We start from the raw sequence: 54,580 nt of genomic DNA on the forward strand, positions 1-54,580 counted from the left end.
GGTCGCTCATGGCGTGAGCCTCCGGGGTTCGACGTTGTCCGGGATATGGGGCCGGCGAGGTCACGGTCAACATGGCGGCGCGGCACCGGCCGGCCCGGGCAAGGCCCTGCGGCGCGCCGGCCGTGCTTTCGGCGGGCGTCGGGCCCGCCGGGCAGTGTCCGGCTCCGGTATCCCGTAGCAGCCTCGCCGATGCGACACCTCCGGGGCTTGGGGCACGTGCCCGTCCCGCCGAGGCGGCCGCTCGTCCCCCGATACGCGATGGTGGCCACGTGGCGCTGTGCAATGGCCTTTGACGGGGGTACCGTGCCAGTTTTGCGGCGGGAGCGACGCATGAAGATACCGGCCGGTGTGTTTTTCGCCTGTCTGCTGGCCGCCGCCGGCGTCGCGCGGGTGGCTCTGGCGGAGTCGGGCCGGCAGTCCTTTGACCTGCGGGTCCTCGAGGCGCCGCAGGCGGTGCGGACCGATGCCGGCTTGCAGGTGTTCCAGGAACTGCACCTGACCAATTTCACCGATGCACCGCTCGCCGTGGCGCGCGTCGAAGTGGTGGATGCGGCGGATGGCCAGGTGCTGGCGGCGTTCGCCGGCGAGAGCCTGCAGCTGCGCTTTGCGCTGGTCGGTGCGCCGGTCGCTGCGCGCGACACCGTCGTGCCGCCCGGCCGCCGTGGCGTGGTCTACATCGAGTGGTCCGCGCACGGCCGTCGTCCGCCAGCAATCGAGCACCTGGTGACGTACGCCGCGCGGGGCGACCCCGGGCAGGGCTCCGTACGCGGCGCCCGCGCGACGGTGGCGTATGCGACGGGCGTCCCGCTCGGCCCGCCGTTGCGGGGCGGTCCCTGGATCGCCGTGCACGCAGCCGCGTGGCGCAACGGCCATCGCCGCGTGTTCAACACGGTCGACGGCATGGCGCGCATCCCGGGGCGCTTCGCGGTCGACTTCATCCGGGTCGATGCGTCCGGGCGCATGACGCACGGGGATCCGGACCTGCCGCGCGACTGGCTTGGCTACGGTGCCGCGGTGCTGGCCGTGGCCGACGCCCGCGTGGCTGCCGTGCGTGATTCGATGGCCGAGTCCGCCAGCGTGTCCGGCAATCCGAGACATGCCTTGGCCGAGGACGCGGGCAACTACGTGGTGATACGCCTGGCCGACGGTCGCTATGCGTTCTACGAGCACCTGCGGCCCGGCAGCGTCGCGGTCAGGGTCGGCCAGCGCGTGCATCGGGGCGAGGTGCTGGGGCAGCTGGGCTTCACCGGTGCATCGGTCGGCCCGCACCTGCATTTCCACGTGTCCGACGGTTCTTCCACGATAGCCGCGGAGGGGCGGGCGTTCATGTTCGACGCGTTCGACCTGCTGGGTGCCTACGAGGATCCCGGGATGTTCGGCAAGGCCGCCTGGACGCCGCGAAGCGAGGCGGAGGCCCGGCGACGGCAGGGAGAGTGGCCCGCGGAGAACGCCGTCGTCCGCTTCGCGGATTGAGCAGTGCCCTGGAACGGTTCGCCTAGGTGACCGACCAGGCCACTTCCTGGCCCGCCCGGAACGGCACGCAGACGCTATCGCCGAAGGGAAGGGCGTCGGGCACGGTCCAGGGCCTGCGCTCCAGCACGATCCGGTCGCGGTTGCGCGGCAGGCCGTAGAAGTCCGCGCCGTGGAAGCTGGCGAAGGCTTCGAGCCTGTCCAGCTTGCCGGCTTGTTCGAAGGCCTCGGCGTACAGCTCGATCGCCGCATGCGCGGTGTAGATGCCGGCGCAGCCGCAGGCGGCTTCCTTGGCGTGCTGCGCATGCGGCGCGCTGTCGGTGCCCAGGAAGAAGTGCGGATCGCCGCTGGTGGCCGCTTCCAGCAGGGCCTGGCGGTGCGCCTCGCGCTTCAGTACCGGCAGGCAGTAGTGGTGCGGGCGGATGCCGCCCTCGAAGATCGCATTGCGGTTGAGCAGCAGGTGGTGCGCGGTGATGGTGGCGCCCACGTGTGCCGGTGCCGCGCGGATGAACTCCGCCGCGGCGCGCGTGGTGATGTGCTCCAGCACCATGCGCAGCTGCGGGAATCGCGCGCGCAGCGGGATCAGGTGACGCTCGATGAACGCATGCTCGCGATCGAAGATGTCCACGCCCGGGTCGGTGACCTCGCCGTGCATCAGCAGCGGCAGGCCGTGCGCCTCCATCGCCTCCAGCACGGGGTACACGTGCGCCAGGTCGCGCACGCCGGCCTGCGAGTTGGTGGTGGCGCCGGCGGGGTAGTACTTCACCGCGTGCACGAAGCCGCTGGCCTTGGCGCGCGCGATCTCGTCCGGCGTGGTGGCCTCGGTGAGGTACAGCGTCATCAGCGGCTGGAAGCCGGTGCCCGCCGGCAGGCCGGCGAGGATGCGCTGGCGATAGGCCTCGGCCTGGGCCACGGTGGCGACGGGCGGCTTCAGGTTCGGCATCACGATCGCGCGGGCGAACTGCCGCGCCGTGTCGGCCACTACCGAGCCCAGCGCGGCGCCGTCCCGCAGGTGCAGGTGCCAATCGTCGGGGCGGGTGATTTCGAGGCGTGCGGACGACATGGTGGTGCGGCTCCGGGAGCGGATCGGGGCGGCGGGCGCGGGATGCGGCCGCCACCGGGATGGGGCCGTCATGGTATCGGATCGATGAGGCGCCCCGGCGCCTCGCTCGGCGCGCGGTCCATGACCATTGACCCATGAAGGCGATCGGGCGGGGCGCTAGATTCGAAAGTTCTTGCGCACAGCCATTCGGGGAAAATCGTGATCAAGCGTTGTGTTTGGGTGTTGTGCCTGGGCTTCAGCAGCATGGCCCTGGCCCGGGAGCCGGTGGATCTGGACATGGTCAGCCGCATCCGCCAGGAGGCTTTCCACCACTCGCAGGTGATGGACATCCTCGGCCATCTCACCGAGGACATCGGCCCGCGCCTGACCAACTCGCCGCAGATGGCCCGGGCCAACGCCTGGACCCGGGAGAAGTTCAGGGGCTGGGGGCTGGCCAACGTGCACGACGAGGCCTTCGACGACTTCGGCCGCGGCTGGGAATTCAGCGAGGCGCGCGTGGACATGCTCGCGCCCCGCGTCGCGCCGCTGTATGCGCTGCCCAAGGCGTGGACGCCCGGCACCAACGGCCCCGTCGAGGGCGAGGTGATACGTGTCAGCATCAAGGCCCGCAAGGACCTGGAGCCATACAAGGGCAAGCTCAAGGGCAAGATCCTGCTGCTGGACGACGCGCGCGCGTACAAGCCCGGCACCGAGGCCGACTGGCAGCGCTATGACGCGGCCGGGCTCGCCGAACTGCAGCGCTTCGCCCTGCCCAAGGACGCGAAGCGCGACCGCGCCACCCTGCTCAAGCGCTACGCCGAGCGGCAGGAACTGGCCCGCGCGGTCAACGAACTCTTCGTCGCCGAGGGCGCGCTCGCCACGATCGGCATCAGCGGCTGGGACAACGGTGTCATCCGCGTGGGCGGTGGCGGGTCGCGCCGGGCCGGCGAATCCGCGGGCGTGCCCGAGCTGGCGATGATCGCCGAGCACTACAACCCGCTGGTGCGCGCGCTGGAGCGCAAGGAGACGGTCAAGCTGCGCGTGGACGTCAAGGCGCGCTTCACCGACGAGGCCAACCAGCCCGGCTACAACACCCTCGCCGAGATTCCCGGCAGTGGCAAGGCGAACGAAGTCGTGATGCTGGGTGCGCACATGGATTCCTGGCACACCGGCACCGGCGCCTCGGACAACGGCGCGGGCGTGGCGGTGATGATGGAGGCCATGCGCATCCTCAAGGCGGTGGGCGCGAAGCCGAGGCGCACCATCCGGGTGGCGCTGTGGAGCGGCGAGGAGCAGGGCCTGATCGGCTCGCGCGCCTACGTGGCGAAGCACCTCGCGGCATACCCGGACCCCGTCGATCCCGCGCAGAAGGCGCTGCCCGCCTTCCTGCGCGAACCTGCCGGCGCGCTGCAGAAAAAGCCGGAGTACGAGCGCTTCGCTGCCTACTTCAACATGGACAACGGCTCGGGCCGCCTCCGCGGGATCTACGCCCAGGAGAACACCGCGGCGATGCCGATCTTCAGGGACTGGCTGGAACCGTTCCATGACCTCGGCGCCACCACCGTGACCAGCCGCAACACCGGCAGCACCGACCATGTGTCCTTCGATGCCGTGGGGTTGCCGGGCTTCCAGTTCATCCAGGACCGGCTGGACTACTCCGCCCAGGTCCACCACAGCAACCTGGACACCTATGACCACGCTTCGCCGGAAGACCTGCAGCAGGCCGCCGCCATCGTCGCGTCCTTCGTCTACAACGCCGCGATGCGCGAGGAAAAGCTGCCGCGCAAGCCGCTGGCGAACGACTGATGCGGTGTCCCTCCGCGGAGAGGCAACGGGGGAGTGGGTTCGGGCGAAGCGCGAGGCTGCGACCAGCCTTGCGCCGTCAAGGCGTGAGCCGTGTTGCTTGAGGCCCGCCCCACGGCGTGGGACGATCCCGCCGATGAGCGACAAGCCTGCCCCGGCAACCCACCTGCGCGACCTTGCCCGGCTGCGCCGCGTGCGCGACCGCATCGACCGTGAATACGCGCAGCCGCTGAACGTCGGGGATCTGGCGCACATGATCGGCATGTCGGCGGGACACCTCAGCCGCCAGTTCAAGCTCGCCTTCGGCGAATCGCCTTACAGCTACCTGATGACGCGGCGCATCGAGCGGGCGATGGCGCTGCTGCGCCGTGGCGACCTCGACGTCACCGAAGTCTGCCACGCGGTGGGCTGTGCCTCGCTGGGCACCTTCAGCACCCGCTTCACCGAGCTGGTCGGCATGCCGCCCGGCGTGTACCGGCGCGAGGCGTCGCACGCCATCGCGGGGATGCCGTCCTGCGTGGCGCGGCAGGTGACGCGACCGGTCAGGAAGCAATCGATCAGGAATGGAGAAGCGCCGGCCTGAGCATCGCGGGCATGATGGCCTTACTCCCACCGAGCAGGATCGTCATGGACATCAGCATTCATGCCAGCTTCCTCCCGCACAGCGACCCCGACGCCTCGCTGGCGTTCTACCGCGACACCCTGGGCTTCGAGCTGCGCAACGACGTTGGCTACAACGGCATGCGCTGGATCACCGTCGGGCCTGCCGACCAGCCGGCCGTCGCCATCGTGCTCTATCCGCCGGTCGCCAGTCCCGGCGTCACCGACGAGGAGAAGCGCACCATCGCCGAGATGATGGCCAAGGGCACTTACGCGACCATGCTGCTGGCCACCAGGGATCTCGATGCCGCTTTCGAGAAGATCCAGGCCAGCGGCGCCGAGATCGTCGAGGAGCCGACCATGCAGCCCTACGGCGTGCGCGATTGCGCCATCCGCGACCCGGCCGGCAACCTGCTGCGCGTGCAGGAACGGTGCTGAGCCGCGGGCAGAGAGTGATGAGCGAGCCCATCGTCCTACAGGTGGTCGGCCGGATCCGCTCCGATCTCGACACGGCGGATGCCGCTCCGCGCCAGGGCGACGAGGGCGCGCCGGATGCGTGGCTGATACTGGACGCGGAATATGCGGGTGCGTTGGCCGGCGTCGCCGCTGGAGACAGCCTGGTGGTGTTGACCTGGCTGCACCAGGCGCGGCGTGACGTGCTCGAGGTCCAGCCCCGGGGCGACCCGGGGGCGGCATGGACCGGCGTGTTCAAGACGCGTTCGCCCCACCGGCCCAACCCGATCGGCATCCATCCGGTGCGTGTCCACGCCGTGGAGGGCAGGCGGTTGCGGATAGGCCCGATCGAAGCGATCGACGGCACGCCCGTGGTGGACATCAAGGTGGCGCTTGGCCCTGCGGGCGAGCGATGAGCCGACATACCAGGCATCAAGTGAGGAATTCCATGGAACAGACTTCGAAGAAAAGCGTGCGCAAGGCCGCCGGTCGTGCCGCCGGCAACGCATCCGCGGGGTTCAGCGCGGAGGAAAAGGCCGCGATGAAAGCCTATGCCAGGGAGCTGAAGGCGCAGGCGCGCGCGGACAGGACCCGGGAAGACGGCGAGCGCGAGGTGCTGGCGGCGATCGCCGCGATGCCGGAGGCGGATCGTGCCCTGGCCGGGCGCGTGCACGCCCTCGTCAAGGCCCACGCCCCGGCGCTGGTGCCGAAGACCTGGTACGGCATGCCGGCGTATGCGCTGGACGACAAGGTCGTCTGTTTCTTCAAGGACGCGCAGAAGTTCAAGGATCGCTACGCCACGCTCGGCTTCAATGACAAGGCCAGGCTCGACGACGGCGCCATGTGGCCCACCGCGTTCGCGCTGACGACCATTGACGCCACGGTAGAGAAGCGCATCGCCGCACTGCTGAAGAAAGCGGTGGGCTGATTCGCGGTTGCGCCCCCGGGGTGCGCCCCGGGGCCAGCGGCGTTGCGTTCCAGTCGGCGTGAATGCGCTCGGGCGCATGACGGTGCCATCCGGGCGCCGCGGGCGATCCGCTTCTATGATGGTGCCTTGTTCTCCAGGCAAGGCGTCGAGTCATGCGTGCAACCATCCCGTGTTCGTGCCACGTCCTGCTGGGCCTGCTGCTCGCGCTTCCTGCGTCCTGGGCCGCAGCTGCCGACGCGGCGCCGACGGTGCGGATCGCCGACGGCACGCTCTCCGGCATCCATCTCGAATCGCAGGCTGCGATGGCGCTGATGACGGCTGCAAACAGCGGCAAGAGCGCGGACTGGGGCGCCATCGACACGGCCGGGCTGTACGAGTTCAGGGGCATCCCGTACGCCGCGCCGCCGGTCGGCGCGCTGCGCTGGAAGCCGCCGCAGCCGGTGGCCGCATGGCAGGGCGTACGCGCGGCCGACCGTTTCGGCCCGCGCTGCATGCAGCGGCCGCTGTACGGCGACATGGTGTTCCGCTCCAACGGCATGAGCGAGGACTGCCTCTATCTCAATGTGTGGACGCGCTCGCCCGACAGGCACGCCAGGTTGCCGGTGCTGGTGTATTTCTACGGCGGCAGCATGCTGGCTGGCGACGGCTCGGAGCCGCGCTACGACGGCGCCAGCCTGGCGATGCGCAACATCGTGGTGGTGACGGTGAACTACCGTCTCGACGTGTTCGGCCTGCTGGCCTTGCCGGCGCTGGCCGCCGAGTCGCCACGGCACGCTGCCGGCAATTACAGCCTGCTCGACATGACGGCCGCGCTGCGCTGGGTGCACGCCAACATCGCCGCATTCGGCGGCGATCCGGCGCAGGTCACCATCGGCGGCGAGTCGGCGGGCTCGATGGCGGTATCGGCGCTGATGGCCTCGCCGCTGTCGAAGGGGCTGATGCAGCGCGCGATCGGAGAGAGCGGCGGCCTGCTGGGCAATCTCAAACCGGAGCCGTTCGCGCGGGCCGAGCAACGTGGAGAGGACTTCATGCGCAAAGTCGGGGCCCGTTCGCTGGCCGACCTGCGCGCGATGCCGGCGGCCGACCTGCTGAAGGCGCTGGGCACCTCGGACAGCGACAGCTTCAACCCCACCATCGACGGCTATTTCCTGCCACGTTCGCCCGGCGCCATCTACGCTGCCGGCGAGCAGGCGCACATCCCCCTGCTGGTGGGCTCGAACTCGCAGGAGGGTTACTGGAAGAACCTGCTCGACGACAAGGCGCCCACGCCGGCGAATTACCGCGCCGCCGTGCGGAAGCAGTTCGGCGCGAGTGCCGACGAGGCATTGAAGCTCTATCCAGGGCACGACGAAGCGGAGGTTAAGGCCTCCGGCACGGCGCTGTCGGGCGACCAGTTCATCGCCTTCGCGACCTGGCGCTGGATGGACTGGCAGCGCAAGACTGGCGACGCGCCCGTCTATTACTACTATTTCGAGCAGCCGCGCCCGGCGAAGCGCGATGGCAGTGCGGGCCCGGGCACCGGCGCCGTGCACAGCGGCGAGATCGAATACGCGCTGGGCAATCTCGACGGCAACAAGGTCTATGCGTGGACCGCCACCGACCGGCGCGTCTCGAAGGTGATGGAGGATTACTGGGCCAACTTCGTCAAGACCGGCAATCCGAATGGTCCAGGCCTGCCGACGTGGCCAGGCGCGGTGCCGCGGGATGGCGGCCTGCTGCGCCAGGTGATCGGCGAGGATACGCACAGCGTTGTCGACCGCAACGCGGGGCGCTATGAGTTCCTGCAGCGCTTCGAACCCGACGCGCACCTGTGAGGGGTGCGCGAACCGGCGGCCCCCGCGATTTCAGTAGGGCCGCGTGCGCTTGCTGCCCGCGCCGGCGGCCTGCATCTCGACGCTCAAGCTGAAGCTGCGCCGCTCGCCCGGCTGCAGGGCGCCGACGCCCACCAGCTTGCGCGCGATCTCCTCGCCGCGTTCGTTGTGGATGGTCAGCACCATCGAGTATTCCCACGCTCCGCTGTCGGGATTGCGGAAGCTGCCCTCCACGCGCAGCGGCACGGAGGCGGCCGTGCCTTCGTCAGTCGACTCGCTGAAGCGCAGCTTGTGGCGGCAGGCAGGGCACACGCCCGCACTCTCGAGGATGGTCTCCCGGCAGTGCGGGCAGGTGCGCGTCGCCCCGGCCGTGCCCGGGCGTGCGGCGTTCACGAAGTCGCGCCGCCGTGCCCGCTGCCGGCGCCCTTGTCGTCCCAGCCGAACTCGGCCTGGCCGCGCATGCGCGAGCCGGCCGCCACGCTGAGCGAACCGGCCTTCAGGTCGCCGGTCAGCGCGCCGCTCTGCAGCAGTTCCACGTGCACCGCAGACTCGATGTTGCCCACCAGCTCGCCCGCGATGGTGACCTTTTCGGCGCGCACGCTGCCGGTCACCTTGGCGCCGGGCTCGATGGTGAGGTCGCCACGCACGCTGACATCGCCCTTGAAGCTGCCGGCGATGCGCACGTGTCCCGCGCCTTCGATCTTGCCCTCGATGGCGATGTCGGGCGCGATCAGCGATTCGGCCTTGGGCTTGCCTGTCACGGCCGCGAGGGCGGGGCGCGCTGCCGGTGGTGCCGGCTGCACCGGTGCCGCCGTTTCCGGCTTGTCCTCCGGAATGTCGAGACGTGTCTGCGCCGTAGCCTCGGGGGCCGCGGTGGTGGGGGACTTCACGGGTTCTTTCCACAGGGCCATGGCGGGGGCTCCGGTTTGCTCGGGGGGAAATCGAGCGTACGCCCGAACGGTGGTGATGGAAACCGACTCGGACAGCCCGCGTTCACGCCATGGAGCCCGCATGGGGCGCCCAGGCCGATGCCGATGCGCGCCGCCGGCAGTTGAAGCCGCAGGTGTTCAAGCAAGGTAGAGTGCGCCATCTGACAGGGGGTGGTCGTGGGGACTTTCCGGGCTGGCTGCGTGCTGGCGATGGTGGTGCTGGCGTGCTGGGCGGCTGAGCCGGTTCGGGCGCAGCCGCTTCCGGCGGCGGGCGGCCTGCAGTTCCGCCCGCCGCCGCCCGGCGCGCACCCGCCGCCGCAAGGTCCGCCGCCGCCGCGCGGCGCGCCGGGATGGATGCCGCCGCCTCCGCCGCCAAGGGGGTGGGCAGAGCCGCCAGGTGCGGCGCCGGGCGTGCTTCCGGTCCCCGCAAAAGTCGCTCCTGCGCCCACGGATTCGAATGCCGACGCAGCGCCGGAAAGCACCGCGCCACCGGCACTGCCCGCAGTGGCGCCGGTGGCCGCGCCTACGGCGCAGGCTGCACCGACGGTCACCGTGCCGTCGAGCGCACCGGTGCGGGCGCGGGCCACGACCGATGCCGTCGCCGAACCGCCGCAGCGACGGCGCTCGCAGGTCTGGTTGCTGTTGCCGGTGCTGGGCATCGTGCTGCTGGCCTGGTGGGCGTCGCTGCGCCGCGCACGGCTGCTGGGGCAACAGGCCGAGCAACTGGCGCGCCAGCAGCGTTTCCTGAAATCCGCGCACAGCCATCTGCAGCGCAAGTCGGAACAGCTGCAGTACCTGTCCATGCACGACCCGCTCACCGGCACGCTCAACCGGCACGCTTTCGCCGCGGAGCTGCGCGTGCGCATCGATCACCTGGCGAAGTACAACCAGCCGCTGTGCCTGATCATGTTCGACCTCGACCACTTCAAGCACATCAACGATCGCCACGGTCACCAGGCGGGTGACGCGGCGCTGGCGCTGGTGGTGGGGGTGGTGCGCGAACACCTGGTCAGCGACGACCTGTTCGGCCGTTTCGGCGGCGACGAATTCATGATCGCCTGCAGCGGCCAGGACGCTGCGCAGGCGGTGGCTCTGGCCGACGCCCTGCGCACCGCGGTGGCGGCCCGCGCGCCGCAGGCGGAGCCGCCGATTCCCGATCTCACGCTCAGCCTTGGCGTGGCGCAGGCTGATCCGCAGCGCGGCTACGATGCAGACGCGCTGTTCGCGCGCAGCGACGCGGCGCTGTACGCGGCCAAGCGGCGCGGCCGCAACCAGGTGGTCGCCGAAGACCGCGACGAAGCATTGCCGATGCCGGATGCCGTGCGCCGGCATCTGTAGCGTCGATCAGCGCCGGGTCGCCAATACCCCGTCCAGCGCGGGCTGCGCCTCGAAGCCGGCTTCCTGCAGCCGCCGCGCCACTTCGCGCGGCAGGTCGCGGCCGCTGGTCAGCTTGTTCGGGCTGCCGGTGTAGTGGAACAGGCGTCCGCCGCGGCGCAGCACGCGGGCGAGCTGGCGGTAGAACGCCAGCGAATACAGCTCCCCGGCGATGCCGAAGCGCGGCGGATCGTGCAACAGCGCATCCACCGAGGCGTCGGCGAGTTGCGCGATGGCCTGCGACACGTCGGCATGGAAGAGCTGCAGCCGGCCGCCATGGTCCGGCGCATCCGGGCCAGACGCATCAGGGTCCGGCGACCACGGGTTCAGCGTGCGCAGCCACAGCACGTCGGGATTTTTCTCGAAGGACTGGATGCGCGCCGCGCCCGCGTCCAGGCAGCAGGCGGCGAAGTAGCCGAGGCCGCCGCAGGTATCAAGCACCACCTTGTCGCGCGGCTCGACCAGCGCCACCTTGCGGCGCGCGTCGTCCAGCGGCGAGGCCTGCGCGGTGGGCAGCATCTTGATGCCGTCGATCTCGAAGGTGGGCACGCCCCATTCGGTGGGCACCAGCTTGATCAGCGCGCCGGAGTAGCGCGCGGCCGGCGCGAACCCGTCGCCGTCCCAGTAGTGGACGCTGCGCTCCTTCAGCGCGGGCGGGTACGGGTAGCGTTCGCCGCGCCACAGCCAGCCCTGCGCCTGCAGCGCGGCCATGCCGGTCGAGCGGCCGAGGTCCAGCGAACCTTCCCAGGCGGCCGCGCCCGCGTCGCGCGCGGCGAGCAACGCCGCGGCAGTCGGGCGGGTGAGCAGGGGGCCGGCGTAGTGCGACACGGGAGCGATCCTGTGCGGACGGTCGCGCATCGTAACCCACGCGCGCATCGCAGCGGATTCGGCCGGCCGGCGTCAACCGGTGCCGGCGCGTGCCGTTTCTCCGCCGGTTGGCGTCGTGCGGCATGCGGGCCGCGGCGCCGCCCCTGTCTGCAGGAGGTCGTGATGAGACATCGCGCATGGCGGTTTGCGGCGTGGCTGGCAATGATGGGCCCGGTCCTGCTGGCATTCGTCGCGTATGCGCAGCCGGCATGGCGGCGCGACGCGGCGCAACGTGCGGCGATGCAGCCGGCGACGACCTTGCCGTCAGGCGTGCGGATACTGCACGACATCGCCTATGGCGGCGATCCGCGGCAGCGTTTCGACGTCTATCTGCCGGCCGGGAGGGTCCACGACGCGCCGGTGATCTTCCTCGTGCATGGCGGCGCCTGGTCCTTCGGCGACAAGGCCGCGGCCGGCGTGGTTGGAAGCAAGGTCGCGCGCTGGGTGCCGCGCGGCTTCATCCTGGTGTCCACGAACTATCGGATGTTGCCGCGGACTGCACCGCTGGAGCAGGCGGCCGACGTGGCGCGGGCGCTCGCCAGGGCACAACAGCTGGCGTCCTCGTGGGGCGGCGACCCGGCCGGGTTCGTCGTGATGGGGCATTCCGCCGGCGCGCACCTGGTGGCGCTGCTGAGCGCCGAGCCGTCGCTGGCCCGCCGGCAGGGCGCGCGGCCCTGGCTGGGCACGATCGCACTGGACAGCGCCTGCCTCGACGTGGTGCGGACGATGCAGGAGCGGCATCTGCCGCTCTACGATCGCGCCTTCGGCCGCCGTCCCGCGGACTGGCTGGCGGCGTCGCCGTACCAGCAGCTGCATGATCGCATCGCGTCGTTTCTGGCCGTGTGCTCCACCCGTCGCCGCGATTCGTGCCCGGCCGCGCAAGCCTTCGTGGCGAAGGCGCAGTCGTTGGGCGTGCATGCGGCGCTCCTGCCGGAGGACCTCAGCCACTTGCAGATCAACCGCGAGCTGGGCGCAGCCCCCGGCTATACGCAGCAGGTGGAGCGCTACATGGCCCAGCTCAGTCCGGCGGTGCAGCGGCTGCTGCCGGCTTCCTGAAAGCCTGTTCTATGTCTCTGGCATGCCGTCCGCCACCTCTTTGCCCTTTCCTCACGCAGGCGAAGGCATAGTCGGGCGACTGCGGCCAACGCCGCGCCGTTCGGGAGTCGTGTCGTGACGAAATCTTGCATGCGTGGATTGCCCGTCCTGTGGCTGGCGCTTGCCTTGCCGGCCGCCGCGTCGGCGGCGGATGCGAACGGCGCGGCGTCGAAACAGATCTCCACCGCCGGCGCGCATGCCGGCATGGCGCTGGGCGCCATGGATCTCGCCACGGCGCATGCGCACCTGCACCACCTGGTGAATTGCCTGGTCGGGCCGTCCGGCAAGGGCTTCGACGTCAAGGCGGGGGACCCCTGCAAGGGCATGGGCCAGGGCGCGATCGCCGACGCCAAGGGCGATGCCGCCGTCGAGGCCCGCCTGCATGCCGCGCTGGGCCAGGCCGAGCATGGGTTGAAGGCGACCACGCTGGATGCCGCGCATGCCGACGCGAAGAAGGCGATGGAGAGCTTGCAGGCGAAATGACGCGCGCGCGTCAGCGGAGGTTGCGGCGCGGCTTGTTACGGTGGCACGGGATGCCACCACGACGAGGAGACGCGCAATGAAGCTTTCCTTATTCGCATGCGCATTGACGGCGACGCTGGCCTGCGCCGCCTGCTCGCAAGGGCCGCAGACGCCAGCGTCCCCGGCTCCCTCCGCGCCTTCCCCGGGCAAGCCGGCCACGCAAGCCGCGCCGGCCGGCGCGGCGACCACCGCCGGCAACGACGCCGCCCCGACGGTCGCGACGCCGGGCGCCGCGCCGATCTACCTGTACGACCTGCTGCAGCGCCCGGATTTCACCAGGACGCTGGATGCGCTGCCCGGAGCGAAGGCGCTGCCGGCCTGGGTGCGCAAGGGCGGTACGGCCACCCCGGCGCGGACCGTGCAGGTGGACGGCAAGGCCATGCTGCTGGCCACCGCGTGCAAGCCGCACGACTGCCCCACCGAGCGCGTGGCCCTGCTGTACGACGCGCACGACCATGCGATGTGGGGGCTGTTTGCGCAGCGTCCGGAGAACCTGGCGCCGGCGGTCGACCCCGACGACAGCTCGCAGGACAAGCTCACCTGGCTGGGCCAGCCCGACCCGCCGCGCCAGCAGTTGCTGCACGACGCGCTGTACCTGCGTTGACGCCGCGCATCACGGCGGCTTGATCGCCGCGCGTGTCCAATGCAGGCGATGCGCCGCATCCGGGCGGCGCCCTTGCCCTGTGGAGCATCCTGCATGAGCACGATCAAGGTGGCGGTACTGGTGGGCAGCCTGCGCAAGGCGTCGATCAACAAGCGGCTGGCCCGGGCGGTGGAGCGGCTGGCGCCGAAGGAGTTTGCTTTCGAGCACATCCGCATCGACAACCTGCCGCTGTACGACCAGGATTTCGATGCCGACTACCCGGCCGAGGCCAAGCGCCTGAAGCGCGAGATCGAGGCCGCCGACGCGCTGCTGTTCGTCACCCCGGAATACAACCGCGGCGTGCCTGGCGTGTTGAAGAACGCGCTCGACCTCGCCTCGCGACCGTGGGGCACCAACTCCTTCGCCGGCAAGCCGGGCGCGGTGATCGGCGCCTCGATCGGCGGTACCGGCAGCGCACTGGCGCAGCAGCATCTGCGCAATGTGCTGGCCTACCTCGACGTGGCGACGTTGGCGCAGCCCGAGGTGTTCGTGCAGTTCAAGGACGACGGCCTGATCGACGCCGAGGGCCACGTCGCCAACGAGGGTACCCAGAAATTCCTGCAGGGCTTCGTCGATCGCTACGCGGCCTGGGTGAAGCAGCACCTGAAATAGGCCGCGTAGGAGCGCACCCTGTGCGCGGATGTTCTGGTGCTGGATCAAGGCCAAGAGCGTTCGCGCACAGGGTGCGCTCCTGCGCGCGGCGGGCCGGGGCGGCGCTCAGGCCTCCACGCCGCAGAACTTCTCCAGCAATTGCTGCTGCGCGTCGCGCACCGGCTCGTCGGGAGCGCGCGTCACCGGCCGGTAACTGCCGTCGGCCTGCAGTTCCGCGGTGCCGACGTTGTCGGCGAGGTAAAGCTCCAGTGCGCCGAGGATGCGTTGCTGCAGCTTCTTGCCCTCGATCGGGAACGCGCACTCCACGCGGCGGTCCAGGTTGCGCTCCATCAGGTCGGCGCTGGAGAGGTAAAGCTTCGGTTCGCCGTCGTTGGCGAACCAGTACGCGCGGCTGTGTTCCAGGAAGCGGCCGATCACCGAGCGCACGCGGATGTGTTCCGACACGCCGGGTACGCCCGGGCGCAGGCAGCACACGCCGCGCACGACCAGGTCGATGCGCACGCCGGCGATGCTGGCCTTGTACAGCGCGCGGATCATCTTGGGATCGGTGAGCGCGTTGACCTTGATCAGGATGCGCGCGTCGCGGCCCGCCGCGGCGTTCGCGGCCTCTTGCGCGATGAGGTCGAGCAGGCCCTGTTTCAGCGTGAACGGCGCCTGCAGCAGCTTCTTCATGCGCAGCGCCTTGCCCATGCCGGTGAGCTGGCTGAACAGCTTGTGCACGTCCTCGCACAACACTTCGTCGGAAGTGAGCAGGCTGTAGTCGGTGTACAGCCGCGCGTTGCCGGTGTGGTAATTGCCGGTGCCCATGTGGGCGTAGCGCACCAGTTCGCTGCCTTCGCGTCGCTGGATCAGCATCAGCTTGGCGTGCGTCTTGATGCCCACCACGCCGTAGATCACCATCGCACCTGCCTGCTGCAGGCGCGAGGCGAGGGTGAGGTTGGACTCCTCGTCGAAGCGTGCGCGCAGTTCCACCACGGCGGTCACTTCCTTGCCGGCGCGCGCCGCGTCCACCAGGGCGTCGACGATCTCCGAGTCGGCGCCGGTGCGGTACAGCGTCTGCTTGATCGCCAGCACCTGCGGATCCTTCGCCGCCTGGCGCAGCAGGTCCACCACCGGCGCGAAGGATTCGTAGGGGTGCAGCAACAGCACGTCCTGCTTCGCGATCACCGCGAACAGGTCCTCGGCGTGCTTCAGCACCTTGGGCAGCGCGGGCACGAAGGGCTTGTACTGCAGCGCCGGGTAGTTCACCTTGCTGGCGATGCGGAACAGCCGCGCCAGGTTCACCGGGCCGTTCACCTCGTAGAGCTCCGACTCGGCCAGGCCAAACTGTTTCAGCAGGTGGGCGGTGAGTGTCTTCGGGCAGTTGTCGGCGACTTCCAGCCGCACCGCGCTGCCGAAGCGGCGCGAATACAGCTCGCCGCGCAGTGCCAGCGCCAGGTCCTCCACGTCCTCCGGGTCGAGCGCGAGGTCGGCGTTGCGGGTCAGCCGGAACTGGTAGCAACCGAGCACGTTCATCCCGGGGAACAGCTCGTCGGCATGCGCGTGGATCATCGAGGACAGCAGCACGTAGCAATCGCCGCCCTCGGCGATGTCGTCGGGCACGCGGATCAGCCGCGGCAGTACGCGCGGCGCCGGCACCACGGCGAGGCCGGAGTCACGGCCGAACGCGTCCGTGCCTTCCAGCTGCACGATGAAGTTGAGACTCTTGTTGACCAGCAAAGGGAACGGGTGAGTGGGGTCCAGCCCGATCGGCGTCACCAGCGGGGCCACCTCGTCGCGGAAGTAGCGGCGCACCCACTGCTTCTGCTTGTGCGTCCACTCGTCGCGCCGCGCGATGCGGATGCCGTGCGCGGCGAGTTCCGGCAGGATGCGCTCGTTGAGGATCGCGTACTGCCGCTCGATCTGCCGGTGTGCGACCGCGCTGATCTCGGCCAGCGTCTGGCGCGGCGCCATGCCGTCGGCGCCGAGCAGTTCGTGGTCCAGCGCGATCTGGCCCTTCAGCCCGGCCACGCGGATCTCGAAGAACTCGTCCATGTTGCGCGAGAAGATCAGCAGGAACTTCAGCCGCTCCAGCAGCGGCGTGCGCTCGTCCAGCGCCTGGTCCAGCACGCGGATGTTGAAGGCCAGCTGCGACAGCTCGCGGTTGATGTACAGCCGGCGCTCGCCGAGGTCGGGCGCCGCGGCGGTCGCGTCGTTGGCCGCCGCGGCGCGGGTGGCGGCAGGCGGGGACTTGCGGGGGGAGTGCGAACTCATTCGATGCGTATCCGTGGGCGTGTCGCGCTGATCCTGCGGGCCATGGTAACCCCGGCGGCCCATGCGTTCCGTGCAGGCGTGTGACGACTGTGCCGAGGTTTCTTGACAGCGCGATGACGCCAGACGGCCTTGCAGCACGCCTCCCGCGATGACCCTGGCGCGTGCCCGTGACCCAAAAGCTCCCGCCTCAGGCGGCGCGGGCCTCGCCCGCATGCAGCGCCAGGTAACGGCTGGGCGGAGCGCCCAGCATGCGCCGGAACGCCGCGCTGAACGCGCTGGCGCTGGCGTAGCCCAGCTCGATCGCGACTGTGGTGACCGCTTCGCCGGCGCCGAGCCGGGCCAGTGCGGCAAGCAGGCAGGCCTGCTGGCGCCACGCGGCGAAGCTCATGCCGGTCTGTTGGCGGAACAGCCGGGTGAAGTGGCGCCGGCTCATGCCGGCCTTGTGCGCCATCGCATCGACGTCGATGTCCAGCGCGGGTGCGGCCAGCAGAGCGCGGCACAGCTTGCGCAGGCGCGGCTCGTCGGGCAGCGGCGTGCTCAGCGGCAGCGCGGGCATCGCGCGGATCTCGTCCAGCAGCAGCGCCATCAGGCGGCCGTCGCGGCCGTCCAGGGCGTATTCCAGCGGCAGGTCCACCGCCTCCAGCAGCAGCGCATGCAGCAGGGGCGACACCTCGATCACCTGGCAATAGGCGGGCAGGCCCGCGGCGGCGGCGGCCTCGCGCCGCACGTAGGCGCTGCGCGTGGAGACCGCGCCGCTCATGTGCACCTCGTGCGGGACGCCCGGCGGCAGCCACAGCGCGCGTCGCGGCGGCACCACCCAGCTGCCACGGTCGGTCACCGCGCTGACCACGCCGGTGGCCGCATACAGCAGCTGGCCGCGCCGGTGCGCATGCGCGGGCAGCACGTAGCCGGCGGCGTAGTCGTTGCCGGTGGCCACGACGTCGCGGGGCGCGTTCTCGTAGGCGTCGATGCGGGTGTGTCGCATGCGGGAACCTGCCTCCGGTCTCGGGTATGGCCCGAATTCGACATATTTTGACCCGACGGCGCATGCGGGCCGCCCGACTGCCGATTATCGTGTGCGCGGCGACGGATGCAATGCACGCCGCCGCGATCCCTTCCCCGAAATCCCCGACGGTTCCCCATGCAGACCCGCGTCGACGCCATCCCGCTGGACCCCGCCGCCGCGCCGCCCGCGGCCGCGGACGAGCGCACCCAGTTCACCGTGCTCGGTGCGATCAGCTTTTCGCACCTGCTCAACGACATGATCCAGTCGCTGATCCTGGCGATCTACCCGCTACTGAAGAGCGGCTTCGACCTCAGCTTCGCCCAGGTCGGCCTGATCACGCTGACCTACCAGGTCACCGCCTCGCTGCTGCAGCCGCTGGTGGGCATGGCGACCGACCGCCGGCCGATGCCTTACTCGCTGGCCGCCGGCATGGGCTTCACCCTGGGAGGGCTGCTGTTGCTGGCGACCGCGCCGAACTTCCCGATGCTGCTGCTGGCGGCGGCGCTGGTGGGCACCGGCTCGTCGATCTTCCACCCGGAATCCTCGCGGGTGGCGCGCATGGCGTCGGGCGGCCGTCCGGGACTGGCGCAGTCGGTGTTCGTGGTAGGCGGCAACTTCGGCGCATCGCTGGGACCGCTGCTGGCGGCGTGGATCATCGTGCCGCACGGCCGGGAAAGCGTGGCGTGGTTCGCGCTGGCGCCGCTGCTGGCGATCGCGGTGCTGGTGCAGGTAGGCCACTGGTATGCGCGCCACCACGCTACCCGCGGCACGTCGCGCGCGCGCCGCGCGCCGGTGCGCGAGTTGTCGCCGGGCATGGCGAAGGCCTCGCTGCTGCTGCTGGGCGTGCTGATCTTCTCCAAGTATTTCTACATCGCCAGCATCAGCAGCTATTACACCTTCTACCTGATGCATACGTTCAAGGTGTCAGTGCAGAACGCGCAGGTGCACCTGTTTGTGTTTCTCGCCGCGGTGGCCGCGGGCGTGCTGATCGGCGGCCCGCTGGGCGACCGGGTAGGGCGCAAGTGGGTGATCCTGGGCTCCATCCTGGGCGTGGCGCCGTTCACGCTGCTGTTGCCGCATGCGAACCTGTTCTGGACCGGCGCGTTGAGCGTGGTGATCGGCCTGGTACTGGCGTCGGCCTTCACCACCATCATCGTCTACGCGCAGGAGCTGGTGCCGGGCCGCATCGGCATGATCTCCGGTGTGTTCTACGGCCTCGCGTTCGGCATGGGCGGCCTGGGTGCGGCGGTGCTGGGCAAGCTCGCCGACCTCGACGGCATCGCGCACGTCTACCAGCTGTGCGCGTACCTGCCGCTGATCGGCGCATGCGCGATCCTGCTGCCGGACATCGAACGGCCGCGACGGGCCTGACCGACGCGCGGCTTCAGCCGCCGACCACCACCGGTTCCGGCTCCAGCCGCACGCCGAATCCGGCCTGCACGGCGGCGATCACGCCCTGGGCGAAGGCCCACAGTTCGGCGCCGCTGGCCTGCCCGTGGTTCACCAGCACCAGGGCGTGGCGGCTGGAAATGCCGGCGTCGCCGGCGCGGCTGCCCTTGAGGCCCGCGGCCTCGATCAGCCACGCGGCCGAGAGCTTGCAGCGGCCGTCGGGCTGCGGCCATACCGGCAGCTCCGGGTGCTGCTGCCTGAGCGCCGCCGCCTGTGCGGCATCGACGATGGGGTTCTTGAAGAAGCTGCCGGCGTTGCCGATCACCGCGGGGTCGGGCAGCTTGCGCGTGCGCAGGCGTACCACCGCCTCGGCGACGTGGAACGGGGCAGGCTTGTCCACGCCCATGCGCGCGAGTTCCTCGCGGATGCCGGCGTAGTCCAGCCTGAGCTCGCGCGAACGGGGCAGGGCGAAGCGCACCGCGGTGACGATGTAGCGGCCGGGTTCGTGCTTGAACAGCGAGTCGCGGTAGCCGAACGCGCAGGTGGCGCGGTCGAGCTGGGCCACGCGGTGTTCGCGCGTGTCCCAGGCTTCCACGCTCTCGATGAACTCGGCCACCTCGGTGCCGTAGGCGCCGATGTTCTGGATCGGCGCGGCGCCCACCGTGCCGGGGATCAGGATCAGGTTTTCCAGCCCCGCGTAGCCCTGGCCCAGCGACCAGCGCACGAAGTCGTCCCAGCGTTCGCCGGCGGCCACCGCGATGCGCGCGATGCCGCCGTCGCCCGTCGCCGGTTCGTTCACCTGCACGCCGCGGGTTTCCATCGCCAGCACGGTGCCGTCGAAGTCGCCGGCGAGCAGCAGGTTGCTGCCTTCGCCCAGCACCAGCAGTGGCGCGTTGCGTACCGCGGGGAAGTCCAGCAGATCGGGCAGCTTGGTGGCGTCGCGCAGTTCGGCCAGCAGCTTTGCGCGCGCATTCACGCGCAGCGTGTTGCGCGTGGCCAGTGGGGCGTTTTCGGTGAGCGTGTAGCCGCCCATGTCGGTTTTCTCAGGCGGCATGCCGGCTTTCCTGCTGGCGGCGGATCTCGTCCACGCATTCGGCGATCAGCCGCGGACCGCGGTAGATCAGGCCGGAATAGAGCTGTACCAGCGTGGCGCCCGCGGCCATTTTCTCCGCCGCGTCGCTGCCGTCTAGGATGCCGCCCACGCCCACGATGGGCACGCGTTCGCCGAGGCGCCGGCGCATGCCGCGCAGTACGTCGGTGGCGAGCGCGAACAATGGCTTGCCGGACAGGCCGCCGGTCTCGTTGCCGCGCGGGTCGTCCGTGACCAGCGCGCGGTCGACGGTGGTGTTGGTGCAGATCAGGCCGTCGATGCCGCTGGCGAGCAGCGCCTCGGCGATGCCGTCCTGTTCGTGTTCGGACAGGTCGGGCGCGATCTTCAGCAGCATCGGCCTGCGCGTCCCGGCCTGCGAGCCGAGTTGCTCCTGCCGCTCGCGCAGCGTGTCGATGAACCGGCGCAGGGTGGCTTCTTCCTGCAAGTCGCGCAGGCCCTGGGTGTTCGGCGAGGAGATGTTCACCGTGATGTAGCCGGCGCGGTCGTACACGCGGTCGAGGCACCGCAGGTAATCGTCCACCGCATGCTCGTTCGGCGTGTCCTTGTTCTTGCCGATGTTGATGCCGAGCACGCCGCGATAGCCGGACTGGTCCACGTTGCGCACGAGTGCATCGACGCCGTCGTTGTTGAAGCCCATGCGGTTGATGATGGCCTCGTGCCGCGGCAGGCGGAACAGCCGTGGCTTCGGATTGCCTTCCTGCGGGCGCGGCGTCACCGTGCCCACCTCGACGAAACCGAAGCCCAGCGCGCCCAGCGCGTCGAGATGCCTGGCGTTCTTGTCCAGGCCCGCGGCCAGGCCCACCGGGTTCGGGAAGCGGATGCCGAACGCCTGCACCGGCAGCTCGGCGGCGGGCCGGGCGACGAAGCGCATCAGCTCGCTGCGGTAGGCCACGTCCAGGCCGTACAAGGTGAGGCCGTGCGCGGTCTCGGCGTCCAGCGCGAACAGCAGGGGGCGGAGCAGGTCGTACATGTTCAGTCCAGGGTGCCGACGATGATGCGCGTGTCGTAGTCGAAGCTGATACGGCCGCCCTGCCGGCAGCGCTCGAACAGTTCGCGCAGGGCGGCGAGCATGGGTTCGTGCTGCGGATGGCCGGGCTTGGGTGCGTAGGAGGAAGACATCAGGCGGCCGCGCAGGCCGTCGAAATCCAGCTGCTGCCTGTGCTCGAAGCGGGTCGTGCCGCGCCAGCCGGCGCCGAACCACGCACGCATGGCGTCGTCGTCGGCGTAGCGCTCGGCCACTCCCGTGTAGTCTGTGCCGTAGCGCTGCAGCAACGCCTCGTAGCCTGCGAGGAACGGCGTGCCGGCAAGCCGGCGCGAGTTCCAGAAGATCGCGGCGAGGCCGCCCGGGCGCAGGATGCGCGCGAACTCGCGCCGCGTGCCGGCCGGATCGAACCAGTGGAAGGCCTGCGCCACCGTCACCAGGTCGACGCTGGCGTCGGGCAGGCCGGTGGCGTCGGCCTTGCCTTCGATGGCATTGAAGCCAGGCCGATCGCCCAGCCAGGCGACGGCCGCCTCGCGCATCGCCGCGTTCGGCTCCACCGCGGTCACGTCGTGGCCGGCGTCGAGGAACAGCTTGCTGGAGATGCCGGTACCTGCGCCCACGTCGGCGACCCGCCGGTCCGGCGTCACGCCGTGTTGGTGGCGCAGCCAGTCGATGAGGGCCGTCGGGTAGTCGGGGCGATAGCGCACGTAGTCGGCGACGCGGTCGCTGAAGCGCGCGGTGCTGTCCAGTGCGCTCATGCCTATCCGTTCAATTGCTGGCCGCCATCCACGGACAGCGTCTGGCCGGTGATCCAGCCGGCATACGGCGAGGCGAGGAACAGCGCGGCATGGGCGATTTCATCCGGCGTGCCGTAACGGCCGAAGGGGATCCTCGCCAGCGTGGCGGCATAGCGCGCGGGATCGTCCTGCCGCACGCGGTCCCACAGGCCATCGGGAAATTCGACCGAGCCGGGTGCGATCGCGTTGACGCGGATGCGCTGTTCCGCCAGCTGCAGCGCCTGCGAGGTGGTGTAGTGGCTGAGCGCCGCCTTCATCGCGGCGTAGGCAGGGCCGTTCTTGCGCGGATGCAGCGCGGCGATGGAACTGGTGTGCAGGATGCAGGCGTGCGGCGAGGCCGCGAGGTGCGGCAGCGCGCAGCGCGAGGCGCGGATCGCCGCCATCAGGTCGATGTTGAAATCGGCGAGCCAGGCATCGTCGCCCTCGCCGAAGCCGTAGCCGCTGGCGTTGTTCACCAGCACGTCGATGCCGCCCAGTGCCCTGGCGGCGGCGGCTATCCAGGCTTCGATGGCTGCCGGATCGCCCAGGTCGCAGGCTTGCGCGTGCACGCTTCCGCCGTGCGTGGTGAGCGTGCGGGCCGTGTCGTCCAGTGCGGCCTGCCCGCGGGCGCAGATCGACACCGCGGCACCGGACCCGGCGAAGGCCAGCGCGATACTGCGGCCGATGCCCTTGCTGCCGCCGGCGACGACGACGCGCCAACCGCGGAAATCGAACGGGGAGGCGGTCGTCATCTCTTGGTCAGCGCCAGAAGTGGGCGATGCCCAGACCGAAGAACAATGCGGCGATCAGGAAGAACACGGCCAGCACGCTGAGCGCCAGTTGCAGGTAACCCAGCACCATGCCGGCGATGGCCATGCCGTCGCCTTCGATGCGCTGGTCGCCCGGCGCGCGGCGGATTTCGTTGCGCGCCAGATGGCCGCAGATCACCGCCACGAGTGCGCCGACGAAGGGCAGCATGCACCAGGCGAGGACGCCGAACACCAGGCTCACGATGGCCAGCGAGCTGGTGGTGGAACGGTATGGCGGCTGATAGCTCATGGCGTCGATCCTTGGGCGTGGCCTGCGGGAAAGCTTGCTCCCTTCCCTGACTGCAGGGGAGGGCCGGGGTGGGGTGCTCGTCCTGCACGAACGCCGGAAGCACCCCCTCCCGGCCTTCCTCGCTCCTCAGGGCGGCGCCATCCATGGCGCCGCCCCGCGTCCCCTGCAGGCAGGGGGGAGGGAAATCACTTACAGGTCGAACTTGATCCCCTGCGCCAGCGGCAGCGCGTCGGAGTAGTTGATGGTGTTGGTCTGCCGGCGCATGTAGACCTTCCACGCGTCCGAGCCGGATTCGCGGCCGCCGCCGGTTTCCTTCTCGCCGCCGAACGCGCCGCCGATCTCGGCGCCCGAGGTGCCGATGTTGACGTTGGCGATGCCGCAGTCCGAACCGGCCGCCGACAGGAACTGCTCCGCGGCCTTCAGGTTCTGGGTGAAGATCGACGAGGACAGGCCCTGCGGCACGTCATTCTGCATCTCGATGGCTTCGTCGATGGTCTTGAACGGCATCACGTAGAGGATCGGCGCGAAGGTCTCGGCCTGCACGACCTCGTCGCTGTTCTTCAGGCCGGTGACGATGGTCGGCAGCACGAAGTTGCCCTTGCGGTCGGTCAGCGCCTTGCCGCCGGTGCGCACGTTGCCGCCGGCCGCCTTGGCCTTCTCGATGGCGGCTAGATATGCCTGCACAGCCTCCGGGCTGTTGAGCGGGCCCATCAGCGTGGTGGCCAGCGTCGGGTCGCCGATCTTGCCCTCGACCTGCTGGTAGGCCTTGACCAGGGTGGCCAGCACGTTGTCGAAGATGGCCTCGTGCACGAACAGGCGGCGCGTGGTGGTGCAGCGCTGGCCGGCGGTGCCGACCGCGCCGAACACGATGCCGGGGATGGCCAGCTTCAGGTCGGCGCTTTCGTCGAGGATGATCGCGTTGTTGCCGCCCAGCTCCAGCAGCGAACGGCCCATGCGCTTCGCCACGCGCTCGCCCACGTGGCGGCCCACCTTGGTGGACCCGGTGAAGCTGATCAGCGGGATGCGCTTGTCGTCCACGAACGCCTGCGACAGCTCGACGCCGGCGTCGTTGAACAGGAAGAACAGGTCCGGGAAGCCGCCGGCCTTGAGCGCCTCGTTGCAGATCTTCATGGTGGCGACCGCCGACAGCGGCGTCTTCGGCGAGGGCTTCCAGATGCAGATATCGCCGGCGATGGTGGCGAGCATCGCGTTCCACGCCCACACCGCCACCGGGAAGTTGAACGCGCTGATGATGCCGACCAGGCCCAGCGGGTGGTACTGGTCGTACATGCGGTGGCCCGGGCGCTCCGAGTGCATGGTGTAGCCGTACAGCATGCGGCTCTGGCCCACCGCGAAGTCGGCGATGTCGATCATCTCCTGCACTTCGCCGTCGCCCTCGGGCTTGATCTTGCCCATCTCCAGCGCGACCAGGGAGCCCAGCGCGTCCTTGTGCTTGCGCAGCGCCTCGCCGCACAGGCGCACGGCTTCGCCGCGGCGCGGGGCGGGCGTGGTACGCCAAGTCTTGAACGCGGCCTGCGCGCGCTCGACGATGGTCTCGTAGTCGGCCGCGCTGCTCGCATGCACCTTGGCGATCACCTCGCCGCTGGCCGGATTCACCGGCGCCAGCGTGCCGGCGTCGCTGGTCTTCGACCACTCGCCGTGGCCGAGGTAGGTGCCGGAATTGACCTCGGCCAGGCCGAGCGCGGAGAGGATGTTGTGGGACATGGGGGCTCCAGTGCCGGGCGCGCGAGGCGCCCCGTTTCGAAACCGCCATTCTAGCAGGGGCGACCCCCGTGCCGGTTCGCGCACCGCGGCAATCCATGCCAGAATCCGCGCCCTGGCCCCGTAGCTCAGCTGGATAGAGCATCCCCCTCCTAAGGGGAAGGTCGCGCGTTCGAATCGCGCCGGGGTCACCAGACGAACGAAGGCCGGCGATGCCGGCCTTCGTCGTGGGAGGGGGCGCCAAAGTTGGCAGTAGCGCTGAAGTTCAAATGCCGCCACGCAGGGCGCCGCTTGACCGGGCTGGCGCGTTTGACGGTCAGGTGCAGCGAGTACGGACGCGCTGGGCGGGGAGCTCGACGTAACCTGGTCAGGTGCAGTGGAGATCCATGGCTTCCGCCTAGTTGATGATTTCGCCCATGCCCGCTTCGATGCGACTTCTCAATTGCCGGACGAATTCCGCGTCGTAGGATTCCCAGCTTTCGAGCTCGCCAACGACTTCCAAGGGGTGCTCGCTCCGATAGGACCGCGTTGGATTGCCCGGAAATTTCCTGTTTGTGACATTGGGGTCGTCTTCAAAGCTTCCTGTCGGTACCACGACGTAAACCCGTGGGCCACCTTCGCCCTTGGCCATTTCTGCAGCAAGGCCGGCTCCTTTTGGCAAGGCTGTGAAATAGATGTGATTCATCACGATGCCATCGGCATAGTTGGACCTGAAGCCCGCAGTCAGCAAATCGCCGACCGACAGGCTTGCCTTTGTTCCGTGGTAGAACGGTCCTGCCACCCGGTCGCAATTCTCGTGGGAAACCGGAATCCACTCATCATCCGGCGCCATCCCGTCGGCATGCATTGCTTTGGCCGCCTCGCGTGTCCTGCCCGATCGACAGGGCCGCGATCCTAGTTCGCGCCGTGAGCCTTGCCGCAAGTCGCGGTGGCGGATATAAAGTCATGGTGGGAGGCGCAGTGCGCCTCCTTTTATTTTGGCGTGGCGCCCTTTCTCGCAGTGGATGCCGATTTCAAGAAGCTTCTTCTCTGCGCTCCTCCATAAGCGCAAGTTGATGGCCGTCGGGGTCGCGGAAGAACACCATCCACAATTCGTGATCGGGCATCTTGGCGATGAGGTGCGGCTCATCGTCGAACTTCACGCCCCGGGCGGAGAGTTCGAGCACCGCTGCGTCGATGTTCCCGACGCGGAAATAGTGGCAAGTCCCGGCGGAAGCCACGACAGCCTTGGATGATCCCTCCAGCATGAGTCGCACGCCAGCGCAGTCGAAAAACACCAATGAGCCGAAGCGGAAGAGTCGGGTCAGGCCCAGACTTCCACCGTAGAACGACTCCGACTGATCGGGATCACTGACTGGCAGGGCGATCTGGCCGATTTGTGCGAGTTCCACAGTGCCTCCTCTCTGGTGCCTGACGCCTGAATCAAGCCGCGCCACGGAGCGGCGTCAGCATGAATTGATGATTGGGCCGCTGCCTGATCCGACCAACGAACGATGACAGCCGTGGCCCGAAGTATCCGAGGGCGGCGGTCGCGCAGCGACCCATCGACAGCGTGGCCAGCAAGTAGGGCATGGAAGGGTAGTCCGGCGCCGTCCCTGGCGCCTTCCACGACCGCGCTCAGCGCGGTTGTTTCAGCATCGCAGTGAGCTTGTCGAGCTGCGCACGATAACCATCCAGCACCTTTGCCGTGACTACGGCATAGCGATCCGCCTCGTTCCAACGCCGCGCTTCAAGCGCTTCGCGCACGCCGGGCAGAGTCTTGACGCCGTAGCCGGTGAGCATGCCAGGGGCGTAGATCATGTGGCGGAACCAGGTGCGGCCGGGCAGGCCGTCGGGATCGGTGAGCGATTGCTCCATGCGGCCCATCAGCGTGTTCAGTTTGTTGCGCTGGGCTTCGGAGAGATCGAGTCCTGCCGCAGCGCGGGCGTGATACGCGGCCTCATAGGCCTGTGCACTCTGCTTGAGTCGTTTCGCCGCCATGTCCAGCGGCGCGAGGTCGATCGCCGGCACGTCGGAGTCGCGTTCCGGCGGCGCGACCGGACGAGTGGGGTCGCTGGTCAGCGCGAACGCATGCTGGGCCAGCAGGCGGTGCTGTTCGGCGGTGGCCTTGCGGGTGTCTGCGACCAGCGTGTGCAACTGGTCGACGTAGCGATCCAGCGTGTCGCTGAAGTCGCCGAAGCGCAGCGGCAGCACGCGGGCGTCGGCGGTGCGCAGCACGATGTGGCCGGCGACCTTGGACAGCGCCACGCCGTATTCGAACGTGGGATCGCCGAAGCGCACGTAGTGGTCGAAGGAGTCGTAGCGCGAGTGGTAGATGCCGCCGTCGTCGTCCTCGCCGCTGAAGCCGAGGTCCAGCGAGGCGATGCCCAGGTGTTCGAGGAAGGCGCTGTAGTCGGAGCCGGAACCCAGCGCAGCGATCGGCAGGTCGCCACCCGAGGCGGCCGGCTTGGCGTCTTCCTTCGCCTCGGGCTTGGCGCCCTTCGCCGCGCCGTCCACCAGCATGCGGGCGCGCAGGCGCTGCTGCACGCTGACGTGCGTTTCCGGATCGGTGACGCCGGCGGCGACCTGGTTCACCAGGTGCTGCAGCGAATGGCTGCCGCCAGCGTCGAGGAAGCCGCGGCCGTTGGTGTCGGAGTTGACGTAGAGCACGGCCTTGGCCTGCAACTCCTTGGCATGTGTTTCGGCCCATTCGGTGGAGCCGAGCAGACCGGGTTCCTCGCCGTCCCAGCTGGCGTAGACCAGGGTGCGCTGCGGCCGCCAGCCCTGCCTGACCAGCGTGCCGATGGCCTTGGCTTCGGCCAGCAGCGCCACGTTGCCGGCGAGTGGGTCCCAGGCGCCGAACATCCAGCCGTCGTGGTGGTTGCCGCGGACGATCCACTGGTCCGGCTCGGTGGCGCCCTTGAGCGTGGCGATCACGTCGTAGACGGGCTTGCGGCTCCAGTCCGACTGGACGACCAGATGCGCCTTCGTCGTGCCCGGGCCGATGTGGTAGGTGAAGGGCAGGGCTCCGCGCCAGTCGGCCGGCGCCACCGGGCCGCCCAGCGATTCGAGCAACGGCGTAGCGTCGGCCCAGGAGATCGGCAACACCGGGATCTTCATCAGCGTCTTGGCGTCCTTCAGCGCCAGGTGTTTCGCCCCGGGGACGGAGCCGTAGCCGGGCGTGGTGGGGTCGCCGGGATAGACCTGCATGTCGGCCACCGAGCCGCGCTGCACGCCGTCGGCGGGTCGCCAGCCGCCCTTGGGGTACTCATCGCCGCGCCAGTAGCCATCGTCGCGCGGGTCGGAGTAGATCAGGCAGCCCACCGCGCCATGTTCCTGCGCGAGCTTGGGCTTCAGGCCGCGCCAGCCGCCGCCGTAGCGCACGATCACGATCTTGCCTTTGACATCGATGCCGCGCCGGGCCAGCGCCTTGTAGTCGTCCGGCATGCCCTGGTTGACGTAGACCAGCGGCGCGGTGACGTCACCGTCGGCGCCGTAGACGTTGTAAGGCGGCAGCGCGCCGTCGCGGATCGCCGAGGTGGCGTCGCCGGGCACGGCCGGCTCGCTGAGCTTCGCGGTGTAGGGTTTCGGCCCCAGCAGTTCCAGCGCCACCTTCTTCGGCGTGGGGTAGAGCACGTCGAAGGTCTCGATGCGCGCGTCCCAGCCCCATGCGCGGAATTTCGCCAGCATGAACTCGGCGTTCGCCTTGTCGTGCGGCGTGCCCACCTGGTTCGGCTGCGAGGACATCTGCTTCAGCCACGCGCGCTGGTCGGCGGGGTCGAGCAGGGCGTCGAAGCGCTGCTCCAGGCTTCGCTGTTGCGCGGCGCCTTCGGTGGTGAAGCCGAGCATGGCGCCCATCGGCTGGTCGGCAGGCGGGGCGGCCGCGGCGCAGAAGGTGAGCAGCAGGCAGCCCAGGGCCAGTGCCGGGCGAATGGTCGGATGGATCATGCGGTGACTCTCCTTCACGAGCGGGACGTGGTGGGTCGATCGGCCGTTCGCCGCAGTCGCGCGGCGATTCGGCAGGTTGCGTCGGCTAGTCGTTGTCGCCACTCCTGGCCGGCACGGTGATGTTCTGGTGGTGGAGCGGGTCGTCGTTCTCGTCGCTGAAGCGCAGGCGGTACTTGCCGGGGCGCAGGTAGAGGTCGGACCCCGGCACGCCCTGCGAGCTCATCGTCAGTCGCAGACCCAGCGTGCCGGGCAGCGGCACCTGGTCCAGCACCAGGCGGTCGGCCGGGATCGCGTCGTCGCCCTCGTCGGCGTAGCGCGCCTCGACCAGGCAGGGAAAATGTTGCTGGCAGCGCGCGCCGTCGACGAACCAGGCGCGGCGCAGGCCGCCGAGGCCCAGCCAGTCGGGCCTGCCGCGCACCAGGCGGATCGGCGGGAAGAACACGCTGACGTCGTAGCCCGGGCGCAGCGACCAGGGCTTGCCCGTGATGTCGGTGAAAACGATCGGCACCTCCGGATGCAGCCGTGCCATCACCGCGGTGTAGACCGGATGGTCGTCGCCGGCGACTGCATGCGGATACAGCGCGGTCTGTTCGACCGACAGCATGGTCAGGCCGGTGAGCTTGTACAGGTGCTCGGCCATCGACGATCCGCCGAGGTAGCGGCCGGATTTCAGGATGTGCCCGTAACCGGCGTCGACCACCAGGCGCGCCCCGGGATCGCGCTTGAACACGGCGTCGTCGAGGTTGCGCGCCTGCTCGGCCTCGCGCGCGTCGCCGCTGGCGTCGGACCGGGCCTCGTAGGCGACCACCTTGAAACCCAGCTTCAGCGCAGTGCGCACCATCTCGGCGCACACCGGTTCCTCGGTGTAGAAGCCGCTTGTGTCGACGGGATAGCCGCGCCGCCGCAGGCCGGTGTCGGCCTGGTACAGCGTCTCGGCGGCGAAGTAGTCGAAGCCCTCCGCGCGCAGGCGGCTGAGCAACTGCACGGTCAGGCTGCGGGTGAGCGCCACGTTGTGGGCCTCGTTGAACAGCACGACGCGGTAGTTCTTCGCCAGCTCCGGGATCGCCGCCAGCGCGGGCCAGGCGTGGTAGCCGGGCAGGCCCAGTGGCGAGGGGCGGTCGTCCGGCTCGGGCAGCTGCTTGATCGAGAAGCTGGCCGTCGCGTCGGGATAGTCGCCGAGGAAGCTTTGGTACCAGCTGAGGTACTGGCCGAAGATCAGCCGGAACGCCGGCGACTTGTCATCGTCCCAGGCATGGCGCATCACCTGGTATTGCGCAAGCAGCCCCTTGTGCCGGTTCGCCGCGGCCATGATCCCGTCGGACTTGTTCGCCGCGGCAAGCTGCAGCGCCTGCCACTCGGCCGCCGTCTGCGCGGCGGCGGCAAGCGGGCCGCACGCCAGCAGAACGCAGGCGAACAAGGTGGCTGGGCGGCGTGGGGACATCGGGCTACCTCGGCAGAGGAAACAGCCTCGTCGCCCGCCGTTTTACCAGCCTCGCCGGGCGCTGTCCCCTGCGCCGCCCGGATATGGGTCACAAGTCACGGGTGCGCGTCACTGCAAGCCCTGCCACACCGCGTTGAGCAGTTCGCCGTTGGGGTCGTTGTCCTGTTCCCAGTACATCAGGCCGCCCAGGTGTCGTGCCTTCACGTAGGCGGCCTTGGCGGCGATGGATTCGGGGTCGTCATAGGTGACGAAGCGATGCGTCTGCGCGTTCCACAGGTACGGCGCCTCGGCCTTGGCGTCCCAGTGGCGCACATAGCCGTGGTGGTTGATGTAGCCGGCCTTGAGCTGCGGCCAGGCGATCATGCCCTGGAAGTGGGCGTAGCGCTGGAACAGGCCGTCATGGGCGGGGTCGACGCCGGCGAATTCGCGGCCGTAGAACGCCACTCCCGGCACCAGCTTGGCGGCTGGCACGCCGGCGGCGCGGAACTGCCGCACCGCGCGCGCCAGCGTGCGTACATCCGCCGGCGCCAGCGCGGAAGCATGCAGGCCGGTGTGGTTGCAGGTGGTCGGCGTCATCGCGTTGCAGAAGTCGTAGGTCATCAGGTTGAACCAGTCCAGCGACGGCGCCACCGCGGCGATGTCTATGCCGTCCACGAACGGGCCATCGGCGGCGGCGATGGTCAGCAGGGTGTGCCTGCCGTGGCCGGCGCGGTCCAGCGTGGTGCGCAGCGCCTTGAGCAGGGCGGTGAAGTGTTCGCGATCCTGCGGACTGGAGGCGATGCCGGACTCGTGATGGCCGGGGTATTCCCAGTCCACGTCGAGGCCGTCGGCATGCGTCCCGGCGAGCAGTGCCGCGGCGCTGTCGGCGAAGCGCTGCCGCCCGGCCGCAGTGGATGCCGCCTCGGAGAAGCCGCCCGCACTCCAGCCGCCCACCGACACCATCACCTTGAGTCCCGGATGCGCGGCCTTCAGCGCGATCCGTTGCTGCAGCCGTGCGCGGGCCGCGTCGTCGAGCGTCCCCCGGCCATCGACCACCCGTGCGAAAGCGAAGATCAAGGTATCGATGCGATCCACGTCGCCGGCGGGGATGGGGTGCTGTGCGGTATCGTAGGCCACCACGCGATAGTGTTCGCCGGCGACGGGCGCAGCGGGCGCGCCGAAGGGCAGTGCCAGCGCGGCCAGCAGCGCGAGCAGGGAACGGACAAGGCGTGACGGCATCGGGGGACTTCCGCAACGGGGAGTTCCCGATCATCGCAGCGCGGCGGCCGCGCGGCCAGTGCGGCGATACACTGCGGCGATGCCCGACCGGAATCCTTGCGCGTGAGCGCCGCCGACACGCCTGCCAGCCCGCCCGACGATCCGCGGCCGCAACCGCCGCCCGCGCCCGACCCGGCCGATTGTTGCGGCGAAGGTTGTGTGCCCTGCGTCTACGACACCTGGGAGGCCAAGCTGGAGCGCTACAAGGCTGCGTTGGCGGCGTGGCAGGCGCGGCATCCGGACGGCTGAGAGCCTGTTCGTGATCTCTGCTTGGCTCGCGTTGCCTTGTCGTGGTTGTCAGGTCGTGGTGCGTGGCGCAGCGCCTGTCTGGCTGTCAGGCCAAGCCGCGCGCTGCCGCATGGCGGCCACGGCGAGGCTACCCCTGCACCTATAAATTCCGGGGCCGGGTCTGTTTGCCCGTATGCCGGCGGCATCACTCGGGCGCGGACGGACGTCCACGCCTTCCTTTTTCCTTGGCCTGCGCGCAAGCAGCTCCCGGCGCGGGCCATGCAGAGATCGCGAACAGGCTCCGAGATTGCCAAGCGCGGCATCAACCCCCAGATAGGAGCGCATCCTTTCCCCGGATGCCGCCATGATCCCGTTCTCCGTCCTCGACCTCGCGCCGATCGCCGAAGGCAGCGACGCCGCGCAGGCTTTCCGCAACACGTTGGACCTCGCGCAGCTTGCCGAGCGGCTGGGCTACCGCCGCTACTGGCTGGCCGAGCACCACAACATGCCCGGCATCGCCAGCGCGGCGACCGCCGTGCTGATCGGCCACGTGGCCGCCGGCACCTCGACGATACGCGTCGGCGCGGGCGGCATCATGCTGCCGAACCACGCACCGCTGCAGGTGGCCGAGGCCTTCGGCACGCTGGCCGCGCTATACGGCAACCGCATCGACCTCGGCCTCGGCCGCGCGCCCGGCACCGACCACGCCACCGCGCGGGCGCTGCGCCGGTACTACGACAGCGCCGACGCGTTCCCGCAGGACGTGATGGAGCTGCTTGCCTATTTCGAGCCGGCCGCGCCGGGCCAGGCGGTGCGCGCGGTGCCCGGCGCGGGCAGCGAGGTGCCGGTGTGGCTGCTGGGTTCCAGCCTGTTCGGCGCACGGCTGGCCGCGCAACTGGGATTGCCTTATGCGTTCGCCTCGCACTTTGCACCCGATGCGATGGACGAGGCGCTGGCGTTATACCGGCGGGATTTCCGGCCGTCGGCGCGCCTGGCGAAGCCCTACGCGATGCTGGGAATCAACGTGGTGGCAGCGGCCAGCGCCGCCGAGGCGCGGCGCCTGTTCACCACCCAGCAGCAGAGCTTCATCAACCTGCGCCGCGGCCATCCCGGCCTGATCCCGCCGCCGATAGCCGACATCGAGGCGTACTGGACGCCAGCGGAAAAGCTCATGGTGGAGCGCGCGCTGGCCTGCGCCGTGATCGGCGACGCCGCCACGGTGAAGCAGGGCATCGAGGCCTTCATCGACCGCCACCGGCCGGACGAGCTGATGATCACCAGCAACGTGTTCGACCACGCGCTGCGGCGGCGCTCGTATGAACTGGTGGCTGCGCTGCGCGACGAGGCAACCCCGTAGGAGCGCACCCTGTGCGCGGCAGGGACCATCGCGCACAGGGTGCGCTCCTGTAGCTTGCGTTGGACCCGTAGGTCGGGCTTCAGCCCGACCTACGATGGGCGTGCGGCAGGATGCGGGTGTGGGCGTTTTCCCTTGAAGTGGGCGAAGGCCTTATCGCTGCCCCACGCCCACCAGTTTCACGTCGAACACCAGCGAGGCATTCGGCGGGATCACCCCGCCGGCGCCGTGCGCGCCGTAGCCGAGTTCGGCGGGAATCATGAGCGTGCGCTCGCCACCCACGTGCATGCCGGCCACGCCCTGGTCCCAGCCCTTGATGACCATGCCCTGGCCCAGGGTGAAGGAGAACGGTTCGTTGCCGTGGTCGGCGGTGGAGTCGAACTTCGCGCCGTGCTTGTCCTTGGCGGTGTCGTCGTACAGCCAGCCGGTGTAGAGCACCTGCACGGTCATGCCGGGCTTGGCCTCGGCGCCGTCGCCGACCTTGGTGTCGATGGTGGCGAGCTTGTCCACCTGGCCGTGGCCGGCCGGCGCGGGCGGCGGTGGCGTGCCGTTGCAGGCGGTCAGCGCGGCGAGCGCGAGGCTGGAACAGGCGAGCAGGGCGAGGGCATGGCGCATGGGAGGTATCCGCGATGATGGCGACGCATCATCGCAGATAGCCCGGAGCACTTCGACGCTCAGGCCGCCGCAGCCTGCAGCTGCGGCCAGACATGCGCGGGGTAATAGACCCGCATCATGCGCGCCACGTAGTCGACCAGGTTCGGATGGCGTTCGGCGGCCGCGCGCAGCGGCGTGTCGAAAAACGGGGTGAGGATCGCCGCGAGCACGCCGAAGGCGATGGCGTCCACGGCGTGCGGCCGGTCGCCGAACAGATACTCGCGTTCGCCCAGCAGCACGGCGAGCGCCGCTATCGAACGCGTGCCCAGTTCGGCGATCTGCGCCGGCGCGTGGCGACCCAGGCCTTGCGCGTGCAGCTCGTTCTGCTTGGCGGCCTGCATGTCCTCGCGCAGCCGTTCGCGCAGCGCCTCGGGCGCGCGGTCGGCAAAATGCGCCGGGCCCTTGGCGAAGTTCTCCGCATCGACCCAGCGGAACCAGACCATGGCCCAGTACAGGTGGTCCTCGACCATCCGCTCGATCGCCCAGGCCTCGGCGCGCTGGCGTGCGTCGAGGCCCGCGTCCAGGTCGACCCCGTATGTGCGCTCGAGGTGGGCGCGGATGAAGCTGGAGTCGCACACCACCTCGCCCGCGTCGTCGATGTACGGCAGCTTGCCCTTGGGCGCCTCCGGCGGGATCGCGAATACTTTGCGGTAGGGCCGATGGGCCATCTGCAGCTGCACTTCGGTCTTGGTGACGAAGGGGCTGGGGTCGGGCAGGCCGAAGGCGGGGGCGCAACCGTACAAGGTGATTTGCGGCGTGGTCATGGCGAGACTCCTCGGGTGAATGGCCGGGAGTCTGGCCGGACGCTGCTGACAGCCTGTTGTCAGCAGGCTGTCGTCAATCCGTCGGCACGTGCGGCTTGCCGGCGTCCAGCAGCGGCTTGATCAGCTCCATCGGCAGCGGGAATACGATGGTGGACGCCTTGCCGCTGTTGGACATGTCGGCCATCGTCTGCAGGTAGCGCAGCGACAGGGCCTGCGACTGCTGCGCGAGCAGGGCGGCGGCGTCGCGCAGCTTCTCGGCGGCCTGCAGTTCGCCCTCGGCATGGATCACCTTGGCGCGCCGCTCGCGCTCGGCCTCGGCCTGGCGGGCGATCGCGCGCACCATGGTCTCGTTGAGGTCGACGTCCTTGAGTTCGACATTGGTGACCTTGATGCCCCAGGGATCGGTGGCCTCGTCCAGGATCTGCTGCAGGCTGTGGTTGATCGAATCGCGCTGCGACAGGATTTCGTCCAGTTCGTGCTGGCCGAGCACGGAGCGCAGCCGGGTCTGCGACAGCTGGCTGGTGGCCTGCAGGAAGTTTTCCACCTGCAGCACCGATTTGTCCGGCTCGACGACGCGGAAGTACACCACCGCGTTCACCCGCACCGACACGTTGTCGCGCGAGATCACGTCCTGCGGCGGCACATCCATCACCGTCACGCGCAGGTCCACCCGCGTCATGCGCTGCACGATGGGCACCAGCAGCACCAGGCCCGGACCCTTGATGCCGGTGTAGCGGCCCAGCGTCAGCACCACGCCGCGCTGGTACTCCGGCAGCACCTTGATCGTCAGGAACAGCAGCAGGACCACCACGATGACGACGACACCACCGAACCCGATCATGGGCGTTCTCCTTTGTTCGCCTGCAAGGGCGTGACGTGAAGCAGCAGGCCGTGCCGCCCGGAGACGCGCACGCGCGTCCCGGCAGGCAGGGCGGTTTCAGAGTGCACCTGCCAGCGTTCGCCGCCGATGCGCGCCCAGCTCTCGCCGCCGGCAGGCACTGCCTGCAGCAGCTCGCCACTGGCCTGCAGCATCGGTTCGTCGCCGACGAAAGGTGTGGCCCGGCGCGCGCGCGATACCAGCCGCAGCAGCATGGCCAGCAGGGCGACGGCGCAGAAGGCGAGGCCGGCGATCACGCCCACGTTCACCTCGTAGCCCGGCACGCCGCGGTGGAACAGCATGATCGAGCCGATCACGAACGCGATCACGCCGCCGATGCCGACCACGCCCGCGGTCGGCATGAAGGCCTCCGCCAGCAGCAGGCCGATGCCGAGCGCCATCAGGGCCAGCCCCGCGTAGTTCACCGGCAGCAGTTGCAGCGCGTATAGCCCTACCAGCAGGCAGATGCCGCCGGTGACGCCGGGCAGGTAGCTGCCGGGATGGAAGGCTTCCAGGATCAGCCCGTAAATGCCGGCGAGCAGCAACAGGTAGGCGATGGTCGGGTTGGTGACGATGCCCAGGAAGCGTGCCCGCCAGTCCGGCGGGTAATCGCGCACCGGCAGCCCGCGCAGCCGCAGCACCACGCTCCGGTCACCGAGCTTCACCGTGCGGCCATCGGCCTGTGCCAGCAGCGCGGCGGCATCGGCGGCGACGAAGTCGACCACGTGCTGGCCGGCCGCCTCGCTGGCGGTGAGCGTGGATGCGCCGCGCACCGCCTGTTCGGCCCACGCGGCGTTGCGTCCGTGCAACTGCGCCAGCGAGCGGATGTAGGCGATCGCGTCGTTGAGCACCTTGCGGCTTTCCGCGTCGGTGGCGGGGGCGCCGGAATCCGGCCTGTCGCTGCTTCTGGATGAGGCGGGCCGGGTGCCACCCACCGGCAGCGACGTGCCGCCGGCCAGGCTGACCGGGGTCGCCGCACCCAGGTGGGTGGCCGGCGCCATCGCCGCCACCGGGCAGGCGTACAGGATGTAGGTGCCCGCCGAGGCGGCGCGCGCACCAGGCGGCGCCACATAGCCGAGCACCGGCAGCCGCGATGCCAGGATCGCGCTGACGATCCGTCGCATCGATTCGGCGAGGCCGCCGGGCGTGTCCATCTGCAGCACGATGGCCGTGGCGCCGTCGGCATCCGCTTGCCGCATTGCAGCATCGACGTATTCCGCCGCGGCCGGGCCGATCGGGCCGTCCAGGTCGATCCGTGCCACGAAGCCGGCGTCGCCGCGCGCGGCCGCTGGCGATCCGGCCGCGAGGGCGGCCAGCGCCAGCGCCAGGGCAGCGGCGGCGCCCAAGCTGAGCCATGGCCTGCGCCACATGTGTTCGCCTCCCGGATCGCGACAGCAGCACAGTGCGCCAGCCGCCGTTGCGGCGATGTCTAGGCCGCCTCGGGGCGGCACGCCTGCCATGCAAGGCGTTGCCACAGCAATATTTCGCGGTATGCCCGATCCAAGCTATCGTGCGCGGCAGCGTCCATCCGGGGAGTACCAGCGTGAACCCATCCGCATCCAGCGCGCCCTCACGCGCCGAACTGACCCTGCGCGGCCTGGTCATCGGCGTCGTGATCACCGTGGTGTTCACCGCGGCCAACGTGTTCTTCGGTCTCAAGGCCGGTCTCACGTTCGCCACCTCGATCCCGGCGGCGGTGATTTCCATGGCCCTGCTGCGCGGGTTCAAGGATTCCACCATCCAGGAAAACAATGTCGTGCAGACCATCGCTTCGGCGGCGGGCACGCTGTCATCGATCATCTTCGTGCTGCCAGGCATGATCATGATCGGCTGGTGGGCCGACTTCCCGTTCTGGACGTCATTCGCCATCTGTGCCCTGGGTGGCACCCTGGGCGTGATGTATTCGATCCCGCTGCGTCGTGCGCTGGTGACCGATACCGACCTGCCGTACCCGGAAGGCCTCGCCTGCGCCGAAGTGCTCAAGGTGGGCACCGGCGACGACGCCGATGAGAGCAGCGTGGAAGAGGGACGTGCCGGCCTGCTTGCCGTGCTGTGGGGTTCCATTGTGTCGGCGTTGTTCGCCGTGGTGGTGGCCACACAGGTGTTCGCGTCCGACTTCGTGCGTAACTTCCGGGTGAACGACAAGGGCGCGGTCAGCGGCTTCGATTTCAATCTTTCATTCGCGTTGTTCGCCATCGGCCATCTGGTGGGCCTTTCGGTAGGCATCGCGATGCTCATCGGCGCCGTCATCGGCTGGGGCTGGGGCGTGCCGCATTACTCGGTGTTGGGCGACATGTCCGCGACGGTGTCGGATCTGGCTAACGCCACCTGGAGCCACAAGGTGCGCTTCGTCGGTGCGGGTGCCATTGGCGTGTCGGCCATCTGGACGCTCGCCAAGCTGGTGAAGCCGGTGATCAGCGGTCTGACCTCGGCGATGGCCGCTTCGCGCGTGCGCAAGGCCGGCAAGGCCGACTCACTGCCGCGCACCGAGCGCGATATCCCGATCGGTATCGTCGGCCTGATCACGCTGGCCTGCTTCGTGCCGATCGCCTGGTTGCTGGGCTACTTCGGCGAGACCAGCGGTCTGGGTGACCACGTTGCCGTACTCGCCATCGGGGGCGTGGCCTTCGTGGTGCTGATGGGCTTCTTCGTGTCCACCGTGTGCGGTTACATGGCTGGCCTGATCGGTTCGTCCAACAGCCCGCTGTCGGGCGTGGGCATCCTCGTGGTTATCGCCGCGGCGCTGCTGCTGGTGGCGTTCGTGAAGCCGCACGTGGGTCCAGAAGAAGGCAAAGCGCTGGTGGCATTCGCGTTGTTCATCACCTCGGTGGTGTTCGCCGTGGCGGCCATCGCCAACAACAACCTGCAAGATCTGAAGACCGGTCAGCTCGTTGATGCCACGCCGTGGCGCCAGCAGGTGGCGTTGGTGGTCGGCGTGATCGCCGGTGCGGCAGTGATTCCGCCGGTGCTGGACATGCTCAACAAGGCCTACGGTTTCGTGGGCGTGGCCGGTGCGGGCGCGCACGCGCTGCCGGCGCCGCAGGCGGGTCTGATCTCCGCGCTGGCGCAGGGCGTGATCACCAACAACATCGACTGGAGCCTGATCATCACGGGCATCTGGATCGGCGTCGGCATCATCGTGATCGACGAAATCCTTGCGCGCACCACCAAGCACATGCGCGTGCCGCCACTGGCGGTGGGCCTGGGCATCTACCTGCCCACCGTCAGCACGCTGATGGTGGTAGTGGGTTCGGTGGTGGGCTGGTTCTTCGATCGTCGCGCCGACCGTGGGAAGAAACCGGAAACCACCAAGCAACTCGGTGTTCTGCTTGCTTCGGGCCTGATCGTGGGCGAGAGCGTGATCGGGGTGGTCATCGCGTTCATCGTCGGGCTCTCCGGCAAGCCGGCGCCGCTGGCGCTGGTGGGCCAAGGCTTCGGTGAGGCGGCGCAGTGGATCGGCGGCATTGCCTTCGCAGTCATCGTCTTCTTCATGTACCGCTGGATCGCCCGCTTGGGGCAGGGTACGTCCGCAAAGTGAAGTTGGGCATTGTTTATCGCCTGCAACAAGGCCTGCTTTAAACTAGCGGCCCTCCAGGGAAAACGAGCGTCGCGTGGAGCAGGAAAAAGTCGAGCAGGTGCCACGCCCGGATGATGCCCTGAACCCGCCCAGCCAGCGGGCGGTGCTGCTGCGGCGGATCGCCGGGCCGCTGCTGTCGGTGGGCATGCTGGTGCTGGCGCTGTGGGCGCTGCATCTGCTGGCGCGCCACGTCACCTATCACGAGATCCGCGAATACGTGGCCAGCGTGTCGCGCCAGCGCCTGTTGCTGGCGATCGTGCTGACCATGCTGGGCTTCGGGGTGATGTCGTTGTACGACCGCTTTGGCCTTGCGTCGATCGGCAAGTCGCTGCCGTGGCGACGGGTCACCCTGATCTCCTTCATCAGTTACGCCTTCAGCAACGCGGTGGGCATGTCGTTCCTGGTGTCCGGGTCGATCCGCTACCGCTTCTACGTGCAGAACGGTCTTTCCACCGCGGAGATCGCCAAGCTGGTGCTGTACTGCACGCTGAGCTTCTGGCTGGGGCTGCTGGCGCTGACCGGCGTGACCCTGCTGATCGTGCCGTTGCCCTCGGGCCTGCCGTTGAGCGACTGGCGCATCAGCCTGGCCCTGGTGCTGACTGCAGTCCCGCTGGCCTGGGTGCTGGGTGGCTTCATCCGCAAGCCGCTCAGGCTGTGGCGCTGGCGCGTGCTGCTGCCGCGGCCGGCCTCTGCGCTGCGCCAGGTGCTGGTGGGTGCGCTGGACTGGTGGCTGGCGGCGGCGGTGATGTACGTGCTGATGCCGGACAGCCTGCACGCCGGCTTCGGGCATTTCCTGGCGATCTTCGTGATCGCGCAGATCGTGGGCCTGATCAGCCACGTGCCGGGCGGCCTGGGCGTGTTCGAGACGGTGATGCTGGCCGGCTTCCACGCCACCGACGACAAGCACCTCGCCGCCCCCATCCTGGGCGCGCTGGCGATGTTCCGCGTGGTCTATTACCTGATGCCGCTGTGCGCGGCGACCATGCTGGTGCTGCAGCGCGAGGCGCGGGGCTTGCGCCGGCAGTCGCTGTGGTCGCCATGGTTCAACAGCCTGTTGCCGTCGTTCTTCGCGGGACTGACCCTGGTGTCCGGCGCGGTGCTGCTGTTTTCCGGCGCCACGCGGGCGTTGCCGGACCGCATGGCGATCCTGCGCGACGTGCTGCCGCTGTCGGTGCTGGAAGTCTCGCACCTGCTGGCCAGCGTGATCGGCATGTTGCTGCTGATCCTCGCCCGCGGCCTGCAGCGGCGGCTCGACGCGGCCTACTGGCTGACCCTGGTGCTGCTGGTGGCCGGCGCGGTGCTCTCCCTGCTTAAGGGCATCGACTACGAGGAGGCGACCCTGCTGGCCCTGCTGGCGCTGGCGCTGGCGCCGGCGCACCGGCTGTTCTACCGGCGCGCCTCGCTGTTCAGCACCACTTTTTCGGTGGGCTGGATCGTGGCGATCCTGGCGGTGTTCGGCTGCGCCACCTGGCTGGTGATGTTCAGCTACAAGCACGTGGAGTACAGCAGCTCCCTGTGGTGGGAATTCAGTTTCCACCAGGGCGGCGCACCGCGCGCGCTGCGCGCGCTGGTGGGTGCGGCGGTGGCGGGTCTGCTGTTCGCGCTGGCCAGCCTGATCAAGCCGCAGCGCCTGCGCCGCGCGCCGCCCAGCGAGGCGGAACTGCAGCGCGCGCTGCCGCTGATCCGCGGCTTCCATTCGGCGCAGGCGCACCTGGCCCTGATGGGCGACAAGCACCTGCTGTTCGACGACCAGGGCAAGGCCTTCCTGATGTACGACACCGAGGGCCGCAGCTGGGTCACCATGGGCGACCCGGTGGGCATGGACGAGAACGCGCGGCGCGAGCTGGTGTGGAGTTTCCTCGAACAATGCGAGCGCGCGGGCGGCTGGCCGGTGTTCTACCAGGTCTGCCCCGAGGACCTGGACATGTACCTCGAAGTGGGGATGAACCTGCTGAAGATCGGCGAGGAGGCGCGCGTGCGGCTGGCCGATTTCAACCTCGACGGCAAGTCGAAGAAGACCCTGCGCGGCACCATCAACAAGCTGGGCCGCGACGGCCTGCGGCTGGAGATCGTACCGGCGGACGCGGTGGCGCCCCTGCTGCCCCGGCTGAAGGAGATCTCCGACGCCTGGCTGGCCGACAAGCACGCGCGCGAGAAGCGTTTCTCGCTGGGCGCGTTCGATCCGCGCTACCTGGTGCGCACGCCGATGGCGCTGGTGTGGCAGGGTGAGCGGATCGTGGCCTTCGCCAACCTGTTCCTTACCGAGACGAAGGAAGAAGCCTCGCTGGACCTGATGCGCTTCGTGCCCGAAGGCCCCTCCGGCATCATGGATTTCCTGTTCGTCGAGCTGATGCAGTGGGCGAAGCAGCAGGGCTACCGCTGGTTCAACCTCGGCATGGCGCCGCTGGCCGGCCTGACCACCCGGCGGCAGGCGCCGTTGTGGAACCGCTTCGGCGCGCTGGTGTTCGGCCGCGGCGAACGCTTCTACAATTTCCAGGGCCTGCAGCGCTACAAGGACAAGTTCGACCCCGAGTGGGAGCCGCGTTACATGGCGGTGCCGGGCGGCATCGCGCTGCCGATGATCCTTGCCAACGTGGCCAGCCTGATCTCCGGTGGCCTCTCCGGAGTCGTGCGTCGATGAGCTGGTCAAAAAGAGGAAAGCGGATCATGTGGGCTGGAATCGGTGTGTGCGTGCTTGGGCTGGCCCTGGTCTGGACGCCGTTCTCCAAGCCGGGCCTGGAACAGTCCACCATCGTGCTCGCCCCCGCGGCCGGCGTGCCGGCGCCGGCGGGCAAGGGCGACGTGCTCACCATCCTGTATTCCGGCGACGGCGGCTGGGCCGACCTCGACAAGCAGCTCGGCAACGCCTTCGCGGCGCGGGGCATCCCGGTGCTCGGCGTCAACGTGTTCAAGTATTTCTGGCGCAGCCGCGACCCGGATGTCGCCGCCGCCGAGCTCGACGCGTTGATGACCAAGTACCTGGACCAATGGCACAAGCGGCGCGTGTGGCTGGTGGGCTTCTCCTTTGGCGCCGACGTCCTGCCGACCATCATCGGCAAACTCAGCCCGGCCAATCGCGCGCGCATCAGCCAGCTGGTGCTGCTCTCGCCCAGCCGCGACACCAGCTTCGAGATCCAGTTCGAGGGCTACATGATCACGCAGGGCCGCTTCAAGGCGTTCGTGAAGACGGTGCTGGAGAAGTTCAACAAGGTGCCGCACTACGACGCGCTGCCGCCGGTGCAGGCGCTCAAGGACCAGTTCCCGGTGGTCTGCTACTACGGCAAGGACGACGCCGACGACAGCCTGTGCACCGATCCCGGCCTGCCGGCGTGGGTGACCGTGCACGCGAAGAACGGCGACCATCATTTCGAGGGCGGCTACCAGCCGCTGGCGGCGCAGATGGTCGGGGAGCTGCCCGCCGCCGCAGCCACCGCGGCGGCGCCGCCGCAGCCGTGAGCGCCGGCTTCGCCGCGGACGCGCCCGAAGCCGCGCTGTCCGCCCTGTTCGTGCCTTTCGACACCGGCGTGCTGAAACTGGCGCCCGAAGGCCGCGCGCTGTTCCTGCGCGCCCGTGCGGGTGTGCGCCTGCGCGAATCGGCCCGGCCCGGCTGGCTGTGCGAGCAGGGCTTCCTGCCCTTCGCCGACGAGCTTGCACGCTGCGGCATGCAGGTGGGCGAGCCGGGCGAGGGCGAAACCTTCCCGCTCGTGCTGTTGCTGCCGCCGCGCCAGCGCGACGAGGCGCGCGCGCTGTTCGCCCGGGCGCTGGATCACCTGGCGCCGGGCGGCACGCTGCTGGCGGCCATGCCTAACGCCGAAGGCGCCAGGTCCGGCGAAGCCGACCTGAAGCAGTTGGCCGGACCGGTGGCCAGCCTGTCCAAGCACCATTGCCGGGCGTTCTGGGCCACACCGCAGCCGGGCGCCGTCGACCGCGCCCTGCAGGATGCGTGGCGCGCGCTGGATGCACCGCGCGAAACCGCCGACGGATGGTGGAGCCGCCCGGGCCTGTTCGCCTGGGACCGCGTGGACCGCGCTTCCGCCCTGCTGGCCGCTTGTCTCCCTGCCGACCTCGACGGCCGCGTGGCCGACCTCGGCGCCGGCTACGGATACCTCGCCACCCAGCTGATCGCGCGCTGCCCCGGGATCACCGCGCTGGACCTGTACGAGGCGGAAGCGCGCGCGCTGGAGCCGGCGCGCCGCAACGTCGTGAAAGCGCTGCGCGCCGCGGGCCACGATGTTCCCGTCGGCGTGCACTGGCACGACGTCACCCGCGGCCTGCCGCAGCGCTACGACGCCATCGTCAGCAATCCGCCGTTCCATCTTGGCCGCGCCGACTTGCCGGAGCTTGGCCGCGCCTTCATCGCCGCCGCCGCCGACGCCCTGGCGCCGCGGGGCCGCCTGCTGCTCGTGGCGAACCGCCACCTGCCTTACGAAGCCCAGCTCGCCGCGCGCTTCACGGACGTGCGGCAACTCGCGCTGCAGGACGGCTTCAAGGTGATCGAGGCCCGCGGAGTACGCGCATGAAACTGGTCAAGCTGCTCGCCAACCTCGGCTACGGTAGCCGCAAGGAGGTGGCGTGGATGTTCCGCGAAGGCCGCATCACCGACGCCGCCGGCGAGGTGCTCTATGCCGACGACAAGGTGGAGCCCGCGCGCATCCGCGTCGACGGCGAACCGCTCGATCCGCTGCCCGGCCTGGTGCTGATGCTGCACAAGCCGCTGGGCGTCACCTGCTCGCGCAAGGATCCCGGCCGCGTGGTCTACGACCTGCTGCCGCCGCGCTACCGTGTGCGCGAGCCCGCGCTCTCCACCGTGGGCAGGCTCGACCGCGAGACCTCAGGGCTGCTGCTGCTCACTGACGACGGTGCGCTGCTGCACCGGATCATCTCGCCCAGGGCCAACGTGGCCAAGGTCTACGAGGCCACCCTTGCCGAAGACCTGCGCGGCGACGAGGCCGCGCTGTTCGCCAGCGGAACGCTGCTGCTGGAATCGGAAACCACGCCGCTCGCCCCCGCGGCGCTGGACATACTGGGCCCACGCCATGTGCAGCTGACGCTGCATGAAGGCCGCTACCACCAGGTGCGCCGCATGTTCGCCGCCACCGGCAACCGCGTGGAGACCCTGGAGCGGGTGGCGATCGGCGGACTCACCCTGGGCGGGCTGGTCCCGGGAACGTGGCGTGCGCTTGACACGGAGGACGTCGCACGGATCGTCGCCGCGACGCTCGCGTAGTCGCGGCCGACACGGAAACGAAAAGCCCCGGGAACCTGAGGTTCCCGGGGCTTTTCGTCTGGATGGATCTGGTGGAGCGGAGGAGGATCGAACTCCCGACCTTCGCATTGCGAACGCGACGCTCTCCCAGCTGAGCTACCGCCCCACGCGAGTCGCACATCTTAGCAGTGGCTGGCGGCCCCGCCAAGACCCCGCGGCGGTTCCGGCGGGTGTCTGCCTTAGCCCGGCAGCAGGCCGGGCAGGCGTTCGTGCAGCACGTCGCGGCGCCAGCCGTCGAGGAAATCGGGCCATTCGCGGGTGACCACGTATTCCTCCAGCACCTTGCGCGGGCAGAGCAGACCGGGCGGCAGGTCCAGTTCGGTGGCGCAGGTGTCGACCTGGGTCTTCATCGCGTTCAGCGCCTGCTTGGCCGCGCCCTGCGGGTGGGCGGGAATGGGCGCGGTGGCGGCGATCTCGTCCGCCTCGACCGGAACGCGCAGCAACGCGAACAGCTCGCCACGCTGGGCGCTGCGCAGGGCGCGCTGGCCGCGGCCGCGCTGCTCGAGTTCGGCGAGGCTGGCGGGCGGCTGCTGGGCGAGGCTCATGGCGAGTGCGTCGTCCAGCAGCCAGGGGCGCGGACGGTCCAGCGTGCGGGCGCTGCGGTCACGCCAGAGCAGGATGCGGCGCAGCAGGGTCTGCTGTTCGGGCGGCCACTCCGCGGCGCCGCGCAGCGCGCGCTGCGGCTGCGGGTCACCCTCGCGGCGGCTGGCGCGGCGCTTCAGTCGCGCGCAGTCTTCGGCGAACCAGTCGCTGCGGCCGCGCTGGCGCAAGCGCTCGGCGAGTTGGGCGTGGATGGATTCCAGGTACACCACGTCGAGCGTGGCGTAGCTGCGTTGCGAACCGGTGAGCGGGCGCTGCATCCAGTCCGAGCGGGTCTCGCCCTTGTCGAGTTCGTCGCCGCACAGCTCCGCGACCAGGGCACGGTAGCTGATGCCCAGCCCCATGCCGACGAAGGCGGCGGCGATCTGGGTGTCGAACAGCGCGCGCGGGCCGTCGGGCAGCAGCGGCGCCAGCGTTTCCAGATCCTCGCCCGCGCTGTGCATCACGGTGACGGCATCGCTCGTGCCCAGCGCGGGCTGCAGCGCATCGCCGATGGCGAAGGCCAGCGGGTCGACCAGTGCGTGCCGGCCGCGGCAACCCAGCTGCAGCAGGGCGAGTTGCGGGTGGAAGGTGTCGCGGCGCATGAACTCGGTGTCCAGTCCGACCACGGCATCCGTCGGCACGTCGCCCAGCCAGGCTTGCAGGGCGGCGCGGTCGGCGATCCAGTCGGCGGTGACGTCGGGCAGGGGCATGCGGTTTCCTTGGAACTTGTTTGCGATTTCCGCTGGGTCGGCGCCGGGAGCCGTTCGCGCGCAGGCCAGGGAAGAACGGGGGAGTGGACGTCCGTCCACGACAGGGTGACGAGGCAGGGGCGTGGGCGATCAGGGCCAGCCCTTCGGGTTGCCTTGCCTTGCCGCTGTGCGACAGCCTGCGGCTTGGCCTGGCGGCCAGTCGGGCGCGACGCCACACACTATCACCGGACGACCACGGCGACGCAACGCGGCGGTGCGGGGATCGCAGGCAGGCTCCTGGGCACCCGGCATGGATTGCCCCTTCATCGGTCGTGACATATGGTGGGCGGCGCGCGATAACAGGCCGATCCGGGAACGCCCAAGCATGCCGAGCACCACCACGCTGCATCGCCAACGCACGCTCGGCGGCGTGATAGGCATCGTCGTCCTGGCCTTCGGCCTTGGCTACCACTTCTTTCCGCGATTGTTCCACGCCGAGCCGGGCGAGGTCGTGCGCCGCAGCGTGCCGAGTGCGCCGGCGGCGGCACCCGGTAGTGCTTTTGCAGGCAACGGGCCCGCCACCGAGGAATTGAATGCCGGCCCGCCCCTGACCCTGGCGCCCACCGCGGTGATCGCTGCACGGCTGAGCCGCGAGCATGCGCAATTGCCGAAGCAGCTGACGCCCGATCCGCCGAAGCTGCGCGCACTGCTCGACCGTGCCGACAAGGCGCTTGCCGCCGGCGACGTGGGTGGGGGCAAGGACAGCGCCGTCGCGCTCTTCCTGCAGGCCGCCAGGGACAAGCCCGACAGCCGGCGCGCCGCGCAGGGCGTGATCGACGTGCGCGCGCGGCTGGTGGCGCAGGCCGAGCGCGCCATCGCGCTGGGCAATGCCGAGGAGGCCGGCGACCAGCTGGCGCTGCTGCAGCAGCTGCCCGACAGCGCGAACGACGTGTCGCGCCTCGCTTCCGCGCTGAAGACGCTTACCGAAGTGCGTCCGCTGCTGGCGCAGGCGGCCGGCCTGCTGCAGCAGGGCAAGGCGGACCAGCCCGCGGGCCACAGCGCGCTGGACATCTATCGCCAGGTGCAGCAGCTCGACCCTCAGAACGCGGTGGCCGAGCAGGGCGTGCTCGACGTGCAGCGCGTGGTGCTGGATCGCGCGCTGGCCGCGGTGGCGCAGAACGATTTCGCCGGCGCGGACAAGGTGCTGGCCGAGGCGCAGGCGATCCGCCCGGGCTCGCAACAGCTGCATGACGTGCGCCAGCGGGTGGACGACATGCGTACGGTGCGCGCCAGCGGCGTGCTGGGCCAGGCCCACTCCGCGCTGGATGCGGGCAATCTCGCGATGGCGAAACAGCTCGCGGGGCAGGCCGAGGCGATCGACCCGCAATTGGCCGGCCTCGCCGCGTTCGAGCAGCAACTGGTCAATGCCCAGCTCTACGCCAGCCACAAGCCTGGCCAGGTCTTCACGGATCGCTACGTCGACCTGCCGGGGCAATCGCCGGCGATGGTGGTGATTCCCACCGGAAGTTTCCTGATGGGCGCGGCCGACGACGACAGCGGCCACAATGCCTCCGAGCAGCCGCAGCACAAGGTCGTCATCGAACAGGGTTTCGCGATGGCGCGCAGCGCGATCACCGTGGGCCAGTTCCGGGAATTCGTGCGCGAGAGCGGCTACGTGCCCGATTCGGTGAAGCTGGGCGGCGCAAGCATCTACGACGAACGCAGCGGCGCGATGCGCGACGATGGCAACGCCACCTGGCAGGACGACTACGCCGGCCACAAGGCCGACGACAAGCTACCGGTGGTCAACATCTCCTGGGGCGACGCCAAGGCCTACGCAGACTGGCTCAGCCAGCGCACCGGCAGGAAGTACCGCCTGCCCAGCGAGGCCGAGTTCGCCTACGCGCTGCGCGGCGGCACCACCACGCGCTACTGGTGGGGCAACGGCACGCCGGATCGCAAGGTGGAGAACCTCACCGGCTCGCGGGACCGCTCGCCCAGCGGCCGGCGCTGGAACCACGCGTTCAACGGCTACGGCGACGGCTACTGGGGACCGGCGCCGGTGATGAGCTTCGCGCCCAATCCGTTCGGTCTGTACGACATGGGCGGCAACGTCTCCGAATGGGTCGCCGACTGCTGGCATGACAATTTCATCCGCGCGCCAGTCGATGGCAGCGCCTGGCTCAACCCGGGCTGTAGCGTGCGCGTTTTGCGCGGCGGCTCCTGGGGCAGTTCGCCCGACCAGGCGCGCTCGGCGTGGCGCCAGGGCGCCGACGCCACCGTGCGCAGCGGCCGGGTCGGTTTCCGGGTGGTGCGCGAGCTGTAATTTCGCCGCACCGCACTACACCAAAGCCCCTAAATTCGCGTAGATTGTGCAGGCCGCATGGCCATCGCCTCGCTGGAGGCGGTGCCTTACCAACCACGATGGATGCCCATGGCTACCAAGACCACTGCCAAGAAAGCCCCTGCCAAGGCCGCCAAGCCGGCGCCGAAGGCCGCTCCCGCCGCGATCAAGCCGATCAAGGACACGCTCAGCAAGTCCGGCCTGATCTCCCACATTGCCCAGCAGACCAGCGTCGAGACCAAGCACGTCAAGGCCGTGCTCGCCGCGCTGGAGCACGCGGTGCTCGGCGCCGTGCACAAGAAGGGCGCCGGCCAGTTCACCCTGCCGGGCCTGTTCAAGATCAACGCCGTGCAGGTGCCGGCCAAGCCGAAGCGCACCGGCATCAACCCGTTCACCAAGCAGGAACAGGTGTTCGCCGCCAAGCCGGCCACGGTGAAGGTGAAGGTGCGTCCGCTGAAGAAGCTGAAGGACGCCGCGCTCTGAGGCGCGCCGATGCCTGACAACCAACATGGGGTTGGCATCGGATACGACAAAGGCCGCGCAAGCGGCCTTTGTTTTTCCTGGTACCGGTGATAGGACTCGAACCTACACTCTGTCGCCAGAAGCGGATTTTGAGTCCGCCGCGTCTACCATTCCGCCACACCGGCATGTGGATTGGGCATTATGCCGGCTTCAGTGCACCGGGTCGAGGCCCAGCTGGCGCTCGCAGCGTTCGTAGCCGGGTTCGCCCGTCAGCGGCTGGAACACCGCGCAATGGGTCATGTTGCCGGAGTAGATGTGCAGGCTGACCGCGATGTCGCGGTCGCTGGGATTGCGGATGGTGTGGTACTCGTGCGGCGGGATCAGGCTGCCGGCGGAGCCGGGGCCGGCCTGCACCGAGCCCACGGGCTGGAAGCGGTAGTGGCCCGCCACATCGCCGTCTGTCCGCTCGTACTGCACCACGTCCAGCGCGCCGCGCCACACGCCCTCCACGCACCACATGCCGGCGTGGTCGTGGATCGGTGTGCCTTGGCCCGGGCCCCAAGTCATCGCCACCACGCAGTAGCCGTGGTCCTCGCTGCGGTACAGCTCGCGCCGTGCGTAGCGGCCTTCGGCGGTTTCCAGCACGCACTCGGGCAGCTGGATCTCGTTGCCGCGGATCAGCCTGCACAGGCTGTTGCGCAGGCTGTCGGTGATCGCCGGCGTGCTGCCCTGTGCGACCGCCGTGTCGATCGCGGCGATCAGCTGGCGACAGCCGGGGAATTCGGTGGTGAGCATGGCGTTCTCGGTAAAGCTGGCTAGGTGGCGCCATTCTACCAGCGCGCCGCGCGCGGGTTCCCCGACGGTCAGAGCTGCGCGAGAAAGCCGCCGATCGCCCGGCTGTAGTTCTCGATGTCGACCAGGAAGGCGTCGTGGCCCTGCGGCGAGTCCAGCGCCACGAAATCCACCTGCGCGCCGGCGGCCTGGAGACCCTCGGCGATCTGCTCCTGCTGCTCCAGCGGGAACAGGATGTCGGTGCTGACGCCGATCACCAGCGCGCGCTCGATGCGGATGCGTTCGAGGCCCGCCATGACGCTGCCGCTGCCGTATTCGGCGACGTCGAACCAATCGCTGGCGCGCGAGAGGTAGAGGTAGCTGTTCGGGTCGAAGCTGCGCACGAAGCGGCGGGCGTGGCCTTCCAGGTAGGACTCCACCTGGAATTCGAAGCCGAACGGCTGCGCGGCCTGTTGCTCCGCGCGCTGCTCGGCGTCGAGGCGGATGCGGGCGAAGCGGCCGTTCCATTCCATTGCCGAGCGGTAGGTGATGACGCCCAGCTTGCGCGCGATGCTCATGCCCATGTCGGGGTAGCGCGCACCGTCGCCATCGCTCTCGCTGGCGTGGATGTCGTAGTTGCCGCCGGCCCAGTTGGGGTCGAGCCGGATCGCCTCGCGTTGCAGCGAGCGGATGGCGATGGCGAAGGGCTGCGCTTGCGGCGCGGTGTCCACGCTGACGTGGGCGCGCACCGAGCCGGGGTGCAGCAGCATGTAGGCCAGCGCGGCCATGCCGCCCATCGAGCAGCCGATCAGGCAGGCGAGGCGGGCGATGCCCAGGCCCTGCACGACAGCGTGCGCGGCGTTGGCCACGTCTTCCAGTGACAGCTCCGGGAAGTCGAGCCGGTACGGCGTGCCGGTGGCCGGATTGGGGGAGGCAGGGCAGGTGGAGCCCTTGTCGCTGCCCAGCGAGTTCACGCAGATCACGAACCAGCGGTCGGTGTCGATCGCCTTGCCGGGGCCGGCCATGTCCTCCCACCAGCCGGGCGAGGGGTCCGCCGCGCACGACGTCATGTGCGCGCTGGGCGACAGGCCGGTGAGCACGAGGACGGCATTGTCGCGCGCGGCGTTCAGCGTGCCCCAGGTTTCGTAGGCCACGCGCGCGCCGAGCAGCGCGCCGCCGCGTTTCATGGCGAACGGCGAGGGCAGGTCGCAATAGCGGCGCGCGTCGGCCATCTCAGCGGACCTTGTCGATGGTGATGGCGATAGGTGTCTTGCGGTCGGTGTCCACGACGCCGGCGCTGCCTTCGAGGTCGCCGGGGCGGGCGACCGGCTGGCCGCTGTGGCTGATGCGCGCGGAAACCACCACGCGCGCCACCGAGGAGAGTTTTAGTTGCGGCGTCATCGCCATCGCATCGCTGAGCGTGGCGGCGACGGGGAGTGCGCCAGCGTCGAACTTCGCCACCGCCAGCGGCATCGGCGGACCGCTCACCGCGCGGGCGTAGACGTAGAGCTGGTCGCCGGGCCTGAGCCTGTTCCTGAGCGCGGGAGCGAGGCTCACTTCCACCTTCAGCGCGGCGCCCTGGCTGGGGGCGGCCGCGGGCTCGGTTCCGGGCTTGATGCCGGCACGGCTGTCGGCGTTCGCGATCTGCTCGGCCACCGCCTTGGCCACGCTGGAACCGGGTTCCAGCAGCGGCTGCAGCTTGCGCCAGGTGGCGGCGGCGTCCGCGTATTGGGCGTGCTGGAACTGGCTGATGCCGAGCAGCCACAGCGCACGCTGGCTGTCCGGCTGCAGCTCCAGCGCGCGGCGCAGCAGGTCGAGCGCGCGGCCGTCGACCAGGTGGTCGCTGCGTGCCATCGAGTCGGCCTCGGCCCAGCCGACCATCGCGGCCACGCTGTTCGGGTCGATCTTCAGCGCGTGATCCCAGGCGTCGCGCGCTTCCTCCGGCTGTTTCAGTGCGGCGGTGGCCTGGGCGAGCATGGCCCATCCCTGCCCATCGTCCGGTTGCTGCCGGAGGTGCGCGCGCAGCTCCGCCAGCGCCTGCTGGAAGTCCATGGGCTTGGGCGCGGCGGCCACGCCGTCCAGGGCGACGGGCGTGCCGATGTGCAGGTACAGCGCGCCGGCGCCGAGCGGCAGCAGCAAGGCGATGCCCAGCGCCAGCGCGAACACGCCGCGCGAACGGCCCTCGCGACGGCCGGCGCGCAGCAGCGGTACCAGCAGCAGGGCCAGCGCCACCGCGACCATCGCGGCGGCGACCAGATAGAACGCGAGCTTCACCAGTCGTCCCCCGTGTCGGCCGGCGCGTTGCCGGCCCGCCTGCCGTCGGCAGGCATGTCGTCGTCGATGGCGCCGCCGTCGCGGTTGCGCCGGCGTATCGCCACCGCCACCACCGCGCCGCCGGCCAGCAGGATCGCCAGCGGGCCGAACCACAGCAGCCAGGTGCCGGGCTTCAGCGGCGGGTCGTACAGCACGAAATCGGAATAGCGGTCCACCAGGTACTGCTTGATCTGGGCGTCGCTCTTGCCCTGTTGCATCAACTGGAACACTTCCAGCCGCAGATCGCGGGCGAGGTCGGCGTTGGAGTCGGCCAGGTTCTCGTTCTGGCAGACCAGGCAGCGCAGCTGCTTCGTGAGGTTCTGGAAGCGCACTTCCTGCGCGTGGTCCTTGAACGGCAGCGGCTCGATCGCGCCGCTGCCGGCGAAGGCAGCGCCGCCGAACGTCAACAGCGCCAGCAGCAGGACCCGCCGGAGCGCACTCCGGGCGCGAGGGGGTTTCCCGCGAAAAGCGTTTAGGGCACAAGGTGCGCTCCTGCGCGGTTCCGGGAACCTGCTCATGGCGCCTCCCGCTTCACCGCGGCGATCGCCGGCTGCAGTTCCCTGGCGATCACCTCGGGAGTGAGCGGGCCGATGTGCTTGTAGCGGATCACACCCTTCGCGTCGATCAGGAAGCTCTCCGGCGCGCCATACACGCCGAAGTCGATCGCGGTGCGGCCGGACTGGTCGGCGACCACCAGGTCGTAGGGGCTGCCGTGCTCGCGCAGCCAGCGCCTGGCGTCGTCGGGCACGTCCTTGTAGTCGTAGCCCACCAGCGGGATGCCAAGCTGGCGGCCGTCGGCCATCAGCACCGGGTGTTCCTCGGCGCAGGCCACGCACCAGCTGGCGAACACGTTGAGCAGGTAGGGCTTGCCGAGCAGGGCGGCCTTGGTCACCGTCTGGTCGGGCGCGTCCAGCTGCGGCAGCGCGAACGCGGGTGCGGGCTTGCCGATCAGCGGCGAGGGCACGTAGCGCGCGTCGTGCCAGGTGTTCCACCAGATGCCGAAGCCGAACAAGCCCACCAGCAGCACGAAGACGAGGAACGGGACCAGCCGCTTCATGCCGGCGACTCCTGCGGCGCTCCGTTGCCCGCCGCCGCCTCGGCGGCGATGCGCTTGATGCGGAAGCGGCGGTCGCCGGCACAGACGAAGCCGCCCAGCATCATCAGCACGCCGCCGCCCCAGATCCAGCGGATGAAGGGCTTGTAGTACAGGCGCAGCGCCCAGGCTCCCTCGATATGGTTCGGGTCCATCGGCTCGCCCAGGGCCACGTACAGGTCGCGGAACACGCCGGCGTCCACGGCCGACTCGGTCTGCACCTGCTCGCGCGCATAGGTGCGCTTCTGCGGATGCATCACCGCCACGGTGCGGCCGTCGCGCTGCACGGTGACCACACCCTGGTCGGCGCGCCAGTTCGGGCCGGTGGTGCGGTGCACGCCGTCGAAGCGGTAGACATAGCCGGCGATGGCCTCGCTCTGGCCCGGCGCCAGGCGCACGTCGTGCGTGACGCTCAGCGACTCGGACAGCAGCACGCCGACCACGAATACCGCCACGCCCAGGTGCGCCAGCAGCATGCCGGCCATCTCGGCCGGGTAGCGGCGGCCGCGCGGCAGCTCGCGCCAGCGCTTGTAGGCATAGAGCAGCACGCCCACCGTGATCCAGACTGCTGCGGCGACGCCAGCCACCGCCTTCAGCCGGCCCTGCACGAAGAACGCCGCCAGGATCGCGCAGGCCGCCGCGGCGATGCCCGCGCGCAGCGCGATCGCCTTCAGCAGGACGCCGTCGGCCTTGCCCCAGTGCAGGAACGGGCCGAACGGCAGCAGCAGCACGATGGGCGCCATCAGCAGCGGGAACAGCAGGCCGAAGTAGGGCGGCCCCACCGAGATGCGGCCCAGGTGGAACATGTCCCCGATCAGCGGGAACAGCGTGCCCAGCAGCACCATCGCCGCCGCGGTGGCCAGCATCAGGTTGCCGATCAGCAACGCCGTCTCGCGCGAGACGATGTTGAAGGGCTTGCCGCCGGTCACCCTGGGCGCGCGCAGCGCGTAAAGCAGCAGCGAGCCGCCCACCACGACGGCGAGGAAGACCAGGATGAACACGCCGCGGCGCGGGTCGGAGGCGAACGCATGCACCGAGGTGAGCACGCCCGAACGCACCAGGAAGGTGCCCAGCAGCGACAGCGAGAACGCGAAGATCGACAGCAGCAGGGTCCAGGCGCGCAGGCCACCGCGCTTCTCGGTGATCGCCTGCGCATGGATCAGTGCCGCGCCCACCAGCCACGGCATGAAGCTGGCGTTCTCCACCGGGTCCCAGAACCACCAGCCGCCCCAGCCCAGCTCGGCATAGGCCCACCAGCTGCCGGCCACGATCCCCAGGGTGAGGAAGCCCCAGGCTGCGTTCGTCCATGGCCGCGCCCAGCGCACCCAGGCCTGTTCCACCTCGCCGCCCAGCAGGGCCGCGATGGAGAACGCGAACGCCACCGAGAAGCCCACGTAGCCCATATAGAGCACGGGCGGGTGGAAGGTCATGCCCGGGTCCTGCAGTACCGGGTTGAGATCGGCGCCGTCGACCGGCATCGGCAGCAGCCGGCCGAACGGATCGGAGGTGAAGATGATGAAGGCGAGGAAGCCGATCGACACCAGGCCCATGACGCCCAGCACGCGCGCGGCGAACACTTCCGGCAGCCGTTGGCTGAGCGCCGCCAGCGCCACCGTCCACAGGTTGAGGATCAGGATCCAAAGCAGCAGCGATCCCTCGTGCGCACCCCATACCGCCGCGATGCGGTAATACCAGGGCAGCGCCAGGTTGGAGTTGTCGGCCACGTACTGCACCGAGAAATCGAAATGCAAGAAGGCCCATGCCAGGATCAGGAAGGCCGCCGCCACGAACACCGCCTGGCCGGCGGCGGCGGGGCGCGCCACCGCCATCAGCGCGCGGTTGCCGCGCCAGGCACCCAGCAGGGGCAGCACGCCCTGCGCGATGGCGAGCAGGAAGGCGAGTACCAGCGCAAGCTGGCCGAGTTCGGGGGTCATGGGCTCTTGTCCTGCGCCGCGGCTTCCTTCACCTTCGCCTGCGCATGCGCCTTGGCCATCGCGTCCTTCAGTTCCTTCGGCATGTAGGTCTCGTCGTGCTTGGCGAGCACTTCGGTGGCCACGAAGCGGGCGCCGTCCATGTGGCCGGTGGCAATCACCGACTGGTTGTCGCGGAACAGGTCGGGCAGGATGCCGGTGTACTCCACCGGCATCGCGCCGCCGGCGTCGACCACGGTGAAGGTGACCTGCAGCGAGTCCTTGCTGCGCTGGATCGAGCCGGCCTTGACCATGCCGCCGAGGCGGAAGGTCTTGTATTGCGTCGCCTGGCCCGACTGCACTTGGCTGGGGGTGAACAGGTAGTTCATGTTCTGCTGCAGCGCGTACACGCCCAGGCTGATCGCCAGCGCGGCGGCTATCGCCACCACGATCACGAGGGTGAGCCGGCGCTTGCGGGTGGGGTTCATCGGCATGCGGCGTTCCTGCCCTTCAGGGCGTAGGCGTGACGGAAGAAGACGGCGCACGGCGCGCACGCGCAGCCTGGCGCGCCAGGCGGCCGTGCAGTTCGCGCAGGATGCGGCGGCGGCGCAGCTGCGGCGCCGC

General features: G+C 69.6%; 53 protein-coding genes and 3 tRNA genes (2 of these 56 only partly in view). 23 read left to right on the top strand and 33 right to left on the bottom strand.

The window, feature by feature from the left end; all coding sequences use genetic code 11:
• Positions 1-10: the beginning of a thioredoxin TrxC gene (gene trxC, locus AC2EWF_RS09720; RefSeq protein ID WP_483639180.1), read on the bottom strand. The gene continues 428 nt to the left of window position 1, outside the view; 10 of the gene's 438 nt are visible here — the first part of the coding sequence; the start codon lies at positions 8-10; the stop codon falls past the left edge of the window.
• Positions 11-330: 320 nt separating this feature from the next.
• Here trxC and AC2EWF_RS09725 point away from each other — a divergent pair, with 320 nt between their 5' ends.
• Positions 331-1,473: a M23 family metallopeptidase gene (locus AC2EWF_RS09725; protein ID WP_483639181.1), complete on the top strand. Its 1,143-nt coding sequence runs from the start codon at positions 331-333 to the stop codon at positions 1,471-1,473.
• 22 nt (positions 1,474-1,495) lie between these two features.
• Here AC2EWF_RS09725 and pyrC read toward each other — a convergent pair whose 3' ends face one another.
• Positions 1,496-2,533 carry a dihydroorotase gene (gene pyrC / locus AC2EWF_RS09730; RefSeq protein ID WP_483639182.1) on the bottom strand — a complete coding sequence of 346 codons (1,038 nt, stop codon included), beginning with the start codon at positions 2,531-2,533 and terminating at the stop codon, positions 1,496-1,498.
• Positions 2,534-2,776: 243 nt separating this feature from the next.
• On the opposite strand from pyrC, the gene AC2EWF_RS09735 reads away from it, so the two are divergent.
• From AC2EWF_RS09735 to AC2EWF_RS09760, 6 genes are all read left to right on the top strand, one after another.
• Positions 2,777-4,318 (top strand): M28 family metallopeptidase, encoded by a 1,542-nt coding sequence (locus AC2EWF_RS09735; RefSeq protein WP_483639794.1) that lies wholly within the window; start codon positions 2,777-2,779, stop codon positions 4,316-4,318.
• A 133-nt stretch (positions 4,319-4,451) separates the two neighbouring features.
• On the top strand, positions 4,452-4,898 hold the full coding sequence (locus AC2EWF_RS09740; protein WP_483639183.1) for a helix-turn-helix transcriptional regulator: 447 nt from the start codon (positions 4,452-4,454) through the stop codon (positions 4,896-4,898).
• A 44-nt stretch (positions 4,899-4,942) separates the two neighbouring features.
• Entirely contained in the window at positions 4,943-5,353 is a 411-nt protein-coding gene (locus tag AC2EWF_RS09745; protein WP_483639184.1) for a VOC family protein, read from the top strand.
• Positions 5,354-5,370: 17 nt separating this feature from the next.
• A complete protein-coding gene (gene tsaA, locus AC2EWF_RS09750) occupies positions 5,371-5,784 on the top strand; it encodes a tRNA (N6-threonylcarbamoyladenosine(37)-N6)-methyltransferase TrmO (RefSeq protein WP_483639185.1) in 414 nt (137 codons plus the stop codon).
• A gap of 32 nt (positions 5,785-5,816) precedes the next feature.
• Positions 5,817-6,296 (top strand): iron chaperone, encoded by a 480-nt coding sequence (locus tag AC2EWF_RS09755; protein WP_483639186.1) that lies wholly within the window; start codon positions 5,817-5,819, stop codon positions 6,294-6,296.
• A 152-nt stretch (positions 6,297-6,448) separates the two neighbouring features.
• On the top strand, positions 6,449-8,110 hold the full coding sequence (locus AC2EWF_RS09760) for a carboxylesterase/lipase family protein (RefSeq protein ID WP_483639187.1): 1,662 nt from the start codon (positions 6,449-6,451) through the stop codon (positions 8,108-8,110).
• A 30-nt stretch (positions 8,111-8,140) separates the two neighbouring features.
• Here AC2EWF_RS09760 and AC2EWF_RS09765 read toward each other — a convergent pair whose 3' ends face one another.
• Together AC2EWF_RS09765 and AC2EWF_RS09770 are read right to left on the bottom strand one after the other, a co-directional pair.
• Entirely contained in the window at positions 8,141-8,500 is a 360-nt protein-coding gene (locus AC2EWF_RS09765; RefSeq protein ID WP_483639188.1) for a hypothetical protein, read from the bottom strand.
• Entirely contained in the window at positions 8,497-9,018 is a 522-nt protein-coding gene (locus AC2EWF_RS09770) for a bactofilin family protein (RefSeq protein ID WP_483639189.1), read from the bottom strand. Before AC2EWF_RS09770 ends, AC2EWF_RS09765 begins: the two co-directional genes overlap by 4 nt.
• Before the next feature lie 531 nt (positions 9,019-9,549).
• Between AC2EWF_RS09770 and AC2EWF_RS09775 the strand changes: the two genes are divergently transcribed.
• Positions 9,550-10,374 carry a GGDEF domain-containing protein gene (locus AC2EWF_RS09775; RefSeq protein ID WP_483639190.1) on the top strand — a complete coding sequence of 275 codons (825 nt, stop codon included), beginning with the start codon at positions 9,550-9,552 and terminating at the stop codon, positions 10,372-10,374.
• 6 nt (positions 10,375-10,380) lie between these two features.
• On the opposite strand, the gene AC2EWF_RS09780 is transcribed toward AC2EWF_RS09775, so the two are convergent.
• Positions 10,381-11,238, bottom strand: a complete 858-nt coding sequence (locus tag AC2EWF_RS09780; protein WP_483639191.1) for a class I SAM-dependent methyltransferase — start codon at positions 11,236-11,238, stop codon at positions 10,381-10,383.
• 162 nt (positions 11,239-11,400) lie between these two features.
• Here AC2EWF_RS09780 and AC2EWF_RS09785 point away from each other — a divergent pair, with 162 nt between their 5' ends.
• The 4 genes from AC2EWF_RS09785 to AC2EWF_RS09800 all read left to right on the top strand — a co-directional run bounded on the left by AC2EWF_RS09785 (position 11,401) and on the right by AC2EWF_RS09800 (position 14,149).
• Positions 11,401-12,333 (top strand): alpha/beta hydrolase, encoded by a 933-nt coding sequence (locus AC2EWF_RS09785; protein WP_483639192.1) that lies wholly within the window; start codon positions 11,401-11,403, stop codon positions 12,331-12,333.
• Between the two features lie 129 nt (positions 12,334-12,462).
• Entirely contained in the window at positions 12,463-12,855 is a 393-nt protein-coding gene (locus tag AC2EWF_RS09790) for a hypothetical protein (RefSeq protein ID WP_483639193.1), read from the top strand.
• A gap of 76 nt (positions 12,856-12,931) precedes the next feature.
• Positions 12,932-13,498, top strand: coding sequence for an Ivy family c-type lysozyme inhibitor (locus tag AC2EWF_RS09795; protein WP_483639194.1), 567 nt, complete (start codon positions 12,932-12,934; stop codon positions 13,496-13,498).
• Between the two features lie 93 nt (positions 13,499-13,591).
• A complete protein-coding gene (locus AC2EWF_RS09800) occupies positions 13,592-14,149 on the top strand; it encodes an NADPH-dependent FMN reductase (RefSeq protein ID WP_483639195.1) in 558 nt (185 codons plus the stop codon).
• Between the two features lie 105 nt (positions 14,150-14,254).
• On the opposite strand, the gene ppk1 is transcribed toward AC2EWF_RS09800, so the two are convergent.
• Together ppk1 and AC2EWF_RS09810 are read right to left on the bottom strand one after the other, a co-directional pair.
• Complete coding sequence (gene ppk1 / locus AC2EWF_RS09805; RefSeq protein ID WP_483639196.1) at positions 14,255-16,402, bottom strand: polyphosphate kinase 1; 2,148 nt, start codon at positions 16,400-16,402, stop codon at positions 14,255-14,257.
• A 187-nt stretch (positions 16,403-16,589) separates the two neighbouring features.
• Entirely contained in the window at positions 16,590-17,387 is a 798-nt protein-coding gene (locus tag AC2EWF_RS09810) for a helix-turn-helix domain-containing protein (RefSeq protein ID WP_483639197.1), read from the bottom strand.
• Positions 17,388-17,543: 156 nt separating this feature from the next.
• Here AC2EWF_RS09810 and AC2EWF_RS09815 point away from each other — a divergent pair, with 156 nt between their 5' ends.
• Positions 17,544-18,779 (top strand): MFS transporter, encoded by a 1,236-nt coding sequence (locus tag AC2EWF_RS09815; RefSeq protein WP_483639198.1) that lies wholly within the window; start codon positions 17,544-17,546, stop codon positions 18,777-18,779.
• A gap of 13 nt (positions 18,780-18,792) precedes the next feature.
• Here the strand turns inward: AC2EWF_RS09815 and murB are convergent, their stop codons facing one another.
• From murB to amaB, 6 genes are all read right to left on the bottom strand, one after another.
• Positions 18,793-19,830, bottom strand: a complete 1,038-nt coding sequence (gene murB / locus AC2EWF_RS09820; RefSeq protein ID WP_483639795.1) for a UDP-N-acetylmuramate dehydrogenase — start codon at positions 19,828-19,830, stop codon at positions 18,793-18,795.
• A 10-nt stretch (positions 19,831-19,840) separates the two neighbouring features.
• Entirely contained in the window at positions 19,841-20,878 is a 1,038-nt protein-coding gene (locus AC2EWF_RS09825; protein ID WP_483639199.1) for a quinone-dependent dihydroorotate dehydrogenase, read from the bottom strand.
• A gap of 2 nt (positions 20,879-20,880) precedes the next feature.
• On the bottom strand, positions 20,881-21,648 hold the full coding sequence (locus AC2EWF_RS09830) for a class I SAM-dependent methyltransferase (protein ID WP_483639200.1): 768 nt from the start codon (positions 21,646-21,648) through the stop codon (positions 20,881-20,883).
• A 2-nt stretch (positions 21,649-21,650) separates the two neighbouring features.
• A complete protein-coding gene (locus tag AC2EWF_RS09835; RefSeq protein ID WP_483639201.1) occupies positions 21,651-22,418 on the bottom strand; it encodes an SDR family NAD(P)-dependent oxidoreductase in 768 nt (255 codons plus the stop codon).
• Positions 22,419-22,425: 7 nt separating this feature from the next.
• Complete coding sequence (locus AC2EWF_RS09840) at positions 22,426-22,725, bottom strand: DUF4190 domain-containing protein (protein WP_483639202.1); 300 nt, start codon at positions 22,723-22,725, stop codon at positions 22,426-22,428.
• A 189-nt stretch (positions 22,726-22,914) separates the two neighbouring features.
• A complete protein-coding gene (gene amaB, locus AC2EWF_RS09845; protein WP_483639203.1) occupies positions 22,915-24,450 on the bottom strand; it encodes an L-piperidine-6-carboxylate dehydrogenase in 1,536 nt (511 codons plus the stop codon).
• 114 nt (positions 24,451-24,564) lie between these two features.
• Here amaB and AC2EWF_RS09850 point away from each other — a divergent pair.
• Positions 24,565-24,641, top strand: a tRNA-Arg gene (locus tag AC2EWF_RS09850).
• 203 nt (positions 24,642-24,844) lie between these two features.
• On the opposite strand, the gene arr is transcribed toward AC2EWF_RS09850, so the two are convergent.
• The 5 genes from arr to AC2EWF_RS09875 all read right to left on the bottom strand — a co-directional run bounded on the left by arr (position 24,845) and on the right by AC2EWF_RS09875 (position 31,033).
• Entirely contained in the window at positions 24,845-25,279 is a 435-nt protein-coding gene (gene arr / locus AC2EWF_RS09855) for an NAD(+)--rifampin ADP-ribosyltransferase (protein WP_483639796.1), read from the bottom strand.
• Between the two features lie 181 nt (positions 25,280-25,460).
• Positions 25,461-25,838: a VOC family protein gene (locus tag AC2EWF_RS09860; protein ID WP_483639204.1), complete on the bottom strand. Its 378-nt coding sequence runs from the start codon at positions 25,836-25,838 to the stop codon at positions 25,461-25,463.
• Between the two features lie 226 nt (positions 25,839-26,064).
• Positions 26,065-28,374 carry a transferrin receptor-like dimerization domain-containing protein gene (locus AC2EWF_RS09865; protein WP_483639205.1) on the bottom strand — a complete coding sequence of 770 codons (2,310 nt, stop codon included), beginning with the start codon at positions 28,372-28,374 and terminating at the stop codon, positions 26,065-26,067.
• An 85-nt stretch (positions 28,375-28,459) separates the two neighbouring features.
• Positions 28,460-29,815: a hypothetical protein gene (locus AC2EWF_RS09870; protein ID WP_483639206.1), complete on the bottom strand. Its 1,356-nt coding sequence runs from the start codon at positions 29,813-29,815 to the stop codon at positions 28,460-28,462.
• Positions 29,816-29,923: 108 nt separating this feature from the next.
• The gene (locus AC2EWF_RS09875; RefSeq protein ID WP_483639207.1) at positions 29,924-31,033 is read right to left on the bottom strand and encodes a glycoside hydrolase family 18 protein; all 1,110 of its coding nucleotides are present in this window, start codon (positions 31,031-31,033) and stop codon (positions 29,924-29,926) included.
• A gap of 102 nt (positions 31,034-31,135) precedes the next feature.
• Here AC2EWF_RS09875 and AC2EWF_RS09880 point away from each other — a divergent pair, with 102 nt between their 5' ends.
• Together AC2EWF_RS09880 and AC2EWF_RS09885 are read left to right on the top strand one after the other, a co-directional pair.
• Positions 31,136-31,321 (top strand): oxidoreductase-like domain-containing protein, encoded by a 186-nt coding sequence (locus AC2EWF_RS09880; RefSeq protein WP_483639208.1) that lies wholly within the window; start codon positions 31,136-31,138, stop codon positions 31,319-31,321.
• 343 nt (positions 31,322-31,664) lie between these two features.
• The gene (locus AC2EWF_RS09885) at positions 31,665-32,657 is read left to right on the top strand and encodes an LLM class flavin-dependent oxidoreductase (RefSeq protein WP_483639209.1); all 993 of its coding nucleotides are present in this window, start codon (positions 31,665-31,667) and stop codon (positions 32,655-32,657) included.
• Between the two features lie 150 nt (positions 32,658-32,807).
• Here AC2EWF_RS09885 and AC2EWF_RS09890 read toward each other — a convergent pair whose 3' ends face one another.
• The 4 genes from AC2EWF_RS09890 to AC2EWF_RS09905 form a co-directional block, all read right to left on the bottom strand.
• Positions 32,808-33,269, bottom strand: a complete 462-nt coding sequence (locus AC2EWF_RS09890) for an FKBP-type peptidyl-prolyl cis-trans isomerase (protein WP_483639210.1) — start codon at positions 33,267-33,269, stop codon at positions 32,808-32,810.
• Between the two features lie 59 nt (positions 33,270-33,328).
• Positions 33,329-34,072, bottom strand: a complete 744-nt coding sequence (locus AC2EWF_RS09895; RefSeq protein WP_483639211.1) for a glutathione S-transferase family protein — start codon at positions 34,070-34,072, stop codon at positions 33,329-33,331.
• 73 nt (positions 34,073-34,145) lie between these two features.
• On the bottom strand, positions 34,146-34,913 hold the full coding sequence (locus AC2EWF_RS09900; protein WP_483639212.1) for a slipin family protein: 768 nt from the start codon (positions 34,911-34,913) through the stop codon (positions 34,146-34,148).
• Complete coding sequence (locus AC2EWF_RS09905; protein WP_483639213.1) at positions 34,910-36,319, bottom strand: NfeD family protein; 1,410 nt, start codon at positions 36,317-36,319, stop codon at positions 34,910-34,912. Before AC2EWF_RS09905 ends, AC2EWF_RS09900 begins: the two co-directional genes overlap by 4 nt.
• A 173-nt stretch (positions 36,320-36,492) precedes the next feature.
• Between AC2EWF_RS09905 and AC2EWF_RS09910 the strand changes: the two genes are divergently transcribed.
• The 5 genes from AC2EWF_RS09910 to AC2EWF_RS09930 all read left to right on the top strand — a co-directional run bounded on the left by AC2EWF_RS09910 (position 36,493) and on the right by AC2EWF_RS09930 (position 43,753).
• Positions 36,493-38,487: an OPT family oligopeptide transporter gene (locus AC2EWF_RS09910; protein WP_483639214.1), complete on the top strand. Its 1,995-nt coding sequence runs from the start codon at positions 36,493-36,495 to the stop codon at positions 38,485-38,487.
• Between the two features lie 73 nt (positions 38,488-38,560).
• Positions 38,561-41,167 (top strand): bifunctional lysylphosphatidylglycerol flippase/synthetase MprF, encoded by a 2,607-nt coding sequence (gene mprF, locus AC2EWF_RS09915; RefSeq protein ID WP_483639215.1) that lies wholly within the window; start codon positions 38,561-38,563, stop codon positions 41,165-41,167.
• Between the two features lie 26 nt (positions 41,168-41,193).
• Positions 41,194-41,982, top strand: coding sequence for an AcvB/VirJ family lysyl-phosphatidylglycerol hydrolase (locus tag AC2EWF_RS09920; RefSeq protein ID WP_483639216.1), 789 nt, complete (start codon positions 41,194-41,196; stop codon positions 41,980-41,982).
• Positions 41,979-43,046 (top strand): class I SAM-dependent methyltransferase, encoded by a 1,068-nt coding sequence (locus tag AC2EWF_RS09925; protein ID WP_483639217.1) that lies wholly within the window; start codon positions 41,979-41,981, stop codon positions 43,044-43,046. The genes AC2EWF_RS09920 and AC2EWF_RS09925 overlap by 4 nt, the downstream gene beginning before the upstream one ends.
• Positions 43,043-43,753 (top strand): pseudouridine synthase, encoded by a 711-nt coding sequence (locus tag AC2EWF_RS09930; RefSeq protein ID WP_483639218.1) that lies wholly within the window; start codon positions 43,043-43,045, stop codon positions 43,751-43,753. Before AC2EWF_RS09925 ends, AC2EWF_RS09930 begins: the two co-directional genes overlap by 4 nt.
• Before the next feature lie 69 nt (positions 43,754-43,822).
• Here the strand turns inward: AC2EWF_RS09930 and AC2EWF_RS09935 are convergent.
• Together AC2EWF_RS09935 and AC2EWF_RS09940 are read right to left on the bottom strand one after the other, a co-directional pair.
• Positions 43,823-43,898: transfer RNA gene (locus tag AC2EWF_RS09935), tRNA-Ala, on the bottom strand.
• Between the two features lie 73 nt (positions 43,899-43,971).
• Entirely contained in the window at positions 43,972-45,084 is a 1,113-nt protein-coding gene (locus tag AC2EWF_RS09940) for a ribonuclease D (RefSeq protein ID WP_483639219.1), read from the bottom strand.
• A gap of 364 nt (positions 45,085-45,448) precedes the next feature.
• Here AC2EWF_RS09940 and AC2EWF_RS09945 point away from each other — a divergent pair, with 364 nt between their 5' ends.
• Entirely contained in the window at positions 45,449-47,389 is a 1,941-nt protein-coding gene (locus AC2EWF_RS09945; RefSeq protein ID WP_483639220.1) for an SUMF1/EgtB/PvdO family nonheme iron enzyme, read from the top strand.
• Positions 47,390-47,497: 108 nt separating this feature from the next.
• Complete coding sequence (locus AC2EWF_RS09950; RefSeq protein ID WP_483639221.1) at positions 47,498-47,890, top strand: HU family DNA-binding protein; 393 nt, start codon at positions 47,498-47,500, stop codon at positions 47,888-47,890.
• Between the two features lie 78 nt (positions 47,891-47,968).
• Here AC2EWF_RS09950 and AC2EWF_RS09955 read toward each other — a convergent pair.
• From AC2EWF_RS09955 to ccmD, 9 genes are all read right to left on the bottom strand, one after another.
• Positions 47,969-48,054, bottom strand: a tRNA-Leu gene (locus tag AC2EWF_RS09955).
• 25 nt (positions 48,055-48,079) lie between these two features.
• Positions 48,080-48,664 (bottom strand): cysteine dioxygenase family protein, encoded by a 585-nt coding sequence (locus tag AC2EWF_RS09960; protein ID WP_483639222.1) that lies wholly within the window; start codon positions 48,662-48,664, stop codon positions 48,080-48,082.
• Positions 48,665-48,732: 68 nt separating this feature from the next.
• On the bottom strand, positions 48,733-49,872 hold the full coding sequence (gene metX, locus AC2EWF_RS09965) for a homoserine O-acetyltransferase MetX (RefSeq protein ID WP_483639223.1): 1,140 nt from the start codon (positions 49,870-49,872) through the stop codon (positions 48,733-48,735).
• Position 49,873: 1 nt separating this feature from the next.
• Complete coding sequence (locus tag AC2EWF_RS09970) at positions 49,874-50,914, bottom strand: tetratricopeptide repeat protein (protein ID WP_483639224.1); 1,041 nt, start codon at positions 50,912-50,914, stop codon at positions 49,874-49,876.
• A complete protein-coding gene (locus tag AC2EWF_RS09975) occupies positions 50,911-51,369 on the bottom strand; it encodes a cytochrome c-type biogenesis protein (protein ID WP_483639797.1) in 459 nt (152 codons plus the stop codon). The genes AC2EWF_RS09970 and AC2EWF_RS09975 overlap by 4 nt, the downstream gene beginning before the upstream one ends.
• 98 nt (positions 51,370-51,467) lie before the next feature.
• A complete protein-coding gene (locus AC2EWF_RS09980) occupies positions 51,468-52,010 on the bottom strand; it encodes a DsbE family thiol:disulfide interchange protein (protein ID WP_483639225.1) in 543 nt (180 codons plus the stop codon).
• Positions 52,007-53,980: a heme lyase CcmF/NrfE family subunit gene (locus AC2EWF_RS09985; RefSeq protein WP_483639226.1), complete on the bottom strand. Its 1,974-nt coding sequence runs from the start codon at positions 53,978-53,980 to the stop codon at positions 52,007-52,009. The genes AC2EWF_RS09980 and AC2EWF_RS09985 overlap by 4 nt, the downstream gene beginning before the upstream one ends.
• Positions 53,977-54,444, bottom strand: a complete 468-nt coding sequence (gene ccmE / locus AC2EWF_RS09990; RefSeq protein ID WP_483639798.1) for a cytochrome c maturation protein CcmE — start codon at positions 54,442-54,444, stop codon at positions 53,977-53,979. Before ccmE ends, AC2EWF_RS09985 begins: the two co-directional genes overlap by 4 nt.
• A 22-nt stretch (positions 54,445-54,466) precedes the next feature.
• Positions 54,467-54,580 carry the 3' portion of a heme exporter protein CcmD gene (gene ccmD / locus AC2EWF_RS09995; RefSeq protein ID WP_483639227.1) on the bottom strand. It continues 96 nt past the right edge of the window, so only the last 114 of its 210 coding nucleotides appear in the window; its start codon lies off the right edge, out of view; the stop codon is at positions 54,467-54,469.

The sequence above is a fragment of the Rhodanobacter sp. sgz306013 genome, from assembly GCF_057031145.1.

Excerpts from the sequence above, each read along its gene's own strand:
- AC2EWF_RS09745 (WP_483639184.1), top strand. The coding sequence starts at position 4,943 with ATGGACATCAGCATTCATGCCAGCTTCCTCCCGCACAGCGACCCCGAC.
- AC2EWF_RS09810 (WP_483639197.1), bottom strand. The coding sequence starts at position 17,387 with ATGCGACACACCCGCATCGACGCCTACGAGAACGCGCCCCGCGACGTC.
- AC2EWF_RS09800 (WP_483639195.1), top strand. The coding sequence starts at position 13,592 with ATGAGCACGATCAAGGTGGCGGTACTGGTGGGCAGCCTGCGCAAGGCG.
- AC2EWF_RS09830 (WP_483639200.1), bottom strand. The coding sequence starts at position 21,648 with ATGAGCGCACTGGACAGCACCGCGCGCTTCAGCGACCGCGTCGCCGAC.
- AC2EWF_RS09980 (WP_483639225.1), bottom strand. The coding sequence starts at position 52,010 with ATGAAGCGGCTGGTCCCGTTCCTCGTCTTCGTGCTGCTGGTGGGCTTG.
- AC2EWF_RS09895 (WP_483639211.1), bottom strand. The coding sequence starts at position 34,072 with ATGACCACGCCGCAAATCACCTTGTACGGTTGCGCCCCCGCCTTCGGC.
- AC2EWF_RS09950 (WP_483639221.1), top strand. The coding sequence starts at position 47,498 with ATGGCTACCAAGACCACTGCCAAGAAAGCCCCTGCCAAGGCCGCCAAG.
- AC2EWF_RS09770 (WP_483639189.1), bottom strand. The coding sequence starts at position 9,018 with ATGGCCCTGTGGAAAGAACCCGTGAAGTCCCCCACCACCGCGGCCCCC.
- arr (WP_483639796.1), bottom strand. The coding sequence starts at position 25,279 with ATGGCGCCGGATGATGAGTGGATTCCGGTTTCCCACGAGAATTGCGAC.
- amaB (WP_483639203.1), bottom strand. The coding sequence starts at position 24,450 with ATGTCCCACAACATCCTCTCCGCGCTCGGCCTGGCCGAGGTCAATTCC.
- AC2EWF_RS09755 (WP_483639186.1), top strand. The coding sequence starts at position 5,817 with ATGGAACAGACTTCGAAGAAAAGCGTGCGCAAGGCCGCCGGTCGTGCC.
- AC2EWF_RS09945 (WP_483639220.1), top strand. The coding sequence starts at position 45,449 with ATGCCGAGCACCACCACGCTGCATCGCCAACGCACGCTCGGCGGCGTG.
- AC2EWF_RS09760 (WP_483639187.1), top strand. The coding sequence starts at position 6,449 with ATGCGTGCAACCATCCCGTGTTCGTGCCACGTCCTGCTGGGCCTGCTG.
- AC2EWF_RS09900 (WP_483639212.1), bottom strand. The coding sequence starts at position 34,913 with ATGATCGGGTTCGGTGGTGTCGTCGTCATCGTGGTGGTCCTGCTGCTG.
- AC2EWF_RS09785 (WP_483639192.1), top strand. The coding sequence starts at position 11,401 with ATGAGACATCGCGCATGGCGGTTTGCGGCGTGGCTGGCAATGATGGGC.
- AC2EWF_RS09890 (WP_483639210.1), bottom strand. The coding sequence starts at position 33,269 with ATGCGCCATGCCCTCGCCCTGCTCGCCTGTTCCAGCCTCGCGCTCGCC.
- tsaA (WP_483639185.1), top strand. The coding sequence starts at position 5,371 with ATGAGCGAGCCCATCGTCCTACAGGTGGTCGGCCGGATCCGCTCCGAT.
- murB (WP_483639795.1), bottom strand. The coding sequence starts at position 19,830 with ATGGGCGGCTACACGCTCACCGAAAACGCCCCACTGGCCACGCGCAAC.
- ccmE (WP_483639798.1), bottom strand. The coding sequence starts at position 54,444 with ATGAACCCCACCCGCAAGCGCCGGCTCACCCTCGTGATCGTGGTGGCG.
- metX (WP_483639223.1), bottom strand. The coding sequence starts at position 49,872 with ATGGCCGACGCGCGCCGCTATTGCGACCTGCCCTCGCCGTTCGCCATG.
- AC2EWF_RS09795 (WP_483639194.1), top strand. The coding sequence starts at position 12,932 with ATGAAGCTTTCCTTATTCGCATGCGCATTGACGGCGACGCTGGCCTGC.
- AC2EWF_RS09905 (WP_483639213.1), bottom strand. The coding sequence starts at position 36,319 with ATGTGGCGCAGGCCATGGCTCAGCTTGGGCGCCGCCGCTGCCCTGGCG.
- AC2EWF_RS09985 (WP_483639226.1), bottom strand. The coding sequence starts at position 53,980 with ATGACCCCCGAACTCGGCCAGCTTGCGCTGGTACTCGCCTTCCTGCTC.
- AC2EWF_RS09790 (WP_483639193.1), top strand. The coding sequence starts at position 12,463 with ATGCGTGGATTGCCCGTCCTGTGGCTGGCGCTTGCCTTGCCGGCCGCC.
- AC2EWF_RS09885 (WP_483639209.1), top strand. The coding sequence starts at position 31,665 with ATGATCCCGTTCTCCGTCCTCGACCTCGCGCCGATCGCCGAAGGCAGC.
- ppk1 (WP_483639196.1), bottom strand. The coding sequence starts at position 16,402 with ATGAGTTCGCACTCCCCCCGCAAGTCCCCGCCTGCCGCCACCCGCGCC.
- AC2EWF_RS09875 (WP_483639207.1), bottom strand. The coding sequence starts at position 31,033 with ATGCCGTCACGCCTTGTCCGTTCCCTGCTCGCGCTGCTGGCCGCGCTG.
- AC2EWF_RS09920 (WP_483639216.1), top strand. The coding sequence starts at position 41,194 with ATGTGGGCTGGAATCGGTGTGTGCGTGCTTGGGCTGGCCCTGGTCTGG.
- AC2EWF_RS09725 (WP_483639181.1), top strand. The coding sequence starts at position 331 with ATGAAGATACCGGCCGGTGTGTTTTTCGCCTGTCTGCTGGCCGCCGCC.
- AC2EWF_RS09870 (WP_483639206.1), bottom strand. The coding sequence starts at position 29,815 with ATGTCCCCACGCCGCCCAGCCACCTTGTTCGCCTGCGTTCTGCTGGCG.
- AC2EWF_RS09930 (WP_483639218.1), top strand. The coding sequence starts at position 43,043 with ATGAAACTGGTCAAGCTGCTCGCCAACCTCGGCTACGGTAGCCGCAAG.
- AC2EWF_RS09940 (WP_483639219.1), bottom strand. The coding sequence starts at position 45,084 with ATGCCCCTGCCCGACGTCACCGCCGACTGGATCGCCGACCGCGCCGCC.
- AC2EWF_RS09835 (WP_483639201.1), bottom strand. The coding sequence starts at position 22,418 with ATGACGACCGCCTCCCCGTTCGATTTCCGCGGTTGGCGCGTCGTCGTC.
- AC2EWF_RS09815 (WP_483639198.1), top strand. The coding sequence starts at position 17,544 with ATGCAGACCCGCGTCGACGCCATCCCGCTGGACCCCGCCGCCGCGCCG.
- AC2EWF_RS09735 (WP_483639794.1), top strand. The coding sequence starts at position 2,777 with ATGGCCCTGGCCCGGGAGCCGGTGGATCTGGACATGGTCAGCCGCATC.
- AC2EWF_RS09960 (WP_483639222.1), bottom strand. The coding sequence starts at position 48,664 with ATGCTCACCACCGAATTCCCCGGCTGTCGCCAGCTGATCGCCGCGATC.
- AC2EWF_RS09825 (WP_483639199.1), bottom strand. The coding sequence starts at position 20,878 with ATGTACGACCTGCTCCGCCCCCTGCTGTTCGCGCTGGACGCCGAGACC.
- AC2EWF_RS09740 (WP_483639183.1), top strand. The coding sequence starts at position 4,452 with ATGAGCGACAAGCCTGCCCCGGCAACCCACCTGCGCGACCTTGCCCGG.
- AC2EWF_RS09840 (WP_483639202.1), bottom strand. The coding sequence starts at position 22,725 with ATGAGCTATCAGCCGCCATACCGTTCCACCACCAGCTCGCTGGCCATC.
- pyrC (WP_483639182.1), bottom strand. The coding sequence starts at position 2,533 with ATGTCGTCCGCACGCCTCGAAATCACCCGCCCCGACGATTGGCACCTG.
- AC2EWF_RS09865 (WP_483639205.1), bottom strand. The coding sequence starts at position 28,374 with ATGATCCATCCGACCATTCGCCCGGCACTGGCCCTGGGCTGCCTGCTG.